Source organism: Marinovum sp. 2_MG-2023 (assembly GCF_030548265.1).
Lineage (GTDB): Bacteria > Pseudomonadota > Alphaproteobacteria > Rhodobacterales > Rhodobacteraceae > Marinovum.
In genome coordinates this window covers 1-57,671 of record NZ_JAUOSD010000017.1, presented here as the reverse complement: position 1 = coordinate 57,671, position 57,671 = coordinate 1, and the positions used below count along the sequence as shown (strand labels likewise).

General features: G+C 57.2%; 48 protein-coding genes and 1 pseudogene (1 of these 49 running past the window's edge). 16 read left to right on the top strand and 33 right to left on the bottom strand.

All coding sequences use genetic code 11. From position 1 onward, the window contains the following. From Q4577_RS17505 to Q4577_RS17495, 3 genes are all read right to left on the bottom strand, one after another. Window positions 1-424, bottom strand: the 5' portion of a protein-coding gene (locus Q4577_RS17505) for a sugar ABC transporter substrate-binding protein (RefSeq protein ID WP_303471153.1). The gene continues 593 nt to the left of window position 1, outside the view; the window shows 424 of its 1,017 coding nt (coding positions 1-424); it begins with the start codon at window positions 422-424; the stop codon falls past the left edge of the window. Between the two features lie 77 nt (window positions 425-501). Beyond that, the gene (locus Q4577_RS17500; protein ID WP_303471271.1) at window positions 502-1,608 is read right to left on the bottom strand and encodes a glycerol dehydrogenase; all 1,107 of its coding nucleotides are present in this window, start codon (window positions 1,606-1,608) and stop codon (window positions 502-504) included. 11 nt (window positions 1,609-1,619) lie between these two features. Beyond that, a complete protein-coding gene (locus Q4577_RS17495; protein ID WP_303471150.1) occupies window positions 1,620-1,958 on the bottom strand; it encodes a DUF1330 domain-containing protein in 339 nt (112 codons plus the stop codon). 204 nt (window positions 1,959-2,162) lie between these two features. Between Q4577_RS17495 and Q4577_RS17490 the strand changes: the two genes are divergently transcribed. Further along, window positions 2,163-3,164, top strand: coding sequence for a GntR family transcriptional regulator (locus Q4577_RS17490; protein ID WP_303471269.1), 1,002 nt, complete (start codon window positions 2,163-2,165; stop codon window positions 3,162-3,164). A 200-nt stretch (window positions 3,165-3,364) separates the two neighbouring features. Here Q4577_RS17490 and Q4577_RS17485 read toward each other — a convergent pair whose 3' ends face one another. Genes Q4577_RS17485 through Q4577_RS17475 form a run of 3 tightly spaced genes read right to left on the bottom strand, consistent with a single transcriptional unit; the run spans window position 3,365 to window position 7,788 of the window. Further along, on the bottom strand, window positions 3,365-4,693 hold the full coding sequence (locus Q4577_RS17485; RefSeq protein ID WP_303471147.1) for an adenylosuccinate lyase family protein: 1,329 nt from the start codon (window positions 4,691-4,693) through the stop codon (window positions 3,365-3,367). A gap of 6 nt (window positions 4,694-4,699) precedes the next feature. Next, window positions 4,700-5,677 carry a TAXI family TRAP transporter solute-binding subunit gene (locus Q4577_RS17480; protein WP_303471145.1) on the bottom strand — a complete coding sequence of 326 codons (978 nt, stop codon included), beginning with the start codon at window positions 5,675-5,677 and terminating at the stop codon, window positions 4,700-4,702. Between the two features lie 26 nt (window positions 5,678-5,703). Next, entirely contained in the window at window positions 5,704-7,788 is a 2,085-nt protein-coding gene (locus tag Q4577_RS17475; RefSeq protein WP_303471142.1) for a TRAP transporter fused permease subunit, read from the bottom strand. A gap of 123 nt (window positions 7,789-7,911) precedes the next feature. Between Q4577_RS17475 and Q4577_RS17470 the strand changes: the two genes are divergently transcribed. Beyond that, window positions 7,912-8,631 carry a GntR family transcriptional regulator gene (locus Q4577_RS17470; protein ID WP_303471139.1) on the top strand — a complete coding sequence of 240 codons (720 nt, stop codon included), beginning with the start codon at window positions 7,912-7,914 and terminating at the stop codon, window positions 8,629-8,631. 267 nt (window positions 8,632-8,898) lie between these two features. Here the strand turns inward: Q4577_RS17470 and Q4577_RS17465 are convergent, their stop codons facing one another. Next, a complete protein-coding gene (locus Q4577_RS17465) occupies window positions 8,899-9,381 on the bottom strand; it encodes a hypothetical protein (RefSeq protein ID WP_303471137.1) in 483 nt (160 codons plus the stop codon). Between the two features lie 22 nt (window positions 9,382-9,403). On the opposite strand from Q4577_RS17465, the gene Q4577_RS17460 reads away from it, so the two are divergent. Next, window positions 9,404-9,808, top strand: a complete 405-nt coding sequence (locus Q4577_RS17460) for a helix-turn-helix domain-containing protein (protein WP_303471135.1) — start codon at window positions 9,404-9,406, stop codon at window positions 9,806-9,808. Between the two features lie 302 nt (window positions 9,809-10,110). On the opposite strand, the gene Q4577_RS17455 is transcribed toward Q4577_RS17460, so the two are convergent. The 9 genes from Q4577_RS17455 to Q4577_RS17415 all read right to left on the bottom strand — a co-directional run bounded on the left by Q4577_RS17455 (window position 10,111) and on the right by Q4577_RS17415 (window position 19,414). After that, the gene (locus Q4577_RS17455) at window positions 10,111-10,782 is read right to left on the bottom strand and encodes an RraA family protein (RefSeq protein WP_244689157.1); all 672 of its coding nucleotides are present in this window, start codon (window positions 10,780-10,782) and stop codon (window positions 10,111-10,113) included. Between the two features lie 144 nt (window positions 10,783-10,926). Then, window positions 10,927-11,769, bottom strand: coding sequence for an amidohydrolase (locus Q4577_RS17450; protein WP_303471131.1), 843 nt, complete (start codon window positions 11,767-11,769; stop codon window positions 10,927-10,929). Continuing rightward, window positions 11,766-12,731: an aldo/keto reductase gene (locus tag Q4577_RS17445; protein WP_303471129.1), complete on the bottom strand. Its 966-nt coding sequence runs from the start codon at window positions 12,729-12,731 to the stop codon at window positions 11,766-11,768. Before Q4577_RS17445 ends, Q4577_RS17450 begins: the two co-directional genes overlap by 4 nt. Then, window positions 12,724-13,761, bottom strand: a complete 1,038-nt coding sequence (locus Q4577_RS17440; RefSeq protein ID WP_303471127.1) for a zinc-binding alcohol dehydrogenase family protein — start codon at window positions 13,759-13,761, stop codon at window positions 12,724-12,726. Before Q4577_RS17440 ends, Q4577_RS17445 begins: the two co-directional genes overlap by 8 nt. A gap of 3 nt (window positions 13,762-13,764) precedes the next feature. Continuing rightward, window positions 13,765-14,535, bottom strand: a complete 771-nt coding sequence (locus Q4577_RS17435) for an SDR family NAD(P)-dependent oxidoreductase (protein ID WP_303471125.1) — start codon at window positions 14,533-14,535, stop codon at window positions 13,765-13,767. Beyond that, window positions 14,535-16,046 carry a sugar ABC transporter ATP-binding protein gene (locus Q4577_RS17430; RefSeq protein WP_303471122.1) on the bottom strand — a complete coding sequence of 504 codons (1,512 nt, stop codon included), beginning with the start codon at window positions 16,044-16,046 and terminating at the stop codon, window positions 14,535-14,537. Before Q4577_RS17430 ends, Q4577_RS17435 begins: the two co-directional genes overlap by 1 nt. Further along, window positions 16,043-16,987, bottom strand: coding sequence for an ABC transporter permease (locus Q4577_RS17425; protein WP_303471120.1), 945 nt, complete (start codon window positions 16,985-16,987; stop codon window positions 16,043-16,045). Before Q4577_RS17425 ends, Q4577_RS17430 begins: the two co-directional genes overlap by 4 nt. 181 nt (window positions 16,988-17,168) lie before the next feature. Beyond that, complete coding sequence (locus Q4577_RS17420; RefSeq protein WP_303471117.1) at window positions 17,169-18,161, bottom strand: substrate-binding domain-containing protein; 993 nt, start codon at window positions 18,159-18,161, stop codon at window positions 17,169-17,171. Window positions 18,162-18,217: 56 nt separating this feature from the next. Then, entirely contained in the window at window positions 18,218-19,414 is a 1,197-nt protein-coding gene (locus Q4577_RS17415; RefSeq protein WP_303471115.1) for an enolase C-terminal domain-like protein, read from the bottom strand. A gap of 105 nt (window positions 19,415-19,519) precedes the next feature. Here Q4577_RS17415 and Q4577_RS17410 point away from each other — a divergent pair, with 105 nt between their 5' ends. Continuing rightward, window positions 19,520-20,368, top strand: a complete 849-nt coding sequence (locus Q4577_RS17410; RefSeq protein ID WP_303567638.1) for an AraC family transcriptional regulator — start codon at window positions 19,520-19,522, stop codon at window positions 20,366-20,368. Between the two features lie 181 nt (window positions 20,369-20,549). Here the strand turns inward: Q4577_RS17410 and Q4577_RS17405 are convergent, their stop codons facing one another. The 8 genes from Q4577_RS17405 to Q4577_RS17370 form a co-directional block, all read right to left on the bottom strand. Further along, window positions 20,550-21,734, bottom strand: coding sequence for an acetyl-CoA C-acyltransferase (locus Q4577_RS17405; RefSeq protein WP_303471109.1), 1,185 nt, complete (start codon window positions 21,732-21,734; stop codon window positions 20,550-20,552). A gap of 1 nt (window position 21,735) precedes the next feature. Beyond that, window positions 21,736-22,884 (bottom strand): phenylacetate--CoA ligase family protein, encoded by a 1,149-nt coding sequence (locus Q4577_RS17400; protein WP_303471107.1) that lies wholly within the window; start codon window positions 22,882-22,884, stop codon window positions 21,736-21,738. Window positions 22,885-22,898: 14 nt separating this feature from the next. Next, window positions 22,899-23,726 (bottom strand): ABC transporter ATP-binding protein, encoded by an 828-nt coding sequence (locus tag Q4577_RS17395; RefSeq protein WP_303471105.1) that lies wholly within the window; start codon window positions 23,724-23,726, stop codon window positions 22,899-22,901. 80 nt (window positions 23,727-23,806) lie between these two features. Beyond that, the gene (locus Q4577_RS17390; protein ID WP_303471102.1) at window positions 23,807-25,090 is read right to left on the bottom strand and encodes an ABC transporter substrate-binding protein; all 1,284 of its coding nucleotides are present in this window, start codon (window positions 25,088-25,090) and stop codon (window positions 23,807-23,809) included. A 90-nt stretch (window positions 25,091-25,180) separates the two neighbouring features. Continuing rightward, entirely contained in the window at window positions 25,181-26,257 is a 1,077-nt protein-coding gene (locus Q4577_RS17385) for a branched-chain amino acid ABC transporter permease (RefSeq protein ID WP_303471099.1), read from the bottom strand. A gap of 24 nt (window positions 26,258-26,281) precedes the next feature. Continuing rightward, window positions 26,282-27,277 carry a branched-chain amino acid ABC transporter permease gene (locus tag Q4577_RS17380; protein ID WP_303471096.1) on the bottom strand — a complete coding sequence of 332 codons (996 nt, stop codon included), beginning with the start codon at window positions 27,275-27,277 and terminating at the stop codon, window positions 26,282-26,284. Then, the gene (locus Q4577_RS17375; RefSeq protein ID WP_303471092.1) at window positions 27,277-28,107 is read right to left on the bottom strand and encodes an ABC transporter ATP-binding protein; all 831 of its coding nucleotides are present in this window, start codon (window positions 28,105-28,107) and stop codon (window positions 27,277-27,279) included. Before Q4577_RS17375 ends, Q4577_RS17380 begins: the two co-directional genes overlap by 1 nt. 40 nt (window positions 28,108-28,147) lie before the next feature. After that, window positions 28,148-30,112 (bottom strand): AMP-binding protein, encoded by a 1,965-nt coding sequence (locus tag Q4577_RS17370; protein ID WP_303471090.1) that lies wholly within the window; start codon window positions 30,110-30,112, stop codon window positions 28,148-28,150. Window positions 30,113-30,295: 183 nt separating this feature from the next. On the opposite strand from Q4577_RS17370, the gene Q4577_RS17365 reads away from it, so the two are divergent. From Q4577_RS17365 to Q4577_RS17340, 6 genes are all read left to right on the top strand, one after another. Next, window positions 30,296-32,182 carry a PAS-domain containing protein gene (locus Q4577_RS17365; protein WP_303471088.1) on the top strand — a complete coding sequence of 629 codons (1,887 nt, stop codon included), beginning with the start codon at window positions 30,296-30,298 and terminating at the stop codon, window positions 32,180-32,182. Beyond that, a complete protein-coding gene (locus Q4577_RS17360) occupies window positions 32,179-32,904 on the top strand; it encodes a response regulator transcription factor (protein WP_303471086.1) in 726 nt (241 codons plus the stop codon). Before Q4577_RS17365 ends, Q4577_RS17360 begins: the two co-directional genes overlap by 4 nt. Before the next feature lie 281 nt (window positions 32,905-33,185). After that, a complete protein-coding gene (gene repA / locus Q4577_RS17355; RefSeq protein WP_303471084.1) occupies window positions 33,186-34,370 on the top strand; it encodes a plasmid partitioning protein RepA in 1,185 nt (394 codons plus the stop codon). Beyond that, window positions 34,370-35,341 carry a plasmid partitioning protein RepB gene (repB, locus tag Q4577_RS17350; RefSeq protein WP_303471082.1) on the top strand — a complete coding sequence of 324 codons (972 nt, stop codon included), beginning with the start codon at window positions 34,370-34,372 and terminating at the stop codon, window positions 35,339-35,341. Before repA ends, repB begins: the two co-directional genes overlap by 1 nt. Window positions 35,342-35,499: 158 nt before the next feature. Beyond that, the gene (gene repC, locus Q4577_RS17345; protein WP_303471080.1) at window positions 35,500-36,876 is read left to right on the top strand and encodes a plasmid replication protein RepC; all 1,377 of its coding nucleotides are present in this window, start codon (window positions 35,500-35,502) and stop codon (window positions 36,874-36,876) included. A gap of 621 nt (window positions 36,877-37,497) precedes the next feature. Then, complete coding sequence (locus tag Q4577_RS17340) at window positions 37,498-38,163, top strand: IS6 family transposase (RefSeq protein WP_303471078.1); 666 nt, start codon at window positions 37,498-37,500, stop codon at window positions 38,161-38,163. Window positions 38,164-38,712: 549 nt separating this feature from the next. On the opposite strand, the gene Q4577_RS17335 is transcribed toward Q4577_RS17340, so the two are convergent. After that, on the bottom strand, window positions 38,713-39,627 hold the full coding sequence (locus tag Q4577_RS17335) for a LysR family transcriptional regulator (RefSeq protein ID WP_303471076.1): 915 nt from the start codon (window positions 39,625-39,627) through the stop codon (window positions 38,713-38,715). A 129-nt stretch (window positions 39,628-39,756) separates the two neighbouring features. Here Q4577_RS17335 and Q4577_RS17330 point away from each other — a divergent pair, with 129 nt between their 5' ends. Genes Q4577_RS17330 through Q4577_RS17305 form a run of 6 tightly spaced genes read left to right on the top strand, consistent with a single transcriptional unit; the run spans window position 39,757 to window position 44,305 of the window. Then, a complete protein-coding gene (locus tag Q4577_RS17330) occupies window positions 39,757-40,593 on the top strand; it encodes a transporter substrate-binding domain-containing protein (RefSeq protein ID WP_303471072.1) in 837 nt (278 codons plus the stop codon). A 5-nt stretch (window positions 40,594-40,598) separates the two neighbouring features. Next, a complete protein-coding gene (locus Q4577_RS17325) occupies window positions 40,599-41,258 on the top strand; it encodes an amino acid ABC transporter permease (protein ID WP_303471070.1) in 660 nt (219 codons plus the stop codon). A 2-nt stretch (window positions 41,259-41,260) separates the two neighbouring features. After that, on the top strand, window positions 41,261-41,977 hold the full coding sequence (locus tag Q4577_RS17320) for an amino acid ABC transporter permease (RefSeq protein ID WP_303471069.1): 717 nt from the start codon (window positions 41,261-41,263) through the stop codon (window positions 41,975-41,977). Continuing rightward, entirely contained in the window at window positions 41,974-42,777 is an 804-nt protein-coding gene (locus tag Q4577_RS17315; RefSeq protein ID WP_303471067.1) for an amino acid ABC transporter ATP-binding protein, read from the top strand. Before Q4577_RS17320 ends, Q4577_RS17315 begins: the two co-directional genes overlap by 4 nt. Before the next feature lie 54 nt (window positions 42,778-42,831). Then, entirely contained in the window at window positions 42,832-43,656 is an 825-nt protein-coding gene (locus tag Q4577_RS17310; protein ID WP_303471065.1) for an urea amidolyase associated protein UAAP1, read from the top strand. 10 nt (window positions 43,657-43,666) lie between these two features. Continuing rightward, window positions 43,667-44,305: an urea amidolyase associated protein UAAP2 gene (locus Q4577_RS17305; protein WP_303471063.1), complete on the top strand. Its 639-nt coding sequence runs from the start codon at window positions 43,667-43,669 to the stop codon at window positions 44,303-44,305. Window positions 44,306-44,530: 225 nt separating this feature from the next. Here Q4577_RS17305 and Q4577_RS17300 read toward each other — a convergent pair whose 3' ends face one another. The 8 genes and pseudogenes from Q4577_RS17300 to Q4577_RS17265 all read right to left on the bottom strand — a co-directional run. Then, window positions 44,531-47,362: an ATP-binding cassette domain-containing protein gene (locus Q4577_RS17300; protein ID WP_303471059.1), complete on the bottom strand. Its 2,832-nt coding sequence runs from the start codon at window positions 47,360-47,362 to the stop codon at window positions 44,531-44,533. 1 nt (window position 47,363) lies between these two features. Continuing rightward, entirely contained in the window at window positions 47,364-49,631 is a 2,268-nt protein-coding gene (locus Q4577_RS17295) for a cysteine peptidase family C39 domain-containing protein (RefSeq protein WP_303471056.1), read from the bottom strand. Next, a complete protein-coding gene (locus Q4577_RS17290; RefSeq protein ID WP_303471054.1) occupies window positions 49,628-50,944 on the bottom strand; it encodes an NHLP bacteriocin system secretion protein in 1,317 nt (438 codons plus the stop codon). Before Q4577_RS17290 ends, Q4577_RS17295 begins: the two co-directional genes overlap by 4 nt. 149 nt (window positions 50,945-51,093) lie before the next feature. Further along, entirely contained in the window at window positions 51,094-53,736 is a 2,643-nt protein-coding gene (locus tag Q4577_RS17285; protein ID WP_303471051.1) for a hypothetical protein, read from the bottom strand. Window positions 53,737-54,022: 286 nt separating this feature from the next. After that, on the bottom strand, window positions 54,023-55,045 hold the full coding sequence (locus Q4577_RS17280; protein ID WP_303471049.1) for an amino acid ABC transporter substrate-binding protein: 1,023 nt from the start codon (window positions 55,043-55,045) through the stop codon (window positions 54,023-54,025). Window positions 55,046-55,527: 482 nt separating this feature from the next. Beyond that, window positions 55,528-56,502: an aldo/keto reductase gene (locus Q4577_RS17275; RefSeq protein ID WP_303471046.1), complete on the bottom strand. Its 975-nt coding sequence runs from the start codon at window positions 56,500-56,502 to the stop codon at window positions 55,528-55,530. Window positions 56,503-56,661: 159 nt separating this feature from the next. Beyond that, window positions 56,662-57,423: an SDR family oxidoreductase gene (locus Q4577_RS17270; RefSeq protein WP_303471267.1), complete on the bottom strand. Its 762-nt coding sequence runs from the start codon at window positions 57,421-57,423 to the stop codon at window positions 56,662-56,664. A gap of 2 nt (window positions 57,424-57,425) precedes the next feature. Further along, a pseudogene (locus tag Q4577_RS17265) lies at window positions 57,426-57,671 on the bottom strand (Zn-dependent alcohol dehydrogenase); the annotation flags it as partial.

Sequence of the window (57,671 nt, the reverse complement as noted above, 5' to 3'; positions counted from 1 at the left end):
TCAGGTGCTTTGTCCCTGTGTATGCCGATGCCCCGGCATCAGATGCCAAGCAGAAAGAAACGTCAGAGGGATCATTCACACAGGCAGAAACCGCAATCACAGGGGCCCCGGTTCCCACCAATTCGTTCAATGTGGGGACGCTGCCAACCGGATCCCCGGGGTGGATCGCAAAGGCGTTGTAGCCTTGGGTGACCAGGCTTTCGAGCAGGTCGTTTTGCAGGTTCAATTCCCATTTCTGCGGGAATTTGTAATCAGCGGCGCCAAGATTGAAGTCTTCTTTCGCCGCCATTGATGCAGGCTCCCAATCTGCAAAGAACGGATGCGGTCCGCCCGGCACATGTGCGACTTTGGTTTCCGCCTGAGCGCCAAATGCCACAAGCGCGAGCGACGCCGCTCCGGTCAAAAGTGTCGTGATGCGTTTCATGTTTTCTCCTCCAGGATATGGCTGAATTTTCTCACCGGCATCGCCATGAAATGCGCGGCGTTTCCTTTGTTCCGGGATCATCCCACCGAAAACGTATTGCGGTCGCGCGCGGACATCCCCAGCTCGTTCGTTTTGAGCAACGCATCTCGCAGGCGCTCTGCCGTCAGGGGGGGCGTCATATTTGCCGCATAGGTATGGGCGAGCGTCGCCGACACAATCTTGTCGAGGTCAGCGGCGCACATTCGGCCCTCATAGCCAAACTCGGCAAAGCACGTAGGAAGCTTGGTATGGGCAAAAATGGCCAGCAACTGCTCCAACTCCTGCTGCTGTCGGTTTTCGACCACGCTCTGTACCAGAGCGCCAAAGGCAACCATTTCGCCATGCAGCATTTTGCCCATCGACGGGATCGCGGTGATCCCACGGATCAAAGCATGGGCCAAAGACAGGCCGCCGCTTTCAAACCCCAAACCGCTCAGCAGAACTGTCGCCTCGACCAGCTCCTCAACCTCGGGTGTGATTTCGCGTCTCTTTACAGCATCATAGGCCGTTACGGCATGTTTCAGGATCACGCTGAAACACTGATCCGAAAGCATGATCGCTGTTGCCGACGGGGGCGTGCCAAAGAAGTTTACGCCGCCGGATGCCGCGCATTGATTGGCCTCCAAACTCTTGCTTATGGCATCGCCAATGCCCGCCGCGAAAAACCGGACCGGGGCTTTTACGATGATGTCTGTATCAACCAGAATTGCAGTCGGATTGAGCTTCAGAAAATCAATTTGAACGGGTGTCCGGTTTTGATCGTTTATCACTATCAAGCGGCTCGTCGGTGCGTCATTGGACGCAACCGTTGGCGCGATCACAACCGGAACATCCAAATTCGCCGCCGCAGCTTTTGCAGCGTCAACGGCCTTGCCACCGCCGAGACCAACAACAACATCCGGCCGATGGCCCGCGACCTTCTGATTGCAGTCAGCCACAGTTGCCAGGGTGATTTCACCCGGAAAGACGACAACACTCGACTCGTGACCAAATGGATCAAGGCTCGCGCGCAAAATCGGCAGCGCCACTTTTCGGACGGTTTCATCACAGAGCAAAACAGGGCGCTTGAAACCGAGTTCACTCAACAGCTGACCGGTTTGTTTCAACGCGCCCGGCCCCTGAATATACCGTGATGGAAAACCCATTGTCTTCAACATCAGGATTGACCTTCCGCTGATGCGCGCGGCGCAAGGATTGATGGATCAATGGCCGGAACAATTCGAATGTCACGGCGAACCGAGCCGCCAAGTTTCTCCAAAGCTGCCAGATATGCCGGGCTTTCATAAAGCGCGAGGGCCTGCTCCAGGGACTCCCATTCCAACAACGTCACACGCGCCTGCAATCCGGCCTCGTAGATAGCCACAGGTTCGCCGCGTGAGAGATAGCGAGCACCAGCCGCAAGAACCGCCGGCGCGGCAAGCGCCGCATAGGCGTGCAATGCCGCCTCGTCGTGAATCTCGTCGTAAAACGCGATGGTGTAAATCTTGCCTGTCAAAGTCTTCCTCCTGCCTCGGCCGCCATCCCCGGCAACGGCAGCAGGGATTCGGTGAATGACCAATCTCTAATTCCGCAAATGGCTTTTGTCAACAATGTCCACTAATGGGCCATCTTCGCGCTTTCGGATGCCCGCCGCCCCGAGGTTGTGATTTTCCCGCAATCAAAATATAAATTTCAAAGACTTAACCTGAGATTGGACGCGGTGCCGATTGTGAACCAAAGGCAGAACCTAGAAGCCAAGGCCTACACTCTCCTAAGGCAAGCCATTGAAAAAGGACGGTTAAATCCCGGGCGTGTAATTGTTGAATCCTCGGTGGCGAAACTGATCGGGGCGAGCCGGACACCGGTCAAAGCCGCGATTGCCCAACTGCATTCCGAAGGGCGTCTCAGCCGATTTTCGGGGCGCGGGTTCATCGTTCACACCGCGGAGGGCGAGGTCGATCGCCGCCCGATCACCGCCGAAACACTTGGATTGGCATCCGACGAAGCCGGTGCCCTGAAGGTGCGTTCCTCAGAGAAAATCTATGATGATGTCGAGGCGGATCTGGTACGCTGCGCCATTCGCGGGCGGCTTCGGATCAATGAATCCGATGCTGCCACGCATTATGGCGTAGGACGAACCGTCATGCATGAGGTGTTGCTTCAAGCGCAGTCAAATGGGCTGGTTGTTCGCGACGGAAGTTCCCGATGGCACACCGTTGCACTCGACGAAAACCGCATCACCGCCCTCTACGAATTGCGCATGCTTTTGGAACCCGAGGCACTGGTCTTGACCGCCAGAGACATTGCGCCGTCCAAGCTTGAAGAGATTGCGTCGCGCTTGACCCAAGCAACCGCAGCTTATCCAAATGTCAGCCCCGCTGATCTGTTCAAGATGGAGGAAGACCTTCACATTGATTGCGTGACCGCCTGTCCCAATCAAGAAATTTCAGAGTCTCTGAGACGCACCAATTGTTTGCATTTGGCAAGCCGTTACGTTTTGGGCAATGAAGTTGATCTGCCAAAAGCAGAACCGTTTTTCAGGGAACACCTCAACGTCATCCGCGCGATGCAGGCCAAAGACTTTGATATTGTACGACGCGAGGCCCTTCGACACCTGCAAATTGCACTGCCCAAGGTTATCGCGCGGGTTCAATCCGCAAAAATGGCCTTGCAACCACTGAATTTACCATTTGTCAGCGATATCAACCCCGCGACGGCCTAGCAGGTTTGTCAGTGTAACGTTGGCCGTTTGCTGCCGTAACAATGGCAACCTTAACTACCTTATATTCACCTCTTCCTCACCGGGTTCGAGGTCTGCGGCGCGGTTGACCAACCGTTTCCAAATCTCAACGCTCACTCCATTTTCCGGCGATGATTACCGTTAGGCTCATCCCCCATTAACCTTACACCTCTGGCGCAGGATTATTGGGCCCCGACCCTACGTAAAACCTGATCAATCATCCCGAAAGCATGTGTAATCTGCCCACTTTCGACCAGAACATCCGAAGGTACATCCACACCCAAGCTGGCAAGTTCCGTTTCAAGATCACTGCCCCGCAAGAGAACCTGCCGAGACACCTCATGCAGGATGTCGTGCGCCTTGATCCGCCCAAATGTCTCGGACAAATAGATCATAACCGCTTCTGATTGGATCAGGCCATGCGTAGCGCCAAGGTTCGCCTGCATCCGCGCGGTATCCACTTCCAACCCGGATAATAGATCCTTGGCAAGCGTGACGGCGCCGGACAGAAGACAGATTGCGTTACAAATCGCCGTTCTTTCACGGTAACCGTGGCCGATCCCGCGCTCGTGTTCCTGGAGCATCGCGTCAAGGATGATGCCCGGCACATGCTGCACCTCGCGCGCGGCCTCTATGATGGCCTCACACATCACCGGGTTGCGTTTCTGAGGCATCGTGGATGAGCTGCCCCGCCCCCGCGCCGCAGGTTCGCGCAGTTCCTGCACCTCGGTCGACATCATCAACGCAATATCCAGGGCCATCTTTGCCAATGATCCCATCAAACCGGCAATCGCTGTCGCCAGCATTGCCATCCGGTCACGGCTTACGTGCCAGGATATTGTCGGTTCATGCAGGTCAAGCCGCTTGGCAAGCGCGCCCCGAACGTTCAGCCCTGCGCCTTGCAGCGATGCAAGTGTCCCAATGGCACCACCAAATTGCAGCTGCGATGCATCATCCAGAGCGCGCTGGACGCCCTCCCGTGTGCGTTGAATTTGGTCAAGCCAGACGGCGGTTTTGTACCCGAAAGAAATCGGAACCCCGTGCTGCAACTTGGATCGGCCGGCCATCGCCGTCTCTTTGTGTTGCTGACATAAATCTGCAAGCAATCCTTCGACGTCCTGCACATCCGCGAACACACCGGCCAAAGCCCCGCGCATCTGCAAAACCTGTGCCGTATCCATAACATCCTGCGTGGTGGTGCCGTAGTGAACCCACTGCCCATGCGCGCCGGCCAGCCCCGCCAACATAGAGACCAATGGAACGATGGGATATCCCACGGCCGCTGCACCGGTTCGCAGGGCCTCCATGTCGATAAGATCACGACGACAGATCGAAACGATGGGGCCAACGGCCTCTTCGGGAATGACGCCAAGACCGCCCTCAACTTCGGCAAGGGCGGCCTCGAAGGTAAGATAGGCATCGACTGTTCCGCCTTCATCAAAGAAGCCAGAGGCCCGCAAATAGCCGGTCGTTCGGGAAATTAGCCCCGGGGCTGTCGATGCCAAACTCATCCTGATTTACTCCACAACCGGGGCGATTGCCGCCGGAATATCAACACCAATTTCTTCGTAATATCGTGCGGCACCGGGGTGCAGCGGAATGAACGTGTTGTTGAGGATATTGTCCGCCAGCGTATTTTTCGCCGCCGCGTGTGTGGACACCATGCGCGCGTTGTTTTCCAACACGGCCTTGGTGATCTCATAAGCCAGGTCTTCCGACATCGACGCATCGGCCACGACAAAGTTCCACATTGCTGCGGTGGTCAAATCGACTTCCGGGGTCTCATAGGTGCCCTTGGGGATCGTGAATTCGACAGCATAGGGATTGCTGTCCAGAATACCGGCCAGAGTTTCGTCACTCATGCCAAAAATTGTCACATTTTGCGTGTTCTCAAGTTCGGACAATGACGGGTGCGGAATGCCGCCTGCTGTCACGATCGCATCCAGACGTCCGTCACCCAATTGACTCGCCTGATCGCCGATACCGCCGTATTGCAGGTCGGCATCGACACCCATCGTATCAAGCCAACGCGCCCAATAGGTCCCGCCGGTGCCCGCACGTGGGCCGGAACCCACGCGTTTGCCCGCAAGACCATCAAGCGACGTGATACCGCTGTCCGCCAGTGCAATCATCTGGAACGGGGTCGGATACATCGCGAACAAGGCACGCATGTCGCCGTATTCCTGTCCGGGTGCGAGTTCCAATTCGCCGTTCATTGCCTCGAACGCGGGGCCGGATGTGGTCATGGCCAATTCTGTTTGTCCGGCCTGAAGCAAGACAAGGTTCTGTGCCGGCCCTTGGGTTTGGCGTGTGGACGTCGTGACGCCCACCACATCGGAAACCAGCTGCGCAATGCCTTCGCCATAGACAGCATAGACACCGCCCGGTGACGCAGTTGAAATTGTCATCGACGTCGGCCGGTCTTGTGCTGCGACGGGCAGGGCAAAGCCGACAACGGCCGTCGCGGCCAGTAGGGTTTGTGTGAAATTAGACATGGAGTTCCTCCTCTATTGACTCCGGTTTATCGAGATACGGTTCGCGGCGACGCGCGAAGCCGCGCGGCGCGTGTCCACAGGATCAGCCCTGCTGCGATGGTCAGGCCAAGAATGTCTGTTGGCAGGCTCGACCACAGAAGCAGGAGTGCTGCGATGGCCGAAAGCGCACGAACCAGGGGCCCCACCGGGCCGAACAATTCGCCCTCGCCCGCGACCGCAATGAAAAAGACCGCGATCAGGGCCGTGCCAAAGACATGCAGTGTTTCGGCCCATGTGCCTTGCAGCAAAATTTCGGGGCTGGTGTAGAACATGAACGGCAGGACGAATGCCGCGATGCCATAGCGCATCGCACGGATCGACGTCGGCCAGGGTTTGCCCCCCGCGATTGCAGCCCCCGCAAAGGCCGCAATCGCGACCGGCGGTGTGATTGCCGAAATGACGGCGCAATAAAAGACAAACATATGCGCGGCCAGTGCCGAAACGCCCATCTGTTGAAGCGCAGGTGCGACAACTGCGGCGGCAATGGCATAGGCGGCTGTGGTCGGCATACCCATCCCAAGCACAATCGAAATCAGCATCGCCAGAATGAAGGCCAGGATTTGACTTTCCCCAGCGGCCGCAAGCAACACCGAAGAAAACCGCCCGCCCAAACCGGTCAGGCCAAGAACCCCGACGACGATGCCCGCGCAGGCCATGACGCTGATAAGTTGCAGGGATTTACGCGATGAATCCGCCAGCCCGACATAGGTCAGCCGCGCCAGATTTCGTGCCATCACAGGTAGCTGCGCGCCACGTCTCTGCACCAATGCCAATGCGGTCATAAAAATGAAACTGATGACAGTTGCCAGCGCGCCCGCAAAATTCACCGGCATCCCCGACAGCGGCAGCACCACGAACAAGACAAGCGGCACCGCAAGCACATAGGATCGAAACCCGATTTCGCGACACATCGAAACAAGCAGTGTCGACGCCAGCCCCCATGTCCCGGCCGCAATGATCGAATAGCCAGACAGCAGCAGATAAAGAAGCACCACCAGCGGCAAGAGCAAGAAAGCATCGCGACCAAGTTCGCTCATTTTCGGCAGTTCACTGCGCGGAACGCCGTGCAGGCCAAGGTGCTTTGCCTGCAAATCAACGGTCAGAAAGATCGCAAGATAAAACAAAAGACACGGCAACACGGCTGCCATCACGATTTCGGAATACGGGATGCCGGTAATTTCGGCCATGATAAAGGCCCCCGCCCCCATCACCGGTGGTGCCAACTGTCCCCCCGACGACGAAGCGGCCTCGATCCCGCCCGCGCTTTCGCGTGGGTATCCGACACGCCGCATCATCGGAATCGTGAAGGTGCCAGAGGCAACAACATTAGCCACGGCCGACCCCGAAACTGTCCCGAATAGCAGCCCTGAAAACACCGAAACCTTACCGGGCCCGCCGCGCGTTCCGCCAAACAATGCCATCGCCAAGCGCATGAAATACTCACCTGCGCCGGAGGCTTGTAGAAAGACGGCAAAGGCCACGAACAAGATGATGTAACGCGACGACGCCGCGACGGTCATGCCAAATATCGCATCCTGGCTATAGAGATAGGACGCAAAGTTATCTGCCTGGAACCCAGAATGCCGCAACACGCCGGGAAGCCATTCGCCAATGAAAACGTAAGAAATGAACACCAATGCGATAATCGGAAGGACGATGCCGGACACCCGCCGCGCAAATTCCAACACAATCAATGTGCCAACCGCCCCGCACACCAGATCCGCGCTTGTGGTGATCACCCCCGTGCGCATGATCAACACGTCAAGGTTCACCGCAACATAGACACTGCACCCGATGGCACCCAGCACCAAAAATGCATCTAGAACCCAGACCAGGCGGGCGCGCTCGGCCCGCCATAGCTTGAGACCCACAAAGGCCAGAATGGCCCCCATGTTCACATGGATCACCCGATAGACCCATTCATCGATGGACCAGAAATTCAACACAGCAAGATGGAACACGGCGTAGAGGGCCGAAATCAGCGCCAGCGCCACCGCCATCATCGCGGGTAGCTTGCGATCCAACCCCTCAGCGTCCAGATCAGCCACATCGTCATGTATAGTGTCGTTCATCTCAATTCCCCCTCCATCAACTTGTACGAACAAGTTGACATGTTCGTATAGGCTGGTGCAAGATTGGGGTTGGGTCAAGCCACCTCTGCGGGAAATCGCACAAGTCACTGAAAGGTAAGCTAAATGAAGAAACGTTACCGCGAAGTCGCGGCCCGAATCATAGCCGACCTGAAGGCGGGCCTCCTTAAAATTGGTGACCCGATGCCAAGCGAAGCCGTGTTATGTGAACGATTTGGCGCAAGCAGATCGACGATCCGCAATGCAATGGCAGAGTTGGAAAAACTGGGCCTTATTGAACGGAAGCAAGGCGCCGCAACCCGCATTCTATCGACCGAACCAACGCAAACCTATGTGCATTCCATGTCCGCAGCAGGTGACCTGATGCAATTCGCGGGTCCATCATGGCGCAAGGTGCATGAAACCACTTCAATTGTCGCGGATGAAAGCCTGGCCCGGACGTTGCAGGATCGACCGGGGCGGCATTGGGTCCGGATTAGCCAGACCCGGCACATAGACACGTTGTCCGCCCCTGTCGGGTGGACCGATGTTTACCTAAGTCAGGATTATGCAGACATCGCCGAGGAAATACCGACCTATCCCGGGCTGGTTTACTCACTCCTTGAAGACCGCCACGACGTCGTGATCCACGAAATCCGACAGTCGATCGGCGCGACCCCGGTTCCGCGCGAGTTGGCCGATATTCTGCAAGTAGAGCCCGGAGATCATGCTTTGGAGCTGCGCAGAAATTATCTCGACAAGGATGGCATCGGCCAGATCATCACGTTGAGTGTCCTGCCTGCCCGACACTACAGATACGATATTACCTTGCAGCGCCGGGCATGAATGGTCGTCTTTAACCTGTCCGCTTTCGCCGACCACGAACGAAAGCGACCAGGTGCGAAACGGCTCTCCAAACCGGCAATGGATGGCTGCAATATGGCTCGGGAAAGCCCTGCACTGCTGTCGGCCAGGATTTCCCAGTGCCGCTGGCGCGACAAAGACCCGTCGTGAGGATGCTGCAACAGCAGCATCCTGTTTTGGTCGCAAACTGCGCTTAGGACCGTTCTCAGACGGGTGAACGTTTCGGACGAAGGATACGGCCAGCCAAGATCACCCTGCGGACAGGGCCTCGGCGATCTCAGCGTTGCTGAGTGCTTTGCCAGCGATATTCCATGTCCCGTCAACCGCATGAACACCGTTTGACCAAATGCGATCCTTTGAAAGCGTGCCACCCGAAAGATCGTGCAGGATTTGCGTCGCTTCACAAAAAAACGCGGCCTGGACCGCCCGGTCTGCGAGCGCGAAAGATGGCGTTTTGGTTTCGACCCATGCACCGGCAACCGGCTTGCCGCCGGCAAAGGTGTTTTCCTTCGGCAAAACAACGAGATGGGCGGTCACGTTGGGGGTCATCACCCTGTGTCCGGCCAATCCGTGATGCTTGAGGAAAGCGTCAGTGATTTGAGCAACGGCAACGGCTTCCTGTCCGACAGGCAGGACACCTTGTGTGAGTGTAAGTGTAATTGGCATACCAAGTTTCCTTTGATTGCAAAATGCAATACGTAATTCGATAGCCTTACATATTGCACTTTGCAAGCTATCTTTCTAAGGTGGCGACATGAAACCCGAAACGCAAAAACGCACATCTGGCTGCCCCGTCGCATTTGGGCTGGATACCTTCGGGGATCGCTGGACCCTGCTGATCATTCGCGAAATCATGTTGGCCGGCAAAAGGACCTATAGTCAGTTCCTCCAGTCAGAAGAGGGGATCGCAACCAACATCCTTGTTGATCGCCTCAAGCAGCTTGAGAGTAATGGGATCGTTGATAAAAACCGTGACCCGGAAAATCGCCGCAGTTTTATCTACAGCCTCACGCAAAAAGGCCGCGACCTCGCCCCGATCCTGATTGAAATTGTAATATGGAGCGGCAAATACGACGAGAGAGCGGTCGCGAAGCGCGAAGTATTGGAAAAGATCCAGCGCGATCGCGTTGGCTTTGAAAATGAGCTGCGTGAGGGTTGAATTCAAAATCGGATGTTGGGGGCGTTTGACAATTGCCTCGCGGAGATCCTGTCGAAATTGCGATCTGGACCGGAACGACCATACAAGAAAACAGGTTCCGATCCTCATCCGAGGGTCGGAATGCCCCGGCGCGCAGACATGTGTCCCGATGTCCGACATCGGCACTTCGATCGCACCATTTCTCGACGTTCAATATAGTGGCGCTGGCACCCCAGCCCGGCAGGGCCACAGCGTCAAGCGGCTCCCCTCTTCCGGCGATTCCCAGCCGTCAGGCCCAGGTGTCACTTGATCGGCATTGATACCTACATCACGCCAAAGGTTTCAAAGGCTTCGGTGGCGCTCATGCCGTTACGGATTGCATCTGCAACCGCGTTTTCGGTAGAGGCCTTCTCCAATGCCAATTCGATAGCCTCCTGCTCTGCTGATTGCGGAATGACCAGAACACCTTCGTCGTCTCCGAACAGTAGATCGCCGTTTTGCACTGTCAGATGGTTCATCTCAATGGGCACCCGATAGTCGAGGACCTTGCCGCGCACGCCTTGATCCTGGGCAAAGCTGCCACGGGAAAAGACCGGAAAATCAAGATTTCGGATTTCGCCGGTATCGCGAATAAATCCGTTCAGGATGGCGCCTGCGGCATTCAGGTGCTGCGCCCGTGTCGACATCAACCCACCCCAAAGCGCGTATTCGAATGACGAACCCGACGCGATATAGATCTCGTCAGATTTGAGATCATCCAATGCCGCGAACATGACGCCAAACGGTACGTCCGACAAAGGACCATGGCCGCGGCCTTCTGGATAATCGGCCTCCAGTACGGTCATTGCACGCCCGACCAATTTGGTATTTTCGACAAGAGGTTTGATCGGTTGCGGCAGATACTGATGGCGAAACCCCATCGTATCCAAAACGTCCCCGACCACGGCGGTACACAGCGAGGTTTTGATTTTTCTGAAGGTTTCGGCGTCTTTCATGTCGGGTATCCTTTTTTGGAATTCAGGCCCACACGCCGCCCTGTAAACGCACGACGCGGTCTGTGATTTGTGTTGCATCCACGGATGCTGGTTGGCGGGCGACTGCATTGCACCAGAGAATGTCATTCGTGTTCCCGGTTCCGCCTATCCCGCGGAAGAGAGATTGTAGAAATCGGTCCCGGTTCGCCAGAAAACGTCGTGCTGCGCGTCCTCAGACAGGTGGCGGACCAGTTTTCGGGCTGTCTGGCACCACGTTGGATAGTCAGAGGCGAGGTTCACCACCGGCCAGTCACTTCCCCACATAAGCTTTGACGGACCAAAGCAGTTCAGCACGTGATCGGCAAAGGGCGCGATTTGATCAAGCGACCACGCCGGGCCAGCCTCTGTGACCATGCCCGAAAATTTGCAAAAAACATTGGGGCAACATGCAAGGGCCGACATGCCATTGATCCAGTTGCCATCAGGAAGGTTCCCCGCGCCCATGTCCGGTTTGGCGATATGATCAATCACTATTTTCAGATCGGGATAGGTCTTGGCGACACAGGCTATGGCCTCAAGATGCCGGGGCTGAATGAGCGCATCAAGGCACAGCCCGATCGCTTGCATATGGGCAAGGGCGGGTTGGACCTCTGGCCGCAGGATCCAGTCATCTGCAACAATGTTTTGCAGCATCGGGCGCAGCCCCTTGAGCATTGGATTGCGCCGCAGCCGATCAATCAAATCCGGGGCGTCCGGGCTATCCAACGGAACCCAACCGACAACCCCGGCAATAACCGCATGCTGCTCTGCAAGCGCCAACAGAAACTCGGTTTCCGCAACCGTGTCTGTTGCCTGAACAAGGATCGTCTTTGCCACGTCATTGGCATTCAGATGCGGGGCAAGATCATCGGGCAAAAAGTCGCGCAAAATCTGCGCAACACTTTCATCCGGCCACGGATAATCACCACGGGACAATTGCCAGAAGTGCTGATGCGCATCCAAAATCATGGCAATTCCTTGGCTCGCTCCAATTTGGCAAGATCGTCCCACAACGCCGCTGGCAACGGCGTATTGAGAAGCGCCAGATTCCGCTGAAGGGACGCCGGTTTCGACGTGCCAATCAAAGTCGAGACGATGAGGTCATGACGCCCCGGAAATTGCAAAGCAGCGGCGGCCAACGGCACATTGTGTTTGGCGCAAATATCCAAAAGCGCCTGAACATGGTCCAAAACATTCTTTGACGCGGGCGCATAATCATACATCGCGCCTTCCACTGGTCCTGTGGCGAGAATGCCCGAATTGAACACCCCGCCGATGACGATCCGAATTTCGTTCGCGCGGCACATGGGCAACAGCCCAAGCGCCGCAGTTTGATCCAGAAGCGTGTAGCGCCCGGCAAGCAAAATCGTGTCCAGCTCCATGCGCCCGATCAGGGTTTCACATGCGCTGACGGTGTTTACCCCCAAACCGATCTGGCGCGTGACACCTTCGGCCTTGAGCTTCGACAACGCCAGATGTCCACCGTCAGTCAACGCAGCCATATGCCCCGGCGTATCCGTGCCAACGTTCGGATCGCCGATGTCATGCACATACAAGATGTCGACGCGATCAAGGCCAAGACGCCCCAGAGACCCCTCAACAGATCGCATGATACCATCATAGCTGTAATCAAAATGCTGATCGAAGGGCAAAGGGCTGTGAAAGCCATTCACAGGCATTTGCGGCGCGCTCGACGGGGTCAAAACGCGTCCAACCTTGGTAGAGATCACATAGCCGTCCCTCCCCTTCAGGAAGTGACCCAGACGGTGTTCTGACATGCCGTTGCCATAATGCGGTGCCGTGTCAAAATAGCGAAGACCCGCGTCCCATGCGGCTTGCAGCAGGTCTTGTGCAGTATCGTCATCCATAGGGGCGTACAGGCCACCGAGGCTCGAACACCCGAATGCCACAGGGTATTCACCTTTACGCATCTTCGGATACCGGCGCATTGGCCACGATGAATTTCGTCACCGCGCGCGGATCGTTTTCCCATGCCGCCAGGGCCTCTGCGACCTTGTCAAAGGGGAACACCCCCGAGATTGTTTTGTCGGCGGGATAAGCGCCGCTTTCGACATAGCCCACCACATCGAGGAAATCTTGCTGTAGCGCGCCACGAGAGCCGCGAATATCCAATTCCTTGGTCAGGATCAGCTTGGTGTCATAGGTCACAGGGGCCTTTGAGTAGCCAATATAAACCACCCGCCCGACCGAGGCCGCAACATCAACACAGGCCAAAAAGGTTTGTGCCAGCCCCACCGCCTCGATGGCGACCTGGACGCCGTTGCCGGCTGTCAGCTCATGGATGCGCGCAACGGGATCGGTGGTGGCGCTGTTGACGACCTCCTTGGCCCCTACGGTCCGCGCCACGTCGAGTTTGGCGTCGTCGATATCAACCGCAATCACCGTCGCCCCCACCCGCACGCAGCCCGCGATCACGCCAAGTCCAATGGCCCCGCAACCGAACACCGCGACGGTATCGCTGGCGCTCACCGCGCCACGGCGCACCGCATGAAAGCCGACGGCCATCGGTTCGATCAATGCCAGGTGGTTGGGGTCTGTCACCGTTGAGGTGACGACGCGCTCCCACGGGACTGCGATCTGTTCGGTCAACGCGCCCTCGCGCTGCACGCCCATGGTTTGATTGTTGCGACAGGCGTTGATCCGCCCCGTCTGACAGGCATAGCAGGTGCCGCAATTCTTGTAGGGGTTAAGCGTGACACGCTGTCCCTTTGCAAACCCCTCGGGCACATCCGCGCCCACGGCCAGGATCGTCGCAGCGATCTCATGGCCGGGGATGCGCGGGTAGCTGACCAGCGGGTTCAACCCCTTGAATGTATTAAGGTCAGAGCCGCAAAGACCGACACGATCCACATGCAACAGGACCTCGCCCGCCTTGATCTGGGGCGGGTCGATTTCGCCAAAATGGGTGGCGCCTGGCCCGTCAATAAAGAATGCTTGCATGGTCTAAAATCCACTCACTGCGCCGCCATCGACGACTAAGGTATGTCCGGTCACAAAGCCCGCGGCGGGCGCACACAGATAGGTTGCCGCCCATCCAATATCAGTGGCCGCGCCCATGCGGCCCATTGGCGTGCGTGACAGGATTTTGTGTTTGCGTTCGGGGTCGCCCGAGAGGGCTTTTTCCGTCATCGGCGAGGTGATCCACCCCGGCGCGATGGCGTTCACACGGATGCCGTCGCCGCCCACCTCGGCGGCGGTGCCGCGCACCAGCCCCAGCACGGCGGATTTGGCGGCGGAATAGCCGATCACCTGCGGGATCGAAAGGTAAGACGCCATGGAGGCGATGAACACGATGCTGCCCGAATGCGCCCTGCGCATGGCGGGAATGGCCAATTGGCTCAACCGAAAGGCCGCCACCACATGCACGTCCAGGACGTTTTGCACGTCCTCGTCCGTCATCTCGAGATAGGGTTTTTTGACATGGGTGCCCGCGTTGTTGATAAGACAATCAAGCGTCCCGAACCGCGCGGTGCAGGCGTCGATCAGGCCCCTTGCCGCCCCCGCATCGGTGACATCGGCCACATGATACGACGCATCGGGGCCGAGTTTTTCAACCGCGGCGGCCAGCTTTGCCTCGGACTGGCCCGCAATCATCACGCGCGCGCCAGAGGCCACGAAACATTGCGCGATGCCAAAGCCAAGGCCACTCCCCCCGCCTGTGACAAGCGCGGTTTTTCCGTCAAGCCGGAACGGGTTTTCAATCAAGGTATCCATCAGGCCATCAGCCCCCCAATATCGCGGCTTACGCTGTCATAACTCTGGCCGGGGCAGGCAATTCCATCGACCACACCGGTGATTTTGCGCTCTTTGAACACGACGATCCTGCTGGCGAGCGAGATCATTTCCGGCATGTCAGACGAGATCAGGATCACTGATTTTCCTTTGGTGTTGGCGAGATCCCAGACAATGTCGTGGATGGTGGATTTTGCGCCCACATCCACGCCGACACTTGGCTCGTCGATGATCAGAATATTGCTGTCAGCCGCCAGCCATTTGGCGATGGAAATCTTCTGTTGATTGCCGCCGCTCAGGTTGCCGACCCGCTGGCCGATGCCCGTGGCGCGCACGTCCAGCGCCGCCATCATCTCTTGTGCCTTGGCCTCTTGCGCGCGGTTGTTGATGGCGCGGGTCAGGCGGTTGCGCAGACGTTTCCAGATGGTGATGGTCATGTTCGTCTCGATATCGAAATCAAGGAACAGACCCTCTTCTTTGCGGTTCTCCGAGATGTAACCAATGCTATGGCGCTCGACGCAGTGCTGTACCGAATTGATCTGAACCTCTTCACCCGCAACCAACAGCGTGCCCGCGTGTTTGGGCAGATAGCCGATGATGGTTTTGGCAAGTTCCGTACGCCCCGATCCGACCAGCCCGTAAAAGCCCAGAATCTCGCCGCGCCGCAGGGAAAAGCTCGCGTCTTCGATCAGCCCATGCGATGTCAGCCCCCTAGCCTCAAGCACGATATCCTTTGGGTCGGTGTGCAATTGGTCGTAGGTCTCGATCTGGATCTTGCGGCCGATCATCATCTCGATGATGCCCTCGCGGTCCAGTTCGGACATGGATTTGGTGCCCACGTGCTGACCGTCGCGCAGCACGGTGATCATGTCGCAAATCTCTTGCACCTCTTCCAGCTTGTGCGAAACGAAGATCATCGTGATCCCCTTGTCGCGCAGTTCAGAGATGAGCTCGAACAATTTGCGCACTTCACTGACCGTGATCGACGATGTCGGTTCATCAAGCAGGATGACACTGGCATCGCGCGACAGGGCTTTGGCGATTTGCACCAGCTGCTTTTGCGCCGCGCTCAGGCCGCCGATGGGGTGTTCCGGGTGAAGGTCAAGACCGACGCGCTTGAGGTAAATTTCCGCGTCGCGGTTCATCCGCACCCAGTCGATCCCAAGCGGACCCCGGTAGATCTCCAGCTTGTCCATCATGATGTTCTCGGCGATGCTGCTTTCGGCAAACACCTGAATTTCCTGGTTCACGATGGTGATGCCGTGGCGCATTCCGTCCTTGAGCGACCCGAGGTTGAGCACCTTGCCGTCAAGCGCGATCTCGCCGCTGTCGGCCTTGTGGATGCCACAGATCGCTTTGATGAGCGTGCTTTTCCCCGCACCGTTTTCCCCCAAAAGCGCATGCACTTGGCCGGGGTGGAAGGTCACAGACACATCGTCCAGCGCCTTCACCCCTGGGAAACTCTTGCTGATATTGCGAAGTTCGAGCGTCATTTTTTGCCTGCCTTCCCGCTCCAGACCTCACGACCACGGTCGAGCAGAATGGTGAGCAGGATGATCGCCCCAAGGAAGGCTTGCTCAAAATAGACATTGGCTTGCAACAGGATCAGGCCGTTTTTGATCAACACCATGATCAATGCGCCGCCAAAGATGCCGATGGCGGTGATACGCCCACCCGCCAGTGCCGTGCCGCCAATAATGGCAACAGCAAACGAGATGATGAGCCAATTCTCACCAATCGCCGGTTGCGCCGCCCCAAGGCGCGACACCCAGAGCAACCCGCCGACACCCGCGAAGAATGCAGAAAGCAGATTGGCCCCCATGATGACGCGATGGGTGTTGATCCCCGAGAGTTCCGCCGCCTCTTCATTGCTGCCGGTTGCGAGCAATTGACGACCAAACACCGTATAACGGAACAGATACCATACGGCGACCAGCGTGAAGATCATGAGGTAGAACAGATAGGGAAGACCCATGAAATTCCCCCGCCCGATCTTGACGAAAAGGGGCGGAATTTCGCGGAAGGAATAGCCCTCGGAAATGCCGTATACGAAGCCGGTGAAAATAAAGAGCGTCGACAGCGTGACAATGAAAGAGTTCACGCCGAGCTTGGTCATCACAAAGCCATTGAACGCGCCGGTAAGCAGCGCCACAGCCATCGCACCCAACAGCGCGACCGGCAGCGGCAGGCCAAGCGTGTCGATGAGATAGCCAAAGATCACCGCCGTCAGTCCCGCAATCGCACCGACAGAGAGGTTCATATTGCCCGTGACCAACATCACCGCCTGCGCCAGCGCGACAAAAACATAAAGCGACTGCGTCCGCGTGAGGTTGAAGATATTGAACGGGGTCAGAAAGCTATCCGACAAAAACGAGAAGATCACGATGAGCAAAAGTGCGGCCCCCAGAATGCCGATTTCGGCTCCTGAGATCACTTTCCCATTTTTGAGTTTGCTGAAGGTCAAGGTGTTCACTTTCACTTAGTGGCGCGCTCAACCCCAAGGGGGAGCGACGCTGGTGGGTCTTGGTGGTGTGGTTGGGGAGGCGTGGTGGATCGTTTTTTGTGGCTGGCCCCCACGCGATAACGCAGGGACCGGCCGATGAAGCGTAGGGAGGCTACTTCGTCAAATATTCGGTTTCCAGGTTGGCGATGATCGACTTGGTCAATGTGGCGATGTCATCCGCATAGGTGTCGAGATTGGCCGCGGTCACAGGAACCACACCCGCATCAATCGCGTGCACGCCTTCCTTGGCGGACCAACCCTCGGACTTGTACTTCAGCAACACCATGGAAATGTAGCCGTGCCCAAACGGGTTTTGCGCCATGGTGCCGTCAATATGCCCCGCCGCAATCGCGTCCATCACAACCGGATCCGTGTCGATACCGAAGAAATGAATGCGTTCGCCACCGCCTTCGTGATACTCGGTCAGGATCTGCGCGATGGCCACGGTGGGCGTATAGCCCGTCGCGATGATCCCGTTGATTTTACCTTGGTTCGCAGCCATGGCAGATTGAACTTTCTCGGTGCTTTCCTCAATCGTCGACATGTCGCCAACGGTTTGGATGATCTGCACGTTGGGATATTTGGCGACCACTTCCTCGACGCCTTCTTTGCGCAGCAGGGTTGCCTCGCTTGGCACTTCCAGCACGTTGAGGATATTGCCCTCGCCGCCCATTGCCGCAATCAGCTCTTCCGTCGCCAGCATCGCCGCTTCTTTCAGTTGCGTGCCAACGTAAAAGGAGGCTGGGGTGGGCTGCGTTGTCGCCTGGCCGAAATCGACCACATCAACGCCAAAGGAGACAAGCTCCTCATAAAGCCCCTTCGCTGCGGTGACGTCGGCGGGATAGATGGAAAAGGCGTTATAGCCCTGCGCCGCCATGGCGGTGACGTTGTCGTTCTGGTTGTCCTGGGTCCAGTCCTGGCCAAGGCGCTTGAAGACTTCGACACCGTAGTCTTCTGCAAATTGATCGACACCTGTTTGCACTTCGTCGAAATAGGGATGCACCGTCGAGGCATACCATGCGTATTTGACGTCTTGCGCAAAAGCCCCCGTCGCAAAAACGGCCACGGCCACGGCGGCAAGGCCGGTTTTCAGAATGGTTTTCATTGTTTTCCTCCAGTATTTTGCGCCCACTTACGTTACGAGAGCGGACAGTTTCCGGGTTAACCCCGGTGTTCGAAAACCTGATGAGAACAACAAGAGTTCTCGACAAGATCCCAGTCGATATCAACACCCAGTCCATGACCTGACGGCGCATGGATATCCCCCTCGGCATCGATAAAGTCGTAGTAGCTTTGCTTCATTGGCGCCTGAAACGTGTCTTCAGGCACAAACAATTCAAAGAAATCGCAATTCCGAACGGCACATGAAACATGCACATTCGCCATGTCCATTGGCCCCATCGTTGTGGTGTGCAATTCGCAGTTCATGCCATGTGCTTCGGCCAGATGGCAGGACTTGAGCGTGCCCGTGATGCCCGCCTTCCAGGAAACGTCGGCGCGTACGGTATTTACGGCGTCGGACTTGATCGCCTGGGCGATCCCCCACGGGCCACCCCGCGTTGTCTCTGTGCCAACGATTTCAATATCCACGGCGGCCGTAAGCTTGGCATATTTATCCAGCTCATAGTCTCGGAACGGCTCTTCGAGCCAGCGAAAGTTCAAGGTTTCCAGATGGCGCGCAACCTTGATTGCCTCGCTCAGAGAGTATTCCGCAACCGGGTCGGACATAAGGATCATGTCTGGTCCAACCGCATCGCGGACCGCTTGGTGAATGGCCATATCCATGTCACTCGGACCGCAGGGATGAATTTTATAAGCCTTGAAACCCTTGGCCTTATACCGCAGCGCCTCGGTCACGTATTCCTCGACCGTCTCCAACCACAAGCTGCTCGCGTAGACGGGAAGTTTTGACCGGTAGCTGCCGATAAACTGATGCAACGGCAGTTCTGCTGTCTTCGCCGCCGCATCCCAAATCGCGACGTCAATCGGGCCCGGCAGGAACACCGGAAAGAACGCGCCGTGGCGATCAATGTTCCAAAAGTCGTGCCAGATTTTTTCACGATCGGTGATGCTGCGCCCCAGGATGACTGGCGCAATCACATCTGCCAGATACGATTGGGTGACAGCCCCAGACCGCGCAGCCCAAAAAGTCGCCAGCCCCTCAACCCCATCCGACGTTGTAATTCGACCAACGCCATAATCCCAAGGCATGGGGGCAGCACCTTCGCGGCTTTCATCGAACAGCCCTTTTGGGCGTGTGCAAATCCAGGTTTCGAACTTCTCAACTCTCATCAATCCTCCTAAGCGGTCGAAGGCAGATTTCCTTAACTCTGCGACCCGCGGGTGAGGAATGATCATTCGTATTGTCGGGGCATTCGTCTATGCTCAGATCTCCACAAAAATGTCACGCATGTCTCTTTCTGTGCTGCATGCCTATATTTTTATGGCGTTTTCGTTGAAGCTATGACCTATTGTTTTGGCAAAAAGAGTGACTGGATTCCGCTGTTGGACAAATCTGCGGGTGCGCTGCACATAGACATCTTTCATTCAGACAACTCCACCTACGGCACAGAGTGGAACGGTGTGCGTCTAAACGATGACTACCATCGGCTCTATTTTATCGCGGAAGGTGAAGCTGAAGTCACGTATAACGAAACGACCCGGAAATTGGTCGCGGGCCATACCTATCTTTTCCCGACCACGACGCTGTTTCGCTATGCGTGCCCTTCGCATCTACGGCTGCTCAATGTGTGTTTCAAAATGACATTGGACAATGGCCTGGACGCGCTTGACCTCCACCCATTCCATGTAATCATGCCCGCGATGGATATGACCACAACTCTCAACAAGATGGTGGAAATTGATGCGCTGGTGCAAAAGCGTTCCTTTGCGCACCAGCTTTCGATACGCGGCCAAATCCTCACGCTGCTTGGCCCGCATTTTCAAGCATCAGATACCGAAAAACTCCGCAAACGGCGCAAGGATATGAAACGTCTGGCACCCGCATTGCGCTATATTGAACAAAACCTGGAAACGGGAATAACGGTCGCCGACTTACCCCGTCTGGCCGCAATGAGCCGCTCATATTTCGCCAAGAAATTTACAATGACCTTTGGCATGTCACCACAAGATTACATTCGAAAACAACGCATTGAGCTGGTAAAGCGGGAACTGCGCCTCTCATCACAACCCATCTCAAATTTGGCAGAAGACCTCGGCTTCAGCAGCGCATCACATATGTCGCGTGAATTCAAACACCACACCGGCTATACCCCCAAACAATTCAGAGCCTTCGACCGCTTTTTTGATTAAAAAATGTGAGCCAAAACTCGTTAAATTATTGGGGAGCAGCTCGGTGAGCATTGACCGCCCCCTGCCCTTGTCAGCATCACGATCAAACGACGTGACGGCAGCAGCTTGGGCGCAGGGTCTTGGCGACCGCTTTGCCCAAACTGGATGCGCCGCCGGTTACGACGGCCGAACAACGGTCATGTCATGGTTTTTCGATTGCAATCGCCGTTGCTTCGCCACCGCCAAGACAGACAGCAGCAACACCGCGTTTCAGGCCGCGTTTTTCCAGAGCGTTCAGCAGGGTGACGATGATCCGGCTGCCCGACGCGCCAATCGGATGACCCAAGGCACAGGCCCCGCCGTTCACGTTCACGATGTCCCGTGACAGGTCCAGATCGCGGATAAACGCCATGGCGACGACGGCAAAGGCTTCGTTCACTTCCCACAGGTCGACATCGTCTTTGGTCCAGCCGATCTGGTCCAACAATTTGTTGGCGGCGTAGATCGGGGCGGTGGTGAACCAGCTTGGCTCATGGGCAAATGTCGCGTGGCCTTTGATGGTTGCCCGCACTGTCAGACCCAGTTTCGCCGCCTGATCCTGCGACCCAAGAACCAAGGCCGCTGCCCCGTCAGAAATTGACGACGAATTGGCCGGCGTCACTGTGCCGTCCGCCTTGAACGCCGGTTTCAGGGTCGGAATTTTTTCGGGCCGCGCATTGGCGGGCTGTTCATCCGCTTCGACCAGAATGTCGCCTTTGCGGGTCTTCAGCGTGACATGCGCGATTTCATCCACAAAGCCGCCGTCATTTTGCGCCTGCAACGCGTTGGACAAAGATCTCAGGGCGTAATCGTCCTGCTCTGTGCGGCTGAATTGATAATGTTCGGCGCATTGTTCCGCAAAGACACCCATCAACGTGCCTTTGTCATAGGCGTCTTCGAGGCCGTCCAGGAACATGTGATCTTTGAACGAGGTATGGCCCAAACGGGCACCGCTGCGGGCGGTGTCGGAAATATAGGGCGCACGTGACATGCTTTCCATGCCGCCGGCGACAACCACATTCAACGAGCCCGCCTTGATCTGATCATAGGCCAGCATTGCCGTTTTCATCCCCGATCCGCAAACCTTGTTTACGGTTGTGCAGGGCACGCTGATATCCAGACCTGCGCCCAAAGATGCCTGACGCGCGGGCGCCTGTCCCACACCTGCGGGCAGAACGCAGCCCATCAACACCTCGTCCACCGCTTCATTCTGGACCCCTGCCCCGTCCAGCGCGGCACGAATTGCCACAGCCCCGAGCTCAGGGGCGGACATCGAGCTCAAAGCGCCCTGAAATCCACCCATCGGCGTGCGTGCCGCCCCCAAAATAACAACTTCACGTTTAGACACTTTAGCCCCCTACAGGTCTGAGGTCGGACACAAGAACACCGTCGCGCGGCAATTCACCATCCGCCACTTTCACCACCACCGCGTTCAACTTCAAGATCTCTGCGACAGAGGCCTGGATCGTTTCGGGCTGGCCGCCTTCGATCTTGACCGTGATCTTGTCTCTGGACCCGTCAAAATCCACTTCGATCCGCGCGCGGGTGATATCAGGATTAAGCGACATGAGTTTTGCGACCTGCTCCGGGCGAATGAACATGCCTTTCACTTTGGTGGCTTGATCCGCGCGGCCGCGCCATCCGACGATCTTGTTTGGTGACGTGTCATCACCCGCCGCGCGGGGCACAATCGCGCTCAGGTCGCCAACAGAAAACCTGATCAGCGGATAGTCCGGGTTCAACACGGTCACAAGCACCTCGCCGACTTCACCATCCGGCAGGGGCGTGCCCGTGCCCGGCATGACAATCTCGACGATCACGTCATCATCAATGACCATTCCATCAATAGAGGCCGCGGTTTCATAGGCGATCAGCCCGACATCTGCGGTTCCGTAACATTGGCGACACATGATGCCGCGGTCCTCATAGGCCTGACGCAATTGCGGGAACAGCGGTCCGGCGGATACGGCGGCCTTGTCAATTCGGCGCAGATCCAGGCCCAACTCGTCAGCCTTTGCAAGGATCGTTCCCAGATAGTCAGGGGTGCCAACATAGATGGTCGTTCCGATCGCTGCGGCCACCTCGGCCTGTTGGCGCGTATTGCCGGGGCCGGCGGGGAACACGGTTGTGCCCACGGACCGCGCCGCGCTTTCAAACATCGCGCCTGCGGGGGTGAAATGATACGCAAAGGTGTTCTGCGCGATGTCCGTGTCATCACATCCCATCGCCGCCAGAAAGCGACCAAACCGCCACCAATCCTTGCCCTGCCCGCCCGGTTCATAAATCGGACCGGGTGATTGAAAGATATTGGCCGGGCTTTGAACGGCAACCCCTCCGAAGGGCGGGTTTTCCGACTGTCTTTTGAGCAAAGCATCCTTGCGCAAGACAGGCAGTTTGGCCAGATCATCAAGCGTTTCCAGGTGTTGGTCGGATGCCAAGATGCGGTTCAATTTCGCAAGTTGGGTCGCCTTCAGCTCATTTTGGTTCTGTATTGCCATTGAACAACTTTCCATTAGCTCAACCACCTTTTGCGACGGCGATAACTGCGGACATCCCGGAAGGATTTGCGCCCTTCTTCTGAAACGCCCAGATAGAATTCCTTTACATCGGGGTTTTCGCGCAGCTCATCTGCCGGGCCTTCCATCACGACCCGCCCGCTCTCAAGAATGTATCCGTGATGGGCAAACCGCAGCGCCGCATTGGTGTTCTGTTCGGCCAGAAGGAATGAAACACCTTCCCGTTCGTTCAGGTCTTTCACGATTGTGAAAATCTCTTCCACCAATTGCGGGGCCAACCCCATGGACGGTTCATCCAGCAGGATTGTTTCAGGCTGAGACATGAGCGCGCGGCCGATGGCGCACATCTGTTGTTCGCCGCCGGATGTAAATCCGGCCTGGCTTTTGCGGCGTTCGCGCAAGCGCGGGAAGTAATCATAGACCATCTCAAGATCGGCCTTGATCGCGGCGGCCCCGTCACGGCGGGTATAGGCGCCGGTTAGCAGGTTCTCTTCGACGGACAAATGTTCAAAACAATGGCGGCCTTCCATGACCTGCACCACCCCGCGCTTGACCAGCGCCTCCGGGGACAGGCTTTCGATCGCTTTGCCGCGGTATTCGATTTTACCTTTGGTGACTTCGCCACGTTCTGATTGCAGCAGGTTCGAAATCGCTTTGAGGGTTGTCGTCTTGCCAGCACCATTTCCACCAAGCAAGGCAGTGATCCCGCGCTTTGGCACCGAAAGGGACACGCCCTTTAGAACAAGGATTACGTGGTTATAGATTACCTCAATATTGTTGACCTCAAGCAGGGTCTCGGCTGGGGCCTTTGTGGTATCCAACATTGGGAAACTCCGGTTTCAGATAAGGCGTGGCAGGGGGTGGGTGGCCCCGACATCGGGCCACCCGTTCGAGATTTGGCTTCTTAGAGGCAGCCAGGCTCGATGTTGTTTTCTGCGGCGAAGGCTGCGGAATCTTCCATGATCAGCGGAAGTGTGACGGAATCGTCGGGTGCGATGTAATCCGTCAACGGAACGAAGGCGCCCGCATCTGCATTCCACTGCTGAACGATACCCAGACCGCTGCCGCCGTGATCCTGACAGGTCACAGAGAACGCGGGACCAACACCGGCCATGCCGAGCTCTTCCATACGCGCGTCGGTGATCTCCAACGCTTCCATGCCATCGCGCACCATCGCGGCAGAGACGTCTGCAACACCGTGGATCTCTTGGGCTTTGGCGATCGCCTCTGCTGCGAGCATGGCCGCATACATACCGCGTGTATAAAGAACCTTGCCGAGGTTTGAGCCGTCACCAGCAGCATTGCCCGCTTCGTGCACCAAAGTCGCGATTTCGCCAAATACCGGCAAGTCATCAATGCGGTTCATGTTCAAGGACAGGTAACCGTTGGCACCCGCACCAGCAGGCGTCACATCATGTTCGGCACCGGACCACCAATTGCCAATGAATTGATCCATCGGATAGCCGATGTTCACGGCCTCTTGGATCGCAACCTGGTTCATCACGCCCCAGCCCCACATCAGAACATAGTCAGGACGTTCACGGCGGATTTGCAGCCACTGCGATTTCTGTTCCTGACCTGGGTGATCAACAGCCAGCTGTGTGAGTTTGAAACCGTGCTTTTCAGAAAGATTTTCCAATGTCCGGATCGGCTCTTTGCCGTAAGCGGAGTTGTGGAACAACAGCGCGAGTTTCTTGCCTTCCAGAGACCCACCATTTTCCGCCAGCAGGTAGTTCACCATCACCGACGCAGCATCCCAGTAGTTGGCGGGATAGTTGAATGTCCAGTTGAACACTTCACCGTTTGCGGCCGATGTCCGGCCGTAACCCATCGTGTGAAGCGGGATACCGTCAGCCGTCGCTTTTGGGATCAGCTGGTATGTGATGCCCGTCGACAGCGGTTGATAGATCAGAGCGCCTTCACCTTTGGTGGCTTCATAGCACTCTACGCCTTTTTCCGTGTTATAGCCGGTTTCACATTCGAGAATGCGCACGGCCTCTCCGCCGATGCCGCCGTCGCGTGCGTTGAGCAGATTGAAATAATCCTGATAGCCGTCCGAGAACGGCGTGCCACCAGCGGCATAAGGACCGGTACGGTAGCTTAGATCCGGGATCACGAGGTCTGCCATCGCCGGTGCAGCACCCACTGTCGCAGCTACGGCCATTGCGGCCAGGTTTTTCATTTTCATCGGTTTATCCTCCCTTGGTTTATCCGATTTTCGTTTCCGTCGTTGCGGCTTTGCCAGGTTGCCCCAGTCAAAAATTCGAATTCAAAACGGTTAATGCGGGAACGGCCAGAGCCGCAGTTTTTCCTTGGTCACCCGCCACAGTTGGGCCAGCCCATGCGGTTCCTTGATCAGGAAGAACATGATCAGCGCACCGACAACCACCAGTTGGAAATGGCTCACCAGATCCGTGGGCCAGCCCAGCAGGTCAACACCGATGAATTTCAGCGCGACGGGCAAAACCACCAGGAATGCAGCGCCGGCGAAGCTCCCGAATACAGACCCAAGGCCGCCGATGATGATCATGAACAGCACGAGGAACGATTTTTGGATGCCAAACGCCTCGCCCGCTTCGACGGCCCCAAGATAGACTGCAAAGAACAGCGCCCCGGCGATGCCGATAAAGAAGGATGAAACCGCAAAGGCAGTCAGCTTCGCCTTCAATGGGTTCACACCAATGATCTCGGCGGCGATGTCCATATCGCGGATGGCCATCCATTTGCGCCCCATCGTGCCACGGGTCAGGTTGCGGGCCACAAGGGCACAGACCGTCACGAACACCAGACAGATCATGTATTTGGCCCAGGCTTCGGTGTTTGGGCCGGTGACGGCGATGCCGCCGACAAATCGTTCCGGCGCATTGATCTGGCCAGAGGCGGAATAGTTGTAAAACCATGCAACCTTGTTGAACAACCAAATCAAAAAGAACTGCGCGGCAAGCGTGGCAACGGCAAGGTAGAACCCCTTGATCCGCAGGGATGGCAACCCGAACGCGGCCCCCACAGCGGCGGTTACGCCGCCCGCCAGAATGATGTGGATGACAATGCTCACTTCGGGAAAGCCCGTCATCAGCTTGTAGCAGGCATAGGCCCCCACAGCCATGAAACCGCCAGTGCCAAGGCTGACCTGCCCGCAATATCCGGTCAGGATATTCAGCCCGATCGCCGCAATCGCATAGATCAGGAAGGGGACAAAGATGGCATTGGCCCAGTAGTCATTGATGATGAAGGGGATCACCAGAAAGGCGACGGCCAACACCAGCCAGTAACGATACCGATCAAACTTGATCGGAAAGGTCTGGTTGTCCTCGACATAGGAGGTCTTGAAGTCTCCGGCTTCGCGATAAAACATTAGACAGATCTCCGAAGATGGTGGCTATACGCGTTCAATGAGTCTCTCCCCGAATAGGCCCTGCGGTCGGAACACCAGGAACAGCAGCGCAAGCACATAGGCGAACCAGTTTTCAGTCGCGCCGCCGACCATCGGGCCGATCAGGAATTCAAAGACTTTTTCGCCCATGCCGATGATCAAACCGCCAACGATGGCACCGGGGATCGAGGTAAACCCGCCCAGCATCAGCACCGGCAACGCCTTGAGCGCGATCAGCGACAGCGAAAACTGCACGCCCGATTTGGCGCCCCACATTATCCCGGCAACCAGCGCCACGAACCCCGCCAAGGACCAGACAAGGATCCAGATGAAGTTGAGCGAGATACCAACCGACAATGCTGCCTGGTGGTCATCGGCCACCGCACGCATGGCGCGGCCATGTTTGGTGTATTGGGCAAAGACGACCAGCGAGATGACCAGAACAGCAGCAACAATTGTCGCGACCATGTCCAGCTTGTCGATAAAGAAGCCGTAGAAATCATCCCCGCCAAGCCCCGCTGTCGCTTCTTCAAGCCACAGTGCGCCGCCTTGCGGCAGACCAAGTGCCAGCGTCTTGATGTCAGAGCCCCACATCAGATCGCCAATCCCCTCAAGGAAATACGCCAGGCCGATGGTTGCCATGAACAGGATGATCGGCTCCTGCCCGACCAGATGACGGAAAACAAACCGTTGCACAGCCCAGGCAAATCCAATCATCACAATCATGGTCATCACGATCGCCAGAAGCGCCGGAACATGCCAACCGAAATGATGGATTTCGGTCCCGAAAACCGAATTCAGGATATGGGCGAAAGGCACCTGCCCTTCCATAATGCCCGCCAGGGTCAACGCCGCAAACAGCGCCATGACGCCCTGGGCAAAGTTGAAAATTCCCGACGCCTTGAAGATCAAGACAAACCCGAGCGCCACAAGGGCATACATCACCCCCGCCATCAGCCCGTTGATCATGACCTCGATCAGATACAGAAAATCAGTCGACATTATGCGTGCCCCTCATCATGCGCCACACCAAGGTAGGCGTCGATCACCTCTTTGTTGTTGGCGACCTCGGACGGCGTGCCGTCCCCGATCTTGCGCCCATAATCCATCACGACAACGCGGTCGCTCAGATCCATCACCACGCCCATATCGTGTTCGATCAAGGCAATCGTCGTGCCGAATTCGTCATTTACGTCCAGAATAAAGCGGCTCATGTCCTCTTTTTCTTCAACGTTCATGCCCGCCATGGGTTCATCCAACAGCAGCAACTTCGGGTCGGCGGCCAATGCGCGGGCCAGTTCGACACGTTTCTTCAAACCATATGGCAAACGGCCAACGGGTGTTTTTCGAATGGCCTGAATTTCAAGAAAGTCGATGACCCGTTCCACATAGGCGCGGTTTTCGACCTCTTCGCGTTCCGCCGCGCCCTTCCAGATCGCCTGTTTGAACAGACCCGCCTTCATGTAGTTCAGCCGGCCGGTCATGATGTTGTCGAGAACAGACATGCCTTCGAACAACGCGATATTCTGGAACGTGCGGGCAATCCCGAGGCGCGCCACCTGATATGGTTTCATCGGCGGGCGTTTTTCACCGCGAAAATGCACTTCGCCTTCTTGCGGTTTGTAGAACCCGGAAATGACGTTCAGCATCGACGATTTCCCGGCGCCGTTCGGACCGATAATCGCGCGAATTTCGCCTTCACGGATGTTGAAAGAGATGTTCTTGATCGCCTCAACGCCGCCAAATCGCAGCGTGATATTGCGCATGTCCATCAGAACGCCGCCAATCTTGCGGCCGTCCTCTGTGACGTATGGTTCAGCAGACGTCGTCATGCCACCTCCGAAGGAATGAGAGTTGGGAAAGCGATCATCATCATTCAGCCGCTTCTTGAATGGGGGTTACGGTGACAACCTTTGCATCGCAGATTTGCAGGGTCGCCGTGATCTTACCTTTTCGACCGTCTTCATAGGTCACTTCTGTTTCGGTGTAGACCGAAGGTGATCCATCATACAAAGCGTCCACGATATCGCTGAATTTATCACCCACCACCGCACGGCGCACTTTGCGGGTGCGCGTCATCTCGCCGTCATCGGCGTCCAGTTCCTTGTGCAGGACGACAAAGCGGTGGATCTGACAACCAGACAGCAATTCATCCTGTGCGACTGTCTGGTTCACCTCATTGATGTGATCTTCGATCATCTCCAGAACGCGCGGATGCTGAGAGATTTCCTGATACGACGAATAGGCGATATTGTTGCGTTCCGCCCAGTTGCCGACAGCCGTCAGATCAATGTTGATAAACGCACAGCAACGGTCGCGCCCTGCCCCAAAGACAACAACCTCCAGGATATTCGGAAAGAACTTGAGCTTGTTTTCAACGTATTTGGGCGCGAACATTGCACCATCGGACATTTTGCCAACGTCCTTGATGCGGTCAATGATGCGCAGCTGGCCCGTTGCCTTGTCGATAAAGCCCGCATCCCCCGTGGCAACCCAGCCTTCGGGGTCTTTGGTCGATGCGGTGCTTTCGGGGTTGTTGTAATATTCGACAAAAGTACCCGGAGAGCGATAAAAGACCTCGCCACTGTCCTCGATCTTGAGTTCGACACCCGGACTTGGCACGCCAACCGTATCTGATTGCACTTGCCCGTCGGGTTGTTGCGTGATGAAAACGGTTGCTTCGGTCTGTCCGTAAAGCTGCTTTAGGTTGATCCCAAGCGAGCGGTAGAAATCAAACAGTTCCGGTCCAATGGCCTCGCCCGCGGTATAGCCCACGCGCACGCGGCTAAGGCCAAGACGGTTCTTGAGAGGGCCATATACAAGAAATTCACCCAAGCTGTATTTCAGCCGCTCAGCCAACCCGACCTTTTCACCATCCAACACCCTTGGCCCGACCTTTTTGGCGTGGGCCATGAAGTGTTTGAACATCGCCTGCTTGGTCCGGCTTGCGTCCTCCATCCGGATCATGACTTGTGTCAGATGGGATTCGAAAACGGCGGGCGGCGCAAAGAAATAGGTTGGCCCGATCTCGCGCAGATCAGCATGCATCGTTTCCGCGCTTTCCGGGCAGTTCACACAGAACCCTGCCCAATACGCCTGCCCTACCGAAAAGATGAAATCGCCCACCCAGGCCATCGGCAGATAGGCAAGCGTCTCTTCGATCTCGGAAAGACTGTCGAAATTCGATGAATTCTTCGCGGTTTCGATCACATTGCGGTTTGACAGGACAACGCCCTTGGGACGGCCTGTCGTACCGGATGTATACAGCATGACACAGGTGTCATCATAGGTTGCGGCATCAATGCGTGATTGCAACAGAGCCTTGTCGCCGTTTTTGCGCCCGATCTCCTGAATATCGCTCAGCGACGTCAGGTCGGAATGGTCATATTTGCGCATCCCCTTTGGGTCGACATAGATTATGCTTTTCAGCAAAGGCAGCGTTTCCCGCACGTCCGCGATTTTGTCGACCTGCTCCTGATCCCCCACGATGGCGAAACGCGCAGTACAATTCTCAAGCGCATAGGCGACTTCTTCGGCGGCGGCATCTTGGTACAGTGGCACGGGCACGCAACCGGTGGATTGAATGGCAACCATGGACCAATAAAGCGACGGCCTGTTGCGGCCGATAATGGCAATGTGATCGCCTTTTTCGACACCCAGCGCGAGCAGTCCAAGCGCGATCGCCTCGACCTCTGCGGCCGCTTCTGTCCACGTCCAGCTTTGCCAGATCCCGAATTCTTTTTCGCGATAGGCCGTACGGCTGCCAAATTTGGAAGCGTTTCTTGCCAACAGCTTTGGCACAGACGTGAGTGCTGAGCCTGACGCAGCAACGTTCATTTTGAATCCTCCCTGAGTGACAGACCTCCCCGCCTGTCACCTTGCATACTCTGGCACGTGAAGCGTCAAACGAACACGCCTGAAAAACTAACGAATTCTAACGGGCGAAATTTACAGCGGATGTCACGTTCCAAAAACTGTAGACTGAAATTTATGGATTACGCTCAGAAAAACCTTCTTGAGATGACGCTGTCTGGTTTGAACTTGATCAAACAGGCCATCTCTATTTACGACGCCGACCTCAAGCTCAGGGTTGCGAACCACCGGTTTCAGAAAATGTTCAACCTGCCCGATGAAACGGTGGTGCCGGGGGCAGATTTTGAGGCCACGCTCTATTACCTTGCGGAAAAGGGTGAATACGGGGAAATCGACGATATCGACGCCTTTGTGGCCGAAAAGGTCGAACTGGCCCGTGGCTTCCAACCGCATTATTTTGAACGGACGCGGGCAAATGGCACCCTGATTTCGGTCGAGGGAAACCCCCTCAGCAAAGGCGGGTGGATATCGGTCTATACCGACATCACAGATGTGAAGCGCGAAGAACAATTCATCCGCTCTCACGCCGAAAACCTGTCAGAGCAACTGGTGCGGCGATCCGAAACCCTGGCGGAAACGAACCGCGAATTGCAGGCGACGGTCACCGCCCTGGAAGCCGCGAAAGCAGAGCTCACCGCAAGCCGGGAACAAATCACGCTTATAAATGAAATGATGCCGGCCCATATTGCCCACGTCGACGCGCGCGGCATCTATACCCATTCCAACGGCAAGCTGCATACCATTCTACCCCATGTAGGCACGCAGATCACAGGCCAGACGTTTAACGAAACTCTGGGCCCCGATTTCTGGGCAAAGGTTGAACCGCTTTTCAAGAATGTCCTGAACGGCCGCAGCTCGGTATCTGAACTTCATGACGAAGCCTCCGGGCGCTACATTCGCCTTGCGATGACACCCGACATGGACGGTGACAATGTGATCGGGTGTTATATGCTGTCGATGGACGTCACGGAGGAGGCCCTGGCCCGCACCGCCCTGGCCCATGCCCGTCGTCGTGAACTTGCATCGCAACTGACCAGCGGCATGACCCATGATTTTTCCAACCTGCTGACGATCATCATGGGACAACAGGCCAAGCTTGACGCCTTCGGCGCGCAGAACCCTGACATCCGCCAAATCAGCGAAACGATCAATTCAGCCGCCAAACGTGGTGCGGAATTGATTGAAAGCCTCAGCCTGATCGAAAGCCCAAGGACCCTGAACCCTGTTGTGGTCCAAGTGAATGATTTTATTGTTAATTTTGAACGACTTGCTCAAGCCGCAGTGCCGGAAGGCATTGATTTCTCGCTCACATCCCATCTGGCGGATGACCGGTTGATCTTTGACCCCGGCTTTGCCCAGGATGCGATGCTGAATCTGGTGTTGAATGCCTCAGAGGCGATGGATGGATCAGGCGCAGTGCGTGTGACATTGACCCGCGCGCAGGATCAAAGTTTGGAAATTTCTGTTGTGGATGAGGGTCCGGGGTTTTCTGCGGATGCTTTGAAAAATGCACTGGCACCTTTCTATACAACCAAGAAGAACAAGCTGGGCTGTGGATTGGGGCTGTCTGCCTCCTTTGATTTTGCCAAATCATGCGGGGGGAAGCTGCGCATTGGAAATCAGCCCGGCGGAGGGGCTTTTGTCGTTCTGAAAATTCCCTATCTGCCGGCGAAGTCGAAGGAACCGGGGCTTGTTTTGCTGGTTGACGACGATGACGAAGTTCGGGCAACCGTGCGCACGTATCTGCGACAAACGGGGCACACAGTGGTAGAAGCCGTGTCCGTTCAAGAGGCGTCTTTCCTGATGAACATCGAAGGTCTGACGCAAATTGTGACCGATCTGGATTTGGGGAGATCCGAAACCGGTCTTGATGTCGTGGACATCGCTCCCCCCGACATACCTGTCCTGATCATCACGGGGCTGCCAAAGTCAGATCCCTTGCGGCAAAAGGCGGAACAGACCCAAACCGTTCTGAGCAAACCCTTTCAATTGGCGGCGCTCGAAAATGCCTTGTGTCAGGTCGCGGCACGATGACAGCACAAGAACATATCGCCATCATTGAAGATTCGGTCGAGATCCTGACACTGCTTTCGGATGCATTGATCGGTGCGGGATATGCCGTCAGTACATTTGACCATGCTGCCGAATTTGAATCCTCGCTTGCGACGAACACGCCCGATCTGTGCATTGTTGATCTGGGTCTGCCCGACAAGGATGGCCTTGGCCTTGTGACCCATATCGCGGCGGACACAAACGCGGCGATTTTGGTGATATCGGGACGCACCGCGCTGGACGACCGTATTGTCGGCCTGGAACTTGGCGCGGATGATTATATTGCCAAACCGTTCGAGCTTAGCGAGGTCGTTGCGCGGGTGCGCGCCTTGATGCGGCGGCGGGTGCCCGCCCCGGTCGCGACCGAAGCCCCGACAGAAATCAAATTCTCTGGATGGACAGCAAATCTGACCACCTGCATGTTGACCCATGAGGACGGCACATCAAAACGTCTTTCTGCAAGCGAAGCCGCCCTTTTGTCGGTTCTGTTCAGTCATGCCAACCAGCTGATCACGCGCGAGCAAATGCAAGTCGCACTGAATGATCGCAGCGACAGTATCTCTTTTGATCGAACCATTGATGTGCGGGTGTCGCGACTGCGCGCCAAACTGAATGACAAGACGCGCAACCCCAGAATTATCAAAACAATCTATGGTGCGGGCTATATCTTCATCCTGGATGGCAAGCCCACACTCACGCCCTGAACGACCCAAGGGTGCGCAGCGGAATTGTCGATTACATGCGGCACTTATGCGGAAGTGAGCGAGTCCCCTAGCGGGGCAAAGACGGGGTCAGGGGGCAAAGGCTCCCCTCTGGCGGCGCGTTTACAGCTGTAAACTCAACGTAGATCCCAACCGAGGATATAGTCATATCTGGCCAGACCGGATACTATATAGAGGAAAATTCTTGACTTAGGCGCATGAATCGCTGCTTTTATCCCCAAGTGGCGCGAAAAAGGCCACATTTTCGAAATTGGGGCAACTAGATGATTCCTGTGACACCACTAGCAAGCGGGCGGCCCTCGGCCCTTGCGACGGAAATTTCCGAACGGCTCAACGCCGCCATCAGAGAGCATCTGCTCTCTGCTTTTGCCCCAGATAACACAAAAACGCTACGCTCTTTCTCGGCGCCGGAGGCTGCTGAGCTCTTGGGCGTATCCGGGCAGTTCATGCGAAAAGTACACGCCGAGGGCACGGTCCCGGAGCCTGACGATATACGAGGTGGCCGCCGTTATTACACGGCCCAAGAGATCTGGAATGCACGCGAAGTTCTGGAAAAGACCTCTCGCAAGAAGGGGCGCTACCTGCCCCGCCGTTCGGGTGACGAAAAGCTGCAAGTCTGGCAGCTGATGAATTTCAAAGGCGGCTCTAGCAAGAGCACGACCAGCATCCACCTTGCGCATTACTTTGCCCTGCGTGGCTTTCGGGTCTTGGTTGTGGATCTTGACCCTCAGGGGTCGCTCACGTCGATGTGCGGGATCAGTCCTGAAATCGAGTTTGACGGGCTGACCGTCTATGATGCGATCCGCTACGATGACCCTGTGAGCATGGCGGATGTGGTTGTTCCGACATATTTTCCCGGTCTCTCAATCGCGCCGTCCCGCTTGATGTTGTCCGAGTTCGAGACAGAGTCCGCCGTTCATTCGAACCCGGATCAACCTTTCTTCACACGTATCCGCAATGCTCTCGCGCAGGTCGAGGACGATTTTGATCTGGTGCTCATGGACAGCCCGCCGCAACTTGGCTTTCTGACCATCGCCGGGATGGCGGCCGCCAGTTCCTTGATTGTGCCGCTTACGCCTTCGATGCTGGACGTGTCGTCAACCGCGCAGTTTCTCGAACTTGCCGGCGCCTATATGGGCGTAATCGAAGATGCCGGCGCAAGTCTTCAGTATGATCATTTCAAATTCCTGATTGCACGGGACGAACCAACGGATGTGCCGTCGCAACAACTGACGTCGTTCATGCGCGCGCTGTTTCAGGACCGGGTCATGTCGGCAACCGCGTTGAAGAGCACGGCAATCAGTGATGCGACCATGCTCAAGCAGTCAATTTATGAAGTGGTCCGTTCTGAAATGACGCGGGCCACATATGACCGCGCCAAGGGGTCGATGGATGCTGTCGGGCATGAGGTCGAAATGATGATCTATCAATCGTGGGGGCGTAAGTAATGGCCAGAAAATCTCTGCGCGACATGTCCGGAATTGCCAATACGATCGCACGGTCTGGTGGGGCACCTTCGGAAAGGGCAACCAAGACCAGCGCCCCGGCATTGGGCGCGCTTCAAGGCTCATTGGCATCCATTCGAGAGATAGATCCCAACCTGATTGACGATTGGGGACCGGTCGACCGTTTTGAAGAGTTTACAACTGCAAACTCCGATGAGGATGGTGAAAGCTTTGAAGGACTAAAGAGCAGCATCCGCGAAGGTGGGCAACAAGTGCCCATTCTTGTTCGGCGATCAAAACGCACTGAAGGGCGATTTGAGGCGATCTATGGACGCCGCCGCCTGAGGGCCTGTCGTGAACTCGGCATCAAGGTGCGGGCGAACGTCCAGGATGTCGATGATGCCACGGCTTTGCTGGCCAAAGGCCTGGAAAACGCCGCGCGCCGTAACCTGTCTTTTTACGAAAAAGCGCGGTTTGCCGTGGCCATCCAAGCGGCCGGGCACGACGGCGCAACCGTTCGACAAGTCCTCAATCTATCAGCGTCCGGGCATTCACACCTGACGAAGGTGACCCAGAACGTCCCGGCCAAAGTTGGTGACCTGATCGGCGCTGCCCCAAAATCGGGGCGCCCAAGGTGGACGGAACTGGCCGAGCTCTTTCTGTCAAAAAAGCTGACGGAACGCGCGGCGCTCGACATTCTGACCAAGATTGACGTTGCATCGGGTTCAGATGATCGCCTGGATTTGCTTATCAAAGAAGCAACCAAACGCGGCGCAAAGGGCGCTGTCGGGATCCGGGAAATCGTGCCTCTGGAAGGTGTGACCATCAAAGCAGGGCGCGGGACACTGTCAATGTCGGTAAAGAAGTCTGGCGCAAACGCCGAATTCGCGACCTGGCTCGAGAGCAATCTCGAAGAGATCATGAAGAAATCCTATGCCGAGTTTACATCTGTAAACCCGGTGGATGAAAACTGAGGACGAGCAGAAAGGAGAAGGGCAAGCAAAGAAAAACCCCCGAAACCAGAGCTTCGAGGGCTGCTGCGAACAGCACAATTCTTAGATTAAGCACCTAGAATTTAGCAGCCTCCGAATCACGACACAAGAAAAAACGCTCTGGAGCGAACGGAAAATCTTTGTCTGCTAACAAGGCGATGGAAAATTTCAATGGTGCTCCTCAAGGAGCGACTGAGACAGGATTGGCTCAGACCGGTAGAGCTGTGCGTAATTGCAAACAACCCTCTGGTTGGCGCAGGCCGACGCCCGGTCTTGGGCTGGCCGAACGGTTTGCCCAAGCGGGTGAACAGCTGGCTGTCCCCAAATCACGGGCATTCGTCGCGCTAAAACGCGTTGGCGCCCATATCGGTCTTAAGGCCGGCGACATGATGCTGCTCGATACGTTGGGGGCCTTCACCCAGGCCCAGGACTGGGAGGCGGGGCAACGACCGATTGTCTGGGCCTCGAACGCCTATCTGATGGACCAAACGGGGTTCTCGCTCTCTGCGTTGAAACGCCATGCGCGGCGTTTGGTTGAGATCGGCGTGATATCCTTTCAGGACAGTTCGAATGGCAAGCGGTGGGGCAGGCGGGACGCTGAGGGGCGCATTGTCGAGGCCTATGGCTTTGATCTGTCGCCGCTTTCCGCCCGCGTCGAGGAGTTCGAAGACCTCTATGCCGAATTGCAGGTCGAACGCGAACTCTGCCAGCGCCTGAAGCGTCAGATTACAGTCGCGCGGCGTATGATCCGTGCGCGGATTGAGGCGGCTGTCAGCGGCGCACTACACGGCCCTTGGACACAATTCGCCGGTCTGTTTCAAGACCTCCTCGCGCGGCTCCCGCGCCGCCATCAAGCCTCTGACCAATTGGAACAACTCCATACTTGGTTCAAGGATCTCCAAGAGCGCGTTGAAGCGACGTATCTCAAAGCGACAGATGCAGGAGCGCCTGTGGAAAACAGCTCAACAAACTTGAAGCAAGTCCCTAAGAAGACTCAGGAAATGAACCCCAGGGAAGCCATTTCCGAACCGCACATACTATATACAAATCAACTTAAATCAGTAACTCGTAATCCCTCTGAGACAGAGAAAACAACAACGATCCTGCCCAACGCCCGCCCCGAAGAACAGGTGGATAGCGAATTGGAAGACTGGGTTGCGGAGGTCCGTACGACACAAACGGCGCTTGATCTGCCCACAATCATGCAGGCCTGTCCGGAATTCGCGTCTTGGGCCCGCACTATGGGCGGTTACCTAAAAGATTGGGGGGATTTGCACCGGATTGCCGGTCAACTCAGGCCAATGATCGGGATTTCAGAGCGCACCTGGAACCTGGCGCAGGACAAAATGGGGTCACAGCTGGCCACCGCGGCTTTTGCGCTTGTGTTCGAGAAACACAACTCGGCTGAGGTTATCTCACCAAGTGGATATTTGCGCGGTATGGCCAAGAAGGCCGGGACAGGGGAGTTGCATCTCGACCGCAGTTTTTATGGCAGGCTCCGCGAACAGGCCGCGTGAAATGTTGATCTGGCGCATAGCCAGAGCTGCGCGGTTCTGGTCAGTGATGCGGGCCGCGAGGGCGGGGGGCATTTCCCGGTGTTTGCAGCTAGGCCCGACGAAGTTATTGTCGTCGATATCCTATATGTCCGCAGCGACCTTTCACGCCATGTTGCCGCGTTGGCAGCCCTCAGAAATACTACTCCATAGCCCCGCAGCTTTGTTCGGATTCACCCGAAACCGGTCACGGCGGCGCGCATTCCTGCGGGTAAGTCCGGGCAAACGTCGGTCAATTGTATCGATAGAAACCCCATACGACGCCACTGAACGCGATATTTTTGTGTCTTATCCGGCGGGTTGTTGATCTCTCTCATTTTGTCCGATAATGCAAACTTACTGGACGTCAAAAGAAGCGTAAAAAGGGGCGGTTTACGAAGTATACTGCAGTCAAAAGCGCCGCGACAGGACGATCTTATGGCATGACATATGGCCGCTCAGACCTCTCCAGCGCTGCTGACACGCTACCCCGGATGACCGGCTGAGTCACAGCCGCGCGGGGCGGAACCTCTGAAGATGCGGAGTTTTTGGGGACTATTTCATTAATCGATTGGTCTGACCATTTTCACGCTTTTGAGGTTGGACATGCCGCGGAAATCCTTGTTCAAGCATCATCGCTTTCTGCGTGAGATCATTTTGCGTGCTGTGCGTTGGTACCTGCGTTACCCACTATCCTATCAGGATGTGGTCGATCTCCTGGCAGAGCGCGATGCCACCTTTGACCGGTCAACCATCTATCGCTGGGTTCAGAAAATCGGCCCCGAGTTGACCAAGCGCACCGAGAAACACTTGCGCCGTGCCAGTGTAGACTGGCATGTCGACGAAACCTATATTCGGGTCGGCGGCAAATGGCGCTACCTCTGGCGCGCCATCGATGCCAAGGCTGCAAGGGCCTTTCTCAACAAGACCATCGAGCCTGTGCGATTGCACCGACCAGCTACAATCGTAATGGACAAGGCGCACAGTTATCGACGCGTCATTCGAGAGATCAATCATCAGTATGATCCTCTTTTTGACAGCATCCGACATATCGATCGAAAGTGGCGAAACAATCCTATCGAGAACGATCACGCGGCCATGAAACGGCTACTCGAATACCGGCAGCGCTTTCAATCCTTGCGATCGGCCAAGGCGACCCTCAACGGCATCGAGACAATCCGCACTATCAAATGCGGACACATCTATCGCAAGAAACCAGGCGTCAAAGGCGAGATAGAATTCATTCGCGGGCTGTTCGAAAACCCTGCGTGACCCTGCCACCCTCCCGGGCTACCGCGCGTTAACAGAAATAATGCAACAGTCCCTTCGATGCCTGTGACGTTGACTACGATGGCGAACTTCGGGTCTTCGCCAATGGCAAGATGATCGGCGAAGTGCAAGCCAATGGTCAAAATGTGTGGAGCACGTATACTTTCCTGGTTCCCGCCGATGTGCAGGCGGTTGACGAAACGATCATCACAGTGAATCAGGACACCAGCAACCAATTAACCGACTTTTTAAACAGTATCCTGACAAAGCGGGCATTCGGTGTAGGTGTCCCAAATCCCGGTTTTTGCGCATGGTGTCAATAACGCCCGATTTCAAAATGAAATAAGATCCGGAGCCCTTTTTACTGCGCGGGACTATCGCTCTGCCCCCATGATAATGGTATTCCTTGAGGTCTATTTTGGATTGCAGACGTTTTTGGGCCGTGATGGTGCGATCTGTGCTCGGTCTGGCTTGGCATTTCATCCAGCGTTTGTTCTGTACACCCGTCGCAGGCGCGGGTCAAAATCCGCATATGATTTGGCGTCGCATTCATTAACGTTGTTGCTGCAATTCGCTGATCAACCGAGACAACGCTCGGGTGGGTGGGCGCGAGGATTGATAGACCAGTGCAAACTTTCTTTTGGCGACGAAACGCTGTGCTTCTGGAACTTCTACGATTTTGTGACGCGGGCCGCCGATATAGGGCAGCGTGTGGCGGGGCAGCAGTCCAACAAAACGCCCGGTGGCAATCATCGCTGCCACGGCGTCAAGGCCTTGGGCGATTGCTATGGGATAGCGCAATTCCAGCTGTTCAAGAATAGTCGCCTCGAAAGCTTGCTCTGCTGAGCGGGCGACCAATCCCATCCCTTGTCGGCCCAGATCCGCGATGGTGACAATGCGGTCAGATAACTTTCCAGACATACAAAGTGCGAATTCTTCTTCAAAGAGCTCGACGAATGAAAATTTGGATGCATCTACGGGAAGCCCGACTATGCATGCTTGTATTTGCCGTTGTGACAGTTTGTCGAGCAATTGGTTTGGCCCGCCAATTTCGATTTCGAGAGAAACATCCGGAACGTCCAGCGTGAACTGTTCAATGGCTTCCACGAACCGCGCCTGTGGGTTCGTCACGCAGTGATCGGCAATGCCTATTCTTAACTTCCCCTTCAGCTTGTGGCGCGCGTTATTCAGGCGGCTTCTCACCTCCTCAATTGCGTCTTCGATCTTCACAGCGGCATAAAACGTGGTCTTGCCCATCTCGGTCAGTGAAAATCCGCTTGGTCCGCGCTGGCACAGCGTTGCACCTAAGCGCGCTTCAAGCGCTTTGACGTGGCGGCTGATGGTCGAACGCTCCAGCCCCAACGTCGATTCCGCCGCTGTAATTCCACCCGCTTTTGCGACGGCACAGAAAACGCGCAGCAGTTCCAGGTCCTGCGACCGGATGGGTTGTTGTCTTGCCTTATCCATTCTGCCCTCAAATGTTGCGCTCCATGCACGCATGCTTGCATAGATGCTGGCTTTTTGCACCTGCAGAAAAAGGGTTTGTTTGTGGCAAGTCCGGCACCGCCTGGCCGGCGTCTCAAAAAGGATATTCCCATGAAGCAAAGTTTTCGTACAATCCTCTTGACCTGTGGTCTGTGTCTTGGAACGACCAGCGCTTTTGCACAGGACCTGTTGGACGAAATCAGATCGGCTGGCACCGTAAGGGTCGCGACAGAGGCCGCATTCCCGCCCTTTGAATTTGTTGAAGACGGCGAAATCGTTGGCTATGGCAAGGACCTTCTGACCGAAATCATCGCCGATATGGATGTCGAGCTGGAACAGCTGGATCTACCGTGGTCCGGGGTGCTTCCGGGTTTGCTTGCAGGGAAATTTGACTTTGTGGCGACTACCGTGGCCATCAACGAAGAACGCGCCGGACGCTATGCGTTTACGTTGCCAATCGCGGACGGACAGCCCTATTTTGTAACGCGCAAGGGCGAGACACTTGCTGGGGAAGATGCCCTTGCAGGCCTGCGCGTCGGCACACAGCTAGCCTCATTTGCCGAACCTATTGCACGTGCTTTGGATGATCGCCTGGCGTCAGAGGGGGAAGGCTTTGCCGAACTGAAGCTGTATCCAACATTTCCGGACGCCTATGTCGCTTTGGCCACCGGCGAAGTGGATGCGGTGATCCAGGCGTTGCCGTCGCTCGCGGTTCTGGTGCGTGAGCGACCTGAAGTCTTTGAGCTTGGCCAGCCCGTCAGCACAGGCGTCAGCTACACCTATCTTGCCTGGGTGACCCGCCCCGAAGACCTTGACCTTCGGGACTATCTGTCCGGGCAACTTCGACAGATGCGTGATGACGGTCGCATGGCAGCGCTTCAGATCAAATGGTTCGGCTTTGAGATGGAGATCCCTGACGAGGGCTACCTTCCCGAAGGCGCTTTCTAGAATCGATGAAGTTTGACCTTGATAACTTTGTCGGCGCGCTTCCCCGCATCGGGGAGGCGCTTCTGATCAACGCGTGGATGACTGCGGTTGTGTGTCTGCTTTCTCTTGCGGCGGGTGTTGCACTGACCATCCTGAGATCGTTCAAGATCGCGTGGTTGAATGCGGTTTGCTCGGTTTTCATCAGTTTCATCCGCGGCACTCCAATTCTGGTGCAGATATTCCTGTGTTATTATGCGCTGCCTGCGCTGGGGCTGAACCTGAGCGCGACATCGGCCGGGATTCTGGCGCTTACGCTGAATTCCGCAGTTTTTATCAGCGAGATTTTTCGCGGTGGGCTGCGGTCCATCAATGAGGGCCAGATCGAGGCTGCAACTGCCCTTGGCCTTAGACCGGCGCATATCTGGTGGAACGTTATCCTGCCGCAGCTTCTTCGCATATCCCTGCCGCTTCTGGTGAGTGAAAGCAGCATTGTTTTGAAAGCGACCGCACTTTTGTCTGTCATTACTGTTGTCGAAGGCTTGCGTGTCGCCCAGCAAATTGGTGCAGCGAATTTCAGCCCGCTTGAGCCCTTTGTTGCCGTCGCGATCGGATTTGTAGTGCTGTACCTTATTTTGACCGGAATTGGTCAGATCGCAGAGCGCCGCTTGGCGTTGAAGGTGCGATAGCCATGACACTTGATCCAACTGTGATTACCGACAATTGGCTTCTGTTTGCGCGCGGGCTTGGCCTGACAGTCCAGATCAGTGCTGTCGCGATTGTCATTGGCGCCTTGATTGCCGTTGCTTTTACGGCCGCTGCGCTGTCGCCATGGCGTGTGCTGCGGTGGCTGATGGCTGTCATCTCCTTGTTGTTGCGCGGTATTCCGTTCATCGTCCTTGTTTTCCTGATCCATTTCGGGCTTCCGTCCATGGGAATGCGGCTGCCACCGCTTCTGAGCGGGACCGTCGCGCTTAGCCTGTTTGCAGCCGCTTATTTCGCGGAAATGTTGCGTGGTGTTCTGGCCAGCCTGCCAAAAGGGCAATGGGAAAGCGGACGCGTTGTCGGTTTTTCTGCGTTCCAGATATTGCGCTACATTATCGTGCCGCAAATTCTGCGGCCATCCGTGCCGCCTGCGGTCAATATCGCCATTATGGTGGTCAAGGAAAGCTCTGTCATCAGCGCGATCACGGTGGGAGAGCTGACCTATCAAGGGCTGGTCGTTCAGGGCAATACATTCGCCCCGTTTGAGGTCTTTTTCGCAGTCGCGATACTATATTGGGCCACGACATTCGCCTTGTCGCAACTGGGCGGATGGGCCGAGCGCGAGCTGCTGCGCAGCCACGGAGGCGATGCGCGCCCCGGTGGTATTGCCCAGAAATACCTGAGTTTGGAGCGTGTGAAATGACTCTTCAATCCACAGAAATGGCATTGACCGCCAGACGCCTTGTGCGCCGGGTCGGGGCGACGACCATCCTTGATGAGGTCTATCTGGAGATCCCGAAGGGAGAGTGCGTCGGCGTCATCGGGCGCTCTGGAAGTGGCAAAAGCTCATTGCTGCGGGCCTTGTCCCTGCTTGATCCGCTTGAGGACGGGTTTGTCACAATTGCCGGAAAACCGTTCGGGCGGGAGGTGACAGACAGTTCTGCCGTCAGGACGCCACCCCGTCATGAGGTGGATGCGATGCGCCCCCGTGTCGGTTTGGTCTTTCAGGACTTTCAGCTTTGGCCCCATCTGAGCGTACGCGAAAACATCGCGTTGCCTCAACGTATCACGCTGAAGCGAAAGGCTTCGGCTGCGCAGGACCGGGCGGATAAACTGATGGCGCAGCTTAATATCGCAGGGTTCGCCGATCAGCATCCGGCGGCCTTGTCAGGCGGGCAGAAACAGCGGGTGGCCATTGCCCGAGCGCTGGCGCTTGATCCGGCTGTCCTGATGTTTGACGAACCGACTTCCGCGCTGGACCCGGAGCTGATCCACGATGTGATCAACGTGTTTATGGCCCTCAAGACAAGCGGCATGACAATTATCGTCGTCAGCCATGAAATCGCGTTTGTCCGCGCGGTCGCGGACCGGGCGATCTTTATGCATGAGGGCAAGGTAATCGCAGATGACACACCCGACGCAATGTTGCGGGCCCCCAAGGATAAAAGGGTGCGCGCCTTTGCCGATCTCGTTTCGCCGCACCATCCACAAGGAGCAGCGTGAATGACCCATCTTGATCACCTTCAGATTTCATCATTCCAAAAAGGAAAGACCGCAATGACTGAAATGGAAATCGCCCTAAAGGATGAAACCCCGCAGGAGCGGTATGAGCGGCTCAAGGCGCAAGGGAGCGGCGACGATGGAACTTTCGCGCGTCGCCAGGCCACAGCAAAGCAGACGGCAGTGCCAGCCATGAACCGCAAGAAAATCATCTACGATGACATCGTGCCGCCAAAAGGATATTGGCACGGTCGCCTCAAGCGAGGCGATGGTCTGCGGCTTGTGACGGCCAAGGCCACCGGCGTCGCCGCAAGTTTCTGGAACGCCACAGACACGTCAGAGCGGTTCAATCCCGGCGACACGATCAAGGTTCAATGGACCAGCGACATGACTGTCGGGCGCGCCTTGCTGTCTGACATGGGCCGCGTAATGATGTCGATCACACATGATGACTTTGGCCGCGCCGATTGTCTGACAGGCATGTCCCTGCCTGGCCCGGCGGATGGTCCGGACTGGCAAAGTGGACGGGCGCATTTCCTGCGGGCGGCGTTGAAAAATGGGCTGAGCAAGCGCGACATCGGCCCGAGCATCAGTTTCTTCGCCCCTGTTATTGTGGACGAGGCCGGCCAAATCGGATGGGTGCCGCAAAGCGATGGCGGCCAGTTCACGGTGGATCTGCGCGCAGAGATGGACATGATCGTCATCCTGTCCAACGCAAGCCACCCGCTGAGCCCCGATCAGGAGCCCGCACAGCTACAGGTGACCCAGTTTCACGCACCTAAACCTGCCACAGACGATCTTACGCGCACCGGCACCCCGGAGGCCCGCCGCGCCTTTGAAAACACCGACGCCCTGTTCGGCGATCGCAAACGATTTTCCTGAGGAGAGACCAATGACCACAGCCCTCGAACCTGCCCCCAATCACGCTGACGCACACCATATCCCTGCAAATGTCGGCTGGTCTGCCCTTATCCGCAAAGGCCAGATGATGCGGATTGTTGATCGTGAAGGCCAGCAAGCCGTTGATACCTTGTTCTACAACGCCGCAGACACATCGGAACGATATTCGGCACAGGACACCGTGCGCGATCAAGGGTCGCCCTATATCACACAAGGATCGGTGCTGTTGTCGAACGAAGGCCGGCCGATGATGACGGTCGTTCGGGACACGGTCGGGGCGCATGACACCTCGGCGGGTGCGTGCTCATGCGAAGCCAATACGGTGCGGTTTGGACATGAGGTGCGTCATCTGCACGCATGTCGCGACAATTTCGTTACCGAAGCGGCCAAATGGGGGATGAAAAAACGCGACATTGTGGCGAATGTGAACTTCTTCATGAATGTCCCAATCGAGAAAAGCGGCGCTCTGGCCATTTCCGACGGATTGTCGGAACCCGGAAATGCCATCGATCTGCGCGCCGAAATGGACGTGATTTGCCTGATCTCGAATTGCCCGCAGATCAACAACCCCTGTAACGGCTTTAACCCGACGCCAGTTGACGTATTGATCTGGCCCCCAAAGGAAGACTGACACTTTGGCAGGACATTGACGTGATGCTGGTGCTAACCACGCGTTGTGAAAACGGCTAAGCACGGCAGCCATGATGCGGCTTTGAAAAACCTCGCGCCCGGTACAAGCACCGAAGGCATAAGGGTTTGAACAACAGATCTGGGTAAGTGATCACGTGATCGACGGCGTTCGGCCGCCGCAGATCTGTATTGGGGGTAATGCGCCCCGGCTGGCGGGGCAGGGGGGTTATGCTGCGGCTTGTGATGATTGATCGCGGACATAAGATGCGAATGCGCCGTTGCGCGCGATCAGCGCATCATATGTGCCGCTTTCCGCGATGCTGCCATCCTGAAGAAACAGGATAAGATCGGCATTGCGCACAGTGCTGAGACGGTGGGCGACGACAATGCGGGTGGCGCCCAGGGCCTCGATATTCGCCGAGACCTTGGCCTGAAGCTGGTTGTCCAGGGCGCTGGTGGCTTCGTCCAGCAACAGGATCTTGGGATGGCCAAGGATGGCGCGGGCCAACAGAATGCGCTGAACCTGACCGCCGGAAAAGGCGGTGTCGCCTTCGGTCACGACGGTTTGCAGCCCCATCGGCATGTCACGGATTTCATCGGCGATGCCGGCGGCCTCCGCCGCCTTCCAGACCGCACGTTCGTCGGCCTTGTGTGCCCCGATGATGTTTTCGAACAAGGTGCCGGCAAACAAACGGCCATTCTGGCGCACGAAACCGATCTGGCGGCGCACCTGTGCAAGATCCAGCCCGCCAAGATCCTTGTCATCAAACAGCACCGCGCCGTTATCGGGGCGATCAAAGCCGACCATCAGGCTGAGCAGGGTGGATTTACCACTTCCAGAGGGGCCAACAAGAGCCACGAAAGAGCCGGGATTGACCCGAAACGACACCGATCGCAGGATTTGGCGCTGATCGTCATGTTGAAAGGTCAGGTTGGAAATCTCGACCGCGCCGCTCAGATCGCCGGGATCTTTGGTGTGCGGAGGGGTTTCGGGGGCATTGTCCAACAAGGGTTTGGCCCGTTTCAGCTGGGGGCGGACCATCACCAACTGGTTGGCACTGCGGGCCAGCATGACGGCCGCCATCAAGAAGGCTTGAAACGTGGTGACGAAAATGATGAAACCGCCGGTGGACAGCCCCGTGTCCGGCCCCAGTGAAAAGCCGATGATGGCAAAGACCGCCGCCACTGCAAATATCTGAAATCCCGACAGGAATGCCTCGAACATATTGCCGATCTGCCGGGTGCGGAACGACCGCGCCCGCATTTCGGCGGAACTGCCGGCCCAACGGGCAAAGGCGCGGCGTTCCGCGCCGGCGGCCCGCAGGCTGGCGATGTTGGAAATCATTTCCTGGGTGAAAGAGATCACATTGGCGTTCATCTTTTCGCCTTCGTAGATCGCGCGTTCCTGACGAAACCCGGTCAGAATGCCCGCCGTCACCGCAAGGACAAGCATGCCAAAGGCCACCGCGCCGGCAATCGGGCTGTACCACAGCAAAAGCGCAATCCCGGCCAGCCCGGATGCGCCGGAAATGACGAAATCCAGAACCGCCCCCATGATCGAACGGCGAATGCCGTCCACCGCCGCAACCCGCAGGGCAAGGTCCGGCGCGCTCATCGAGCGGGTGAGGGCCACGGGCAGGCGCATCATCCGGTCCATCATTCCGCCGTTCAACCGTTCGGCCACGCGCCCATCCATCCGCAACCGCAGCAAACCCGAAGCCGATGTCATCAAGGTCGCAGCGATCTGGGCGACGACAAGGCCGATGCCGATCAGAATGGCCGGGCCTTGCGCGCCCGTCGGAATATAGGTGGAGACCAGAACACCGGTGGCCAGCGGCACCAACAGCGCCAGCAGCGCCGCCGCAAAAGAGGCGACGATCAGCGTGCCAAGGTCAATTTTGCTCATGGCAAAGGCGGTGATCATCACATCGCGCACCGACAGCGGGCGGTTGGCCAGCGGCAGCGCAACGATCCGGGCCTCGGGCAAGAGCGTTTGGGCCAGTCGCGCGGTGATCCGGCGTGGGCGCGCGCCCCTGATAAACAGGCGATAACGGCCAAAAGCATCGGTTTTGACAACACCGGGGCGGCCGTCTTCGCGGCGGGTGACAACCATCGGCCCTGTGTCCCGGTGCCACCAGTTTTCCGCGAGGGAAATCGTGCGAATGCGCGCGTCATGAAGTTCGCAGAACCGGTCAAAGTCGTCGAGATCGCGTTTGATCACCTGGGGATCGGGTTTTTCCCCGGCCAGACTTTGCCAGACAAAGCCGAAATCGCTGGCCTGCGGGGGCAGGCTGATGTTGTCGGTCAGAATGCGTTGGAACCGTTCGACACCGCCAGAAAGATCTGCGGCGACCTTGTCTTCGCGGCGGGCGATCCTGTCGGCTTCTGTTTTGTCCTGACGGGCGACAAACCGGGTCACGGTGTCCAGCACCAACGAGGTAAACGCCTGGGGCACCTGAACCCAGGCAAAGCCGCCCATCGGTGATTTGGCCAGCACATCCGCCGTGGTCATGGCGGTCAGCGTTTGGTTCGCATCTATTGAAATCCATGTGCGATGGGTCAGCGGCAGGAAACCGCGCCCCTCCAGCGGGCGCATGTCCATATAATCGACACCGCGCAGCGCATGGGTGGCGATCCACACCATGCCGTGGGCCGCAGTCAGCGACAGGTCGGGTTCGGTGCTGAGTTCGGCTCCCGCATGCAGCGGGGCCATGGCCGGGCGTTGATGGGCCAACCGTGCAAGGCCGGTCGACAGCGCCTCGCACCAGGTTTCGACGGCCCCGATCCAATCCTGCGACCGCACGGCTTCGGCCAGCATGATTTTGCGCAGGACTGTTTGTTCGCGTGCGACAAGGATGATTTGCCCGAATTGCGTGGCGGGGGCCACCACAAGCGATCCGGCAGTGATGTCGTGCAAGAAGATGCGCCGCCCGTCCACCACCGCATAGACATCACAATGTCCGCTTTCCAGAATGGCCGCGTTTTTTTCGCCGCGGGGCTGGTATTGGTCGCCGGTGTGAAGAACGGTAAGCCCGGTTTGTTTGACCGTCTGGTTCATCTCAGCTTCCTACCATTTTTGAATACATGCCATCCCGGCGCAGCAATGTGCGGTGATTGCCGCTTTCGACGATGCGGCCCGCCTCCATCACATGGATGACGTCACAGCTGGCGATGCTGCCCAAACGGTGCGAGATTATGACCGTTGCACAGCCCCGGCGGCGCAGGGCGTCCAGCACCCGAAGTTCGGTGGTCGGGTCCAGCGCGCTGGTGGCTTCGTCGAGCACCAGAATGCGGGGGTTTCCGACCAAGGCGCGTGCAATTCCAAGACGTTGACGTTCCCCGCCGCTCATATTGCCGCCATTTTCCGACAGCCGGGCCAGATAGCCGCCGGCGCGGGCGGTGATCACATCGTGGATACAGGCGTCCTGGGCGGCGGCGATCACCTGTTCTTCGGGCATTGTGTCGTCCCAAAGCGTGATATTGTCCTGAACCGTGTCGCCGAACAGATCGACGGTTTGGCCCACATAGGCCACTTGGCCATGGGTACGGGCGGTGCCGTCGGCGTCAAGCGGTTGGCCATAGATGTCGATGTGGCCGCTTTCGGGGGTGGCAAGACCGACCAGCACCCGCCCGAGGCTGGATTTTCCGCTGCCGCTGCCGCCGACAAGGGCGATGCGTTGGCTTTCACCCAGCGACAGGGACACGTCCTGAACCGCGGCTACGCTGCCGGCCCCGTAGCGAAAGGTGATATTGCACGCCCGCAGTGGCAACAGGGGGCCATCGGCGGATTTGGGCGTGATATGTGCAGCGTCCTTCAGGGTTTGCGGCAGGTCTGATGCGGGCGCAACCGGGGACTTGGCCGTTGCAGCGGGCGTATCCACAGATGTGTTCGACGGTGCCGGTGCCCCGTTGTGGTTCATCGCATCCGCCAAACGTTCGGTGATGCCGCGCACCGATTGCAATTGTGCGCCGGCATCGACCAGCCCGACCACCGGGCTGGAAAAGCTGGACATCAAGGCGCGCGCCGAGATCAGAAGACCGATGGACAACGCGCCCTCCATGATCCGCAGGCCACCCACCACCAACACGCCAATCCCGGCCAATGCCAAAATCAAGGCAGCAGCTTCGCTGACCCAGAGGTTGGCCCGGCCGGTTGTCTGTTCGCCGACCAACACGCGGGCCTGTGCGGCCTGCCAGCGTTTGTGGAACAGGCCCTCGCTGCCCGCTGCGCGGAAATCGTCGCGCATCGACAGCCCCTGAAGCGTGAGACCCTGAAGGCGGGAGTCATCGTTTTGCGCCCGGCGGTTGGCATCCTGCAACAGCCGCGACGCCACGAAAAGCAACACAACCGCCAGCACCGCGCCGCCAAAGACGATTGAGGCCAGCATTGGATCAATCAGCAACAGCGCCACGCCATAGCCGATGATCGGCACAATCCCGACCAGCGCGACGGCCAGACCGCTGGACACCACGCTGGACATCTGTTCGGCCTGGGTGATCCGGTTGGTGATGTCGCCGGAATACCGCTGGGCAAAGAAATCCAGCGGCAGACGCATCACCGTCCACAAATACCGCAGCGACATGGATGCCGACAGCGAGGTTTCCATACGGGCCAGCACGTTTTTTTGCGCATAGGTCAAAAGCGCCGTCAAACACCCCGCTGCGATCAATCCGATCAGCAGCGGCATGAGCCAGCGGCTTTCACCACCAATCAGGATGTCGTCGGTAAAGATGCGATAGCTGCCCATCACGGCCAGCCCCGGCACCAAAAGCGCGATCCCGGCGATGATGGCATAGATCAGGCCGATCCGGGCCTCGCCCAGGGTGCGCAGGACGATGCCGGCCAAGCTGGGCCGGTGCCCGCCGGGGCGAAAGTCAGGACCGGGGCGCAGGCGAAGGGCGACACCGGTAAAGCAGCGGTCAAATTCCGCAAGGGTCACACGGCGCGGCCCGGTGGCGGGATCGTTGATCCATGCGCCAGAGCGGGTGATCCGTTCCAGCACTACAAAGTGGTTGAAATTCCAAAACAAAATCATCGGCAGATCCGCGCTTGGCAGGTCTTCGATGTCCTGTTTCAATCCCTGCGCTTCCAATCCATAGGACCGGGCCGCCGTCAGGATATTGGCGGAATTGGTGCCGTCGCGGTTGACCTGACAGCGATCGCGCAGTTCCTCCAGGCTGACCCAAAGCCCGAAACGGCCCAGAACCATGGCCAGACAGGCCGCGCCGCATTCGGCGGATTCCTGTTGCATGACGGTGGGCACGCGCGCGCGGGGCGCATGGCGTGGCAGATCGGTGGTGAAGTCGGCAATCGCTGCGGTGCTCATGATGTGAAATCACCGAACAGACGGCGCAAGGCCGGCATGACCAAGGCAATCAGGCGCTGTTCCTTGGTGATGATTTCGGCGCGCGCCATGCTTCCCGGACCGATGGATTGGTCCGGCCCTTCGGAGGAGGACCATTTATAGCCCGACACCGTTTCGGGCGAGATCGTCAGTTCGGCCGTGGCGGCAAAGGGCGCGCCATTGGCCGACAGATCCTGCACCAGTTGTTTGTTCTTGAGATTGCGCATCATGCCCTCTTCGGTCGAGGCCACGGTGGCGACATCGGTGATTTCCCCAAGGATGAAACCGTATTCTTCGCGCTTCACGGTTGAGGGCACGATTTGAACCGGCATGCCGGGGCGCACCTTTTTGCCTTCGGACGAGGAAATATAGAGCGTGGCGACCAGCGGGATATTGGTTTGGCCGTCGGCCACCTCGGACTGGGACACGCCGGGCAGGATCGACAACACCGATGTGCCCGGATCGACCAATTCACCGACGTTCAATTTCTGCTCGACCACCATGCCGTCATAGGCGCTTTCCAGATAGGCCAAACGCTGGCGGCGTTCGCGCAGCGCCGAAACCTCGCGCCGGGCCTCTTCGATTGCGACCTCAAGCGACAGGATTTCGCGTTCCTGTTCGATCTGGCGGGTGTTGCTTTCATAGCCAAGCGAGGCCAGCGCGTTGGAATCCCGCAACAAGGCTTCTTTGGCTTCGTTCAGCCGGACCCGCGCATCCATCAGCGCCATTTTTGAGGTCAGCCCCTTGGCCGACAGGTTTTCATAGCCCTCAAGATTGCTTTGCAGCCACACGACGTGCTGTTCGTCATATTCGACCATGCTTTCAAGTTCGGCGCGGCGTTGGGCGGTCATGCTGTCGTAATCGGTGCGGGTGCGGTTGTGGAATCCCACGATCCGTTTGTGCCGGTTGCGCAGATTGGCCATTTTGGCCTGGGCCTGTTCCAGTTGTTGGGTCAGATCGGGTTGTTCGATCTGTGCAACCTTTTGACCGCGCATGACAAAATCGCCGGGCGCGACAAACACCATACCCACACGGCCGGCTGTGGCCGCTTCGATGTCTTTCAACCCCTGTGCGGTGATCAGAATGCCCTGGGCCGCGACCTTGGACGGGACCGGGAGATGCAGGCTCAGCCCTATTCCGGCCACTGCCACCGCCACCGCCGCCGCGAGCATGATCCATTGCGGGGCCTTGACCACATGCACGCCAAGATCGACATTTTCAATCGCGCTGCCACCGGCCTTGTCCAGGGCTGACTTTCGAAAAAGACCGGCGGTCGAGTCATTTGATGCGTTCATGGCCTGGGGTTCCGATTGGTTTCGCGCTGGGAAACAATCTTGCCTGAAATTGTGGATTAATCAGGGCAAGCCTTGGGCGGTTTAATGCAAACGGCGACCCAGCGGGGCCGCCGTGAACAAGAGTTTGGGGGGATTTTGCCCGCTGGGTATCAGAACCAGCTTGTGACCGAGTTCCAGGTGTCTTCGGCGGCATCGCCCACGGCATTGGCACCGGTTGTGACGCCATCGGCCACGGCATTGGCGCCGGTCGTGACGCCATCCGCCACGGCATTGGCGCCGGTTGTGACACCATCCGCCACGGTATTGCCCGCCGTTGTGGCCGCGTCGCCGATCGCTTCGATTGTGACCTCGCCGGCGCGGGCCATTGTGGTTACACCCTCGCCCAACACGCCGGTGGCCTCGTTGAAATATTCCTCGGCATAGCCGATCACCCCGCGCTCTTTCAGTTCCATCGCGGTCAAAAGCGCAAGCTGGGCTTTGAGCACTTCGGATTTTTCACCGAAGGCTTCGGCCTCTTTGGCAAGCAGAGCGCCATCATCTTTGGTGATGTCGCTGAATTTGTCCATCAGATGTTCGGCGTGTTGATAGGCGCGCAATTGGGCTTGTTCGACCTTGGTCATTTCGACACCGACGAATTGTGCCTCAAAGTTAGCGCGCACTTCTTCGGCCTTTTGATGAAGGTTCCCAGCCATTTCTTCGGTTGCGGCCATGGATTTTTCGGGGTGCAATGCGGTGGCCTGGGCATAGATCGCGCGTTGGTCGACCATGGCCTGGGTCACATTGGCGGTGGCGGCTGTGACGTCTGCTTTGGCGTCTTCCAATGCTTTGGCATCTTCTGCGGACACAACCGGGCTGCTGCTTTTGCCGACATAGGGGCTGTTGTCGACATTTGCCTGTGCCACAGCAAGGCGTTCCTGGGCGGCGACCAGTTCGGCACTTGCGTCGTTCACATTGGCGTCGGCAATTGCGACCATTTTGTCTGCTGTCACGACGGCTGTTGAATATGACATGTCTTTCACCGCTTCGAATTTGGCTTCGAGACTGTCCGCAATCGCCCCTGCGGTTTGCATATGCAGGATATAGCCATCAATCATCGCCTTTTCCTCGGCGACAAATTCCTGAACGCCGTCCGATTGCATGACGGCGTGAAAGATGTCTTTGTCCCGATCCAGGCGCGCTTCTTCGGCGTCCTGTTTGGCATCCATGACGGCAAATGACCGCATGTCATCGAAAAGGTCCTGGTTTTCCTGACGAAGCGCTTCAATCCGTGCATTGGCTTCCTCGGTTGGGCGATCGAGGAAAACCGGCGGTTCGCCGCTTTCCACGACTGCAAAAACCGTGTCGCGTACCTCACTTCCATCTGCGGCTTTCGCAATGCCGTCCACCACACGACCCACATCGCCAAAGGCGTTGTCTTTGACGACATCGTTGATCCTGCCGCTTTCAAACGCGCGGATATCTGCCATGGCTTGTTCAAAGGCGGCATCATCCGGGAATTGCGCCCGAATGGCAGTTTCTTGTGCTTCGATTGTTGCGGCGGTGTCTTTCAGATCGGCTTCGCGGGTGGCCAGATCGTCGATTGTCGTGCTGACGGCTTCGTCAAATTTCTCAAGAACCTCAGCGTGTTGTTCGATCCGGTGTTCGGCCCATTCCTGTTCCTGGCGCATGGTTGTGACGTCATTTTTCAGGTCATTATGCCAGGTGTTGGTCAAAGCATTGTCCAAATCGGCCGCGCTGTCGAAATGTTGCAGCTGCGATTGAACGGCGGCGATTTCCGCAGGCGATCCAACGGTGCCGTATTTGTCTTCGAATTGGATGCTGACCGATCCACCAAGGCCCCCCCCGGCAATCACCGCATCGACATCACCGCTGAGGCCAAGGGTCAAAGCGCCGTCTTTGTAGGTGGCTTCCTGGGAAAATGCCCCGCCGATGCTGCCGGAGGATGAAATCGAGGCTTCGCCGGTCATTGCAACCTGGGAGGCATCAATCGTGCCCGAGGTTTCCGCGGTGTAGTCGGCACCTGCCTTGGCATCAAATCCCCATTTGCCCCCTTCTTCGCCGACATAGGCCTCGCCTTCGGCGGCGGCGCCCAAAAAACCTTCGACGCCGGCGCTGTTGTCCATTGTCACGCCATTGCCAAGCTCTGTCTGGCGGGCGATTTCCCATGCGACCGTAACGGAAATTTCGGCGGCAACTTCGGCGCCAAGGCCGTTTTCGATCATGATTTCCGCGCCTGCGCCGATCGAGGCTTCGGTGGTGTTTGTCAGTGTTGCGCCACCGCCAAGCTCCATTTCGGTCATGATTTGCGCGCTCAGACCAAATCCGACCGCCGCACCAGAGGAATCCGCGTTCCAGACGCCGGCGATCCCGGTGGTGTAAACGGATTTGATGCCATCGGCCTCTGCCTCGAACGAGGTGGACAGCTCGTAATCCGGTTTTTCTTCTTCCTCGGGCGCTGTCGGTGCGACATATGTCGGCTCTGTGTCCGGCAGGTCCGCCATCACGCTTTCGACCGTGGCGGTCACGTCGGGTTCCGGTGTGACCGCCGGAACCGGAGTTGGTGCAGGGGTCGGTTCGGGCGTGACTTCGACCGGGGCACCGAACTTGCCGTAGTATACGGGTTGCGCTTCTTCTGTTGCGGCCTCTGCGGCGGCTTCGTTGAACCGGTTGCGCTGGGCTGTCGAATAGCCGCGGCCGCGTCCCCCCACGACCTGTTCAAGCAAATGTTCTTCGATGCCGTTGTCGACAATTGGCTTGGCGGTGGCGGTATCAATTTTCTTCTGCTTGGTCATTTCGGGGAGGTCCATTTTTTGAAATAAATTTTGTGACGTTGACGATGGGTCACTCTTTCCGGTCAAATGCGGCGGGAATGGGGAGCAATCTGGAAAACTTTGGTCGAAAATCAACAATTTGAGGCGAATGCTGGGCGCCCGCGATGGCTTTGGCGTGCCTTGGGTTTCGCGCAAAAGCTGCGATGGCCCTTTAAAACAGGCGGCAAACTCGTTGAAAAACAAAAGGCGCCCCATGACGGAGCGCCTGATGATGGCTCATTTTGATTTTGGATTGGAAACGGTGCCGTTATCGGAATGGCGGTGCGTACATTAACCCGCCCTCGGTCCAGAGCGCGTTCAGCCCCCGTTTGATGCCAATGGGCGACTCTGCGCCAAGATTGCGATCAAAGATTTCGCCGTAATTGCCGACCTGGGCAATCACCTTGGCGGGCCATCCGGCATCCAGCCCCAGCGTGCCAGCTTCGCTTTCCGCGCCGTTCAACAGCAGGGCGACGGCGGGATCATCGCTGGTGGACATATCGCCGACATTGGTGCTGGTGATGCCCAGTTCTTCGGCGTTGATCATGGCAAACAACGTCCATTCGACGATATTTGCCCATTCGGGATCGTCCTGGCGCACCGACGGGCCCAGCGGTTCCTTGGATATCAGCAACGGCATGACATAGGCGGTGTCCGGGGCCGCCAAAGCGGTGCGAATGCCAAACAATTCCGATTGATCCGATGTCAGCACATCACAACGGCGGTTTTGAAACATCAGGATGGCAAGATCGGTTTCATCCATTGGCATCGGCTCAAAGGTCAGATCCCGCGCGGTCAGGATGGAATTGAGGTTCAGCTCATGCGTGGTGGCGGTTTTGAAGCAGATGCGTTTGCCGTCCAGATCATCAATCGTACGAATGCCCGCGTCGGAATGCACCAAGAACCCCTGGCCATCGAAATAGGTGATCCCGGTAAAGGCCAGATCCAGCGTGGTGTCGCGGGTATATGTCCATGTGGTGTTGCGGATCAAAACGTCAATTTCGCCATAGCGCAGGGCATCGAAGCGGTCCAGATTTGACAATTCCACAAAATCGACCTTGCTGGCGTCGCCGAACACGGCGGCGGCGATGGCGCGGCACATGTCCACATCAAGCCCCTGACGGTCACCGTTTTGTCCGATCTCGGAAAACCCGATGGCCTTGCCCGACACGCCACAGGCGACTTCGCCCCGCAGCCGAACAGCATCCAGCGTTTCGCCCGCATGCGTGACCGATGGCATCAGGACAGGGGCCATCAAGGACAGCATCACCATCGAAATCAAATTCTTCACGTCTCTTCTCCCAGTCATGGACACCCGGGGCGCTTCCGTATCCCAGTGCGGCATATGTGATCGTGCGATGAATTCGAATGCAAGCGCTCTGCGCAGGGGTAACATATTCCGTGGTGGTATAGACACGTATTTCAATCGGTGCATGGAGCAGGCATTCGCAATATCCCCAAGGCATTTCAACGCGGCTGAGGGCGGACCGCCACAGGGCGTTAATGGCGCCCGCTGTTCGCGCGTGCGGATCAGGGTTGCGGTTTCATCATGGACGGCAGTGAGCCTCTGTGCGTGACGGCCGGCCAGACGCGGCGTCAAAAACTTGACGATGTCTCGCGTTGTCCTCTGCCAAGCTCATCACGCGGTACTTTGCCGCCGCAAAAACATCCCGCCGCGACGCATTGAATTTGCAAGGCACCCGGGTGTCGCGCTGTCAGATTCACCGGTCAGCGACCCTGCCCAGGTGCTTCGTGTAACATCGCCATGGATCGCTACAGACCTGCCGAAATTGCAGCAATGTCCGCGCCGTCCACCGCTTGCGCCAGCGCATCAAGATTGCGCGCGAGCGTCGAAACCTTGCCGGAGGCGATAAGGATGGAAGCGACGCCGGGGTAATTCCGGGCGAAATGCAAGGCCGCGGTCGGCAAGGTCAGTCCGCGTTCAGCCGCCCTTTCCTGAAGACTGGCGACCTTGGTCTTGATCTCGTCGGACGCCGGTTTGTAGTTGTAGGTTGCGCCTTCGACCGGACCGGTTGCCAGAATGCCCGAGTTGAAGACACCCCCCAGAACCAGGCTGGTTCCTGCTTCGCGACAACGTTCGGTCAGGGCCTCTTCTGCGGTACGCTCCAGAAGCGTCAACCGCCCGGCCAGCAGGATCACGTCAAGCGGCACCTCGTCCATCACGTCAAGACAGACCTGCGTTTCGTTCACGCCCAATCCAAAAGCCTTGATCCGGCCCATGCGTTTCAGCCGCAGCAATTCGTCAAATCCCGACGACATGAGCGCGCTCATATGTGTATCGTTGGCCGCACCATGTGTCCTGTGACCGATGTCATGGACATAGACAATATCGATGGTGTCGGTCTGAAGCCGGTCACAGCTTTGCGCGAAGGATTGTGCAATGCCATTGGCGGAATAGTCGTATTTCACGTCATTGGGCAGAGGATCGACAAAGCCGTCGGCATGGTTCATCGCCTGTCCGGGGGACAGGACGCGCCCGACCTTGGACGAGATCACGATATCGGCCCGGTCCCGGGTGGACTGGAACCGGCCCAGACGTTCCTCTGACCTGCCCCGGCCATAATGGGGGGCCGTGTCGAAATAGCGGATGCCCGCCTTCCAGGCGTGATCGAGCACCGCAAAAGCCTCTTCGTCGCTGATCTTGCGGTACAGGTTTCCGATGGAGCCACAGCCGAAAGACACATCCGTGACCTCCAGCCCGGTTTTCCCGACAGATCGCTTGTTCATGGCTTCGCTCTCTTTGATGTTGTGAGATTTCGTTCGACGGGCAAGACCTGCAGGCGCATTGGTGTTTGGCGCGGGGCAGGATGACGACCCCGGCCGCCTGGATGGACGGCCGGGGTGGCGCGCATCACGGGCGCGGCGCGTCAAGGATTGGTTGTTGTCTCAGCGTCCCATCCAGCCGCCATCGACCACCAGGATCTCGCCGTTGACGTAATCTGACGCCGGGGATGCAAGGAACACGGCCGGGCCTGCGAAGTCCTGGGGGGTGCCCCAGCGACCGGCGGGGATACGTTCGAGGATGGATTTCGACCGGTCCGGGTCATCCTGCAACGCCTGGGTGTTGTCGGTGGCGATATAGCCGGGCGCGATGGCGTTGACGTTCACGCCCTTGCCCGCCCATTCATTGGCCAGCGCCTTGGTCAACTGGCCGATACCGCCCTTGGACGCCGCATAGCCCGGCACCGTGATGCCGCCCTGGAAGGTCAGCAGCGAGGCGGTGAAGATGATCTTGCCCCGGCCCCGTTCCACCATGCCGCGGCCGATTTCACGGCTGAGCACGAATTGCGCCGACAGGTTGACCTCGATCACCTCATCCCACCAATCGTCGGGATGTTCCGCCGCCGGTTTGCGTTTGATGGTGCCGGCATTGTTCACAAGGATGTCGGGCGCGATGCCGTCAGCCTCCAGCTGGGCGGCAAAGGCGGCCACGGCAGCACGGTCCGAGAAATCGCATTGATAGGCGGTGAACTTGCGCCCCAGCGCGGTCACGGCCTGTTCGACTTCGGAACCGGGGGCGAGCGTGGCACTGACACCGACGATATCAGCGCCAGCCTGTGCCAGCGCTTCGGCCATGCCGCGCCCGATGCCGCGCTTGGCACCGGTGACAACGGCGGTCTTGCCGCTCAGATCAAAGCTGCTCAACACGCTCATGCCGTTTCTCCGACCTTGATCAGGCTTTTCAGCGCGGTCGGACTGGCGTCCAGCGCCTCGAATGCCTTTTGAATATCGCCCAGCGGGCTGACGTCGGTGATCACCGTATCCGCGTCGATCGCGCCCTTGGCCACCAATTCGATCGCCTTGTCGTAATCCTCGGGCTCATAGACCCGCGCGCCGATCAGCTTCAGCTCGCGCCAGAAGAACTGGAACATGTCGACAACCGGCTTTTTCGCATG

Bases quoted from the DNA above. Each gene is read 5' to 3' on its own strand.
- Q4577_RS17335 (WP_303471076.1), bottom strand. From the start codon at position 39,627: ATGGATAAGGCAAGACAACAACCCATCCGGTCGCAGGACCTGGAACTG.
- Q4577_RS17500 (WP_303471271.1), bottom strand. From the start codon at position 1,608: ATGGGTTTTCCATCACGGTATATTCAGGGGCCGGGCGCGTTGAAACAA.
- Q4577_RS17340 (WP_303471078.1), top strand. From the start codon at position 37,498: ATGCCGCGGAAATCCTTGTTCAAGCATCATCGCTTTCTGCGTGAGATC.
- Q4577_RS17475 (WP_303471142.1), bottom strand. From the start codon at position 7,788: ATGAACGACACTATACATGACGATGTGGCTGATCTGGACGCTGAGGGG.
- Q4577_RS17310 (WP_303471065.1), top strand. From the start codon at position 42,832: ATGACTGAAATGGAAATCGCCCTAAAGGATGAAACCCCGCAGGAGCGG.
- Q4577_RS17325 (WP_303471070.1), top strand. From the start codon at position 40,599: ATGAAGTTTGACCTTGATAACTTTGTCGGCGCGCTTCCCCGCATCGGG.
- Q4577_RS17395 (WP_303471105.1), bottom strand. From the start codon at position 23,726: ATGTTGGATACCACAAAGGCCCCAGCCGAGACCCTGCTTGAGGTCAAC.
- Q4577_RS17275 (WP_303471046.1), bottom strand. From the start codon at position 56,502: ATGAACAAGCGATCTGTCGGGAAAACCGGGCTGGAGGTCACGGATGTG.
- Q4577_RS17415 (WP_303471115.1), bottom strand. From the start codon at position 19,414: ATGATCATTCCTCACCCGCGGGTCGCAGAGTTAAGGAAATCTGCCTTC.
- repA (WP_303471084.1), top strand. From the start codon at position 33,186: ATGATTCCTGTGACACCACTAGCAAGCGGGCGGCCCTCGGCCCTTGCG.
- Q4577_RS17480 (WP_303471145.1), bottom strand. From the start codon at position 5,677: ATGTCTAATTTCACACAAACCCTACTGGCCGCGACGGCCGTTGTCGGC.
- Q4577_RS17315 (WP_303471067.1), top strand. From the start codon at position 41,974: ATGACTCTTCAATCCACAGAAATGGCATTGACCGCCAGACGCCTTGTG.
- Q4577_RS17370 (WP_303471090.1), bottom strand. From the start codon at position 30,112: ATGAACGTTGCTGCGTCAGGCTCAGCACTCACGTCTGTGCCAAAGCTG.
- Q4577_RS17390 (WP_303471102.1), bottom strand. From the start codon at position 25,090: ATGAAAATGAAAAACCTGGCCGCAATGGCCGTAGCTGCGACAGTGGGT.
- Q4577_RS17360 (WP_303471086.1), top strand. From the start codon at position 32,179: ATGACAGCACAAGAACATATCGCCATCATTGAAGATTCGGTCGAGATC.
- Q4577_RS17300 (WP_303471059.1), bottom strand. From the start codon at position 47,362: ATGAACCAGACGGTCAAACAAACCGGGCTTACCGTTCTTCACACCGGC.
- Q4577_RS17320 (WP_303471069.1), top strand. From the start codon at position 41,261: ATGACACTTGATCCAACTGTGATTACCGACAATTGGCTTCTGTTTGCG.
- Q4577_RS17445 (WP_303471129.1), bottom strand. From the start codon at position 12,731: ATGCGTAAAGGTGAATACCCTGTGGCATTCGGGTGTTCGAGCCTCGGT.
- Q4577_RS17290 (WP_303471054.1), bottom strand. From the start codon at position 50,944: ATGAACGCATCAAATGACTCGACCGCCGGTCTTTTTCGAAAGTCAGCC.
- Q4577_RS17375 (WP_303471092.1), bottom strand. From the start codon at position 28,107: ATGACGACGTCTGCTGAACCATACGTCACAGAGGACGGCCGCAAGATT.
- Q4577_RS17435 (WP_303471125.1), bottom strand. From the start codon at position 14,535: ATGGATACCTTGATTGAAAACCCGTTCCGGCTTGACGGAAAAACCGCG.
- Q4577_RS17365 (WP_303471088.1), top strand. From the start codon at position 30,296: ATGACGCTGTCTGGTTTGAACTTGATCAAACAGGCCATCTCTATTTAC.
- Q4577_RS17470 (WP_303471139.1), top strand. From the start codon at position 7,912: ATGAAGAAACGTTACCGCGAAGTCGCGGCCCGAATCATAGCCGACCTG.
- Q4577_RS17460 (WP_303471135.1), top strand. From the start codon at position 9,404: ATGAAACCCGAAACGCAAAAACGCACATCTGGCTGCCCCGTCGCATTT.
- Q4577_RS17295 (WP_303471056.1), bottom strand. From the start codon at position 49,631: ATGAGCACCGCAGCGATTGCCGACTTCACCACCGATCTGCCACGCCAT.
- Q4577_RS17430 (WP_303471122.1), bottom strand. From the start codon at position 16,046: ATGACGCTCGAACTTCGCAATATCAGCAAGAGTTTCCCAGGGGTGAAG.
- Q4577_RS17285 (WP_303471051.1), bottom strand. From the start codon at position 53,736: ATGACCAAGCAGAAGAAAATTGATACCGCCACCGCCAAGCCAATTGTC.
- Q4577_RS17330 (WP_303471072.1), top strand. From the start codon at position 39,757: ATGAAGCAAAGTTTTCGTACAATCCTCTTGACCTGTGGTCTGTGTCTT.
- repB (WP_303471082.1), top strand. From the start codon at position 34,370: ATGGCCAGAAAATCTCTGCGCGACATGTCCGGAATTGCCAATACGATC.
- Q4577_RS17305 (WP_303471063.1), top strand. From the start codon at position 43,667: ATGACCACAGCCCTCGAACCTGCCCCCAATCACGCTGACGCACACCAT.
- Q4577_RS17400 (WP_303471107.1), bottom strand. From the start codon at position 22,884: ATGGCAATACAGAACCAAAATGAGCTGAAGGCGACCCAACTTGCGAAA.
- Q4577_RS17420 (WP_303471117.1), bottom strand. From the start codon at position 18,161: ATGAAAACCATTCTGAAAACCGGCCTTGCCGCCGTGGCCGTGGCCGTT.
- Q4577_RS17450 (WP_303471131.1), bottom strand. From the start codon at position 11,769: ATGATTTTGGATGCGCATCAGCACTTCTGGCAATTGTCCCGTGGTGAT.
- Q4577_RS17440 (WP_303471127.1), bottom strand. From the start codon at position 13,761: ATGCAAGCATTCTTTATTGACGGGCCAGGCGCCACCCATTTTGGCGAA.
- Q4577_RS17485 (WP_303471147.1), bottom strand. From the start codon at position 4,693: ATGAGTTTGGCATCGACAGCCCCGGGGCTAATTTCCCGAACGACCGGC.
- Q4577_RS17385 (WP_303471099.1), bottom strand. From the start codon at position 26,257: ATGTTTTATCGCGAAGCCGGAGACTTCAAGACCTCCTATGTCGAGGAC.
- Q4577_RS17380 (WP_303471096.1), bottom strand. From the start codon at position 27,277: ATGTCGACTGATTTTCTGTATCTGATCGAGGTCATGATCAACGGGCTG.
- Q4577_RS17455 (WP_244689157.1), bottom strand. From the start codon at position 10,782: ATGAAAGACGCCGAAACCTTCAGAAAAATCAAAACCTCGCTGTGTACC.
- Q4577_RS17410 (WP_303567638.1), top strand. From the start codon at position 19,520: ATGACCTATTGTTTTGGCAAAAAGAGTGACTGGATTCCGCTGTTGGAC.